We start from the raw sequence: 57,671 nt of genomic DNA on the forward strand, positions 1-57,671 counted from the left end.
ATTTCAACGTGCGCATTCTCGACGAGGCTATTACCGAAGCCGTGCGGCTTTCGCATCGCTACATCAGCGCGCGCCAATTGCCGGACAAAGCCATCAGCGTGCTCGACACCGCATGCGCGCGCGTCGCGCTCGCGCAAGGTTCGACGCCAGGCGCCATCGACGACACGAGAAAGCGGATCGAGCGCATCGAGGCCGAAATCGCGAGCCTGGAGCGCGAAACCGTGCATGGCGCCGTTCACGACGAACGCCTTGCGGTGCTGCGCGCGCAAGCCGAAGCCGCGCACGAGGAAGTCGCGGCGCACGAGGCGCGCTACGCGCTGGAGCGCGAACTCGTGGTGCGGATCGAGGCATTGCGCCGCGGGATCGACGCGGCGCGCGAAGATAGTACGTCGTCCGAACGAATTCGCGAGGCCGATGCCGCGCGCGCCGAATTGCCCGAACTGATCGCGCGCCTGCAAGCGTTGCAAGGCGATGCGCCGATGGTGCCGTTGCAGGTGGACGCGCACGGCGTGGCCGAAATCGTGGCGTCGTGGACGGGCATTCCGCTCGGACGCATGGTCAAGGACGAGATTCAGACCGTGCTGAACCTGAAGCCGCTGCTCGCGGAGCGCATCGTCGGGCAGGATCATGCGCTCGAAGCCATCGCGCAACGCGTGCGCACGGCGGGCGCGAATCTCGAAGACCCGAACAAGCCGCGCGGCGTGTTCATGTTCGTGGGGCCTTCGGGCGTGGGCAAGACCGAAACCGCGCTGGCTCTTGCCGACATTCTCTACGGCGGCGAACGCAAGCTCGTGACCATCAACATGAGCGAATATCAGGAAGCGCATAGCGTTTCGGGGCTCAAGGGCTCGCCGCCCGGTTATGTGGGTTATGGCGAGGGCGGCGTGCTCACCGAAGCCGTGCGCCGAAATCCGTATTCGGTCGTGCTGCTCGACGAAGTGGAGAAGGCGCATCCCGACGTGCTCGAAATGTTCTTCCAGGTGTTCGACAAGGGCACGATGGACGACGCCGAGGGGCGCGAAATCGACTTTCGCAACACGCTCATCATTCTCACTTCCAACGTGGGATCGGCGGCGATCATGCAGGCGTGCCTGAACCAGCCCGAGGAAGCCATGCCCGACGCGCACGCGCTCGGCGAATTGCTGCGGCCGCAGTTGTACAAGACGTTCAAGCCCGCGTTTCTCGGGCGCATGAAGGTCGTGCCGTATTACCCGATTTCCGACAACGTGCTCGCGGAGATCATCGAATTGAAGCTCGAACGCATTCGCCGCCGTATCGACGCGAATCATGGCGCGACGTTCGAGTGGGACGAGTCGCTCGTCGAGGCCGTGCTCGCGCGCTGCACGGAAGTGGATTCGGGCGCGCGCAATGTCGATCACATTCTGAACGGCACGCTGTTGCCCGAACTCGCGCAGCAAATGCTCGAACGCATCGCGGAGGGCACGCCCATCGCGCGCGTGAGCGTGCGCGTCGGCGAAAGCGACGAATTCGCCTACGCGGTCGAATGACGACTCACCGAAACGGATTGCACCGAAACGCCATGTCCACCGACTCCGAAGCGCTGCTGGCGCCCATCGACGAAACCTCGCCTTGCGGCGACGACCTGCTGTTTTCGCCGGAATTCGACGCGATCCAGCATGCCCGCCGTTTCGACGATCCCACGCTCGATCAGGGCGAGTGGATCACCGAAATCAAGGAAGCCGACTGGCCGTTCGTGGTCGAGCGCTGCATGGAATTGCTGCGCACGCGAACGAAGGATTTGCGCCTTGCCGTGTGGCTTACCGAGGCGCTGGCGATTCAGGAAGGCGTGCCGGGACTCACGCAGGGCTACGCGCTGTTGACGGGGCTGGTGGAACGTTACTGGGCGCGCGTGCATCCGCTGCCGGAAGGCGATGACGTCGAATACCGGCTTGGCAATGTGGCGTGGCTGGCGGGACGCTCGGCGGAATTGCTGCGCTCGGTGCCGCTCACGCAATCGGGCGCGGCGTATAGCGCGATCGACTGGGAAGTGGCGACGCATGTGGCGCAGGCCATCAAGCGCGATCCCGATCATGCCGACGACATCGCGCGCGGGAAGCCCTCGGTCGAACAGATCGACGCGTCCAGACGCGCGACGTCTCAAGCGTTCTACCGTTCGCTGCTGGCGCAGCTCAAGACCTTCGAGGCCGCGCTGGCCGCGCTCGACGCGTCGCTCGACAGTCATGCGGGCGAGCACGCGCCGAGCTTTCGGCAAACGCGCGACGCGTGCGAAAGCGTCTATCGGCTCGCGGAGCGTTTCGCGCGCGACGTGGGCGTGGACGTGAATGCGCAGCCCGCCGCCGCCATGCCGGAAAGCGCCGCCGCGAGCGTGTCGCGCGAACGCGCCGAGCCGAGCTTCAAGACGCCGCTGCCCGTGGAGGAAAGTATGAGCGACACGATCCGTATGCCGGTGCGCGCGCAAGCAGGCATTCAAACGCGCGCCGAAGCCGTGGCGCAACTGCGCGCCGTTGCCGCGTTCTTTCGCGACACCGAGCCGCACAGCCCCGCGGCCTATCTCGCGGATAAAGCTGCCGAATGGGCGCAAATGCCGCTGCATCAGTGGCTTTCGAATGTCGTGAAAGACGACGGCACGCTTGCGCATCTGCGGGAAATGCTGGGCGTGAAACCCGAGGAAGGACCTTGAGCGACGGGCGGGCGTGCAGGAATCGTTGGCGTGAAGGAACGAGGCAACTTCATCGGCGCACAGGCCGGACAGAACGGAGCGAATAGAGATGGCGGCAGCGGACTTGTTGGATCAATTGCGCGCGGGCGTGCTGCAAACGGGCCGTCTTCTCAAGATCGACACGCCGCTCGGCCGCAACACGCTGCTGGTGCAGCGCGTGGTGGGGCAAAGCCGGGTGGGGCGCGATTACGATTTTACCGCGGACGTGGCCTCGCTCAGCGAGTCGATCGAACTCAAGCAACTCATTGCGCAGCCCGTTACGTTGTGGCTGCAACAAGGCGATAAATCGTACCGGCCCGTGCATGGCTACGTTCACACGGCGCGACGGCTGGGCTCGGACGGCGGACTCACGAGCTATCAACTGGGCTTTGCGTGCTGGATGCACTTTCTGCGCTTTCGCAAGGACGCGCGCATCTGGCAGGACACGACGGTCGACGACATCGTCACGCAGGTGTTCAACGAGCATCCGCAGGCGAAGGGCGCGTTCCGCTTTGCACTCGACAAGCCGTTGGCGCCGCGTTCGTTCTGCGTGCAATACGAAAGCGACTGGAATTTCGTGCATCGGCTGATGGAAACCGAAGGCTGGTACGGCTTCTACGAGCAAGCCGACGACGGTCAGTCGCATACGCTCGTGATTACCGATAATCTGGACGCATTCAAGCCGCTCTCGCCGCAAACGGTGTCGTTCTATCGCGCGGGCACCAATAGCGAAACCGATGCGTTCGTGCAATGGTCGGGCACGCGCACGCTGCAAAGCTCCACGGTTTCCACGAGCACGTTCGACTACAAGGCGCCGCGCGCGAAAAAGACCACGGAAATTCCGGCCGTTCCCGAGCAAGGCAATTTGCCGGAGCAGGCCGAAGTGTACGAATACACCGGCGCTTATGCGTATAAGGAACAGGAGCGCGGCGACTCGCTTTCGAAAATCCGCATGGAGGAATTCGAATCGCGCGCGAAGCGTTATGTGGGCGTGGGCGCGGTTCGCAACGTGGATGCGGGCCGTTGGTTCGAACTCGCCGATCATCCGGAGCTGTCCTCGGAAAGCGAGCAGAACCGGCAATTCGCGGTGCTTTCGGCGCAATGGGTGATCGAAAATAATCTGCCCGTTTCGAATTCGAAAGTCACGTTTCCGCATAGCCTTCAGCAACGCGTGAGCGCGGTGCGCGCGGAATACGGCACGAGCGACCCGTATGGCGTCGTGGACGAAGGCGACGGCAGCACCGGTTTCTTTCTGACGACGATCGAAGCGCAGCGCCGCACGGTGCCGTTTCGCAGTCCGCTGGAACACGCGAAGCCCGTCATGCCGACGCAGACCGCCACCGTGGTCGGTCCGTCGGGCGAGGAAATCTACACCGACGAACTCAATCGCATCAAGGTGCATATGCACTGGGACCGCCTCAATCACGGCGACGAAAACGCCTCGTGCTGGGTGCGCGTTTCGTATCCGAACGCGGGCGACAACTGGGGCGGCGTGTTCGTGCCGCGCATCGGCCAGGAAGTGGTGATTACCTATGTGGACGGCGACCCGGACCGGCCGCTCGTGACCGGGCGCGTGTACAACGGCGCCGCGCAGCCGCAGTGGCATAGCAACGGTCAGCTTTCGGGCTACAAGTCGAAAGAGCACAAGGGCGGCGGCTTCAATCAACTCGTGTTCGACGACACCACGAGCCAGAATCGCGTGCATCTCTACAGCACGCAAACGGCCGCGCAACTCAATCTCGGCTATCTGGTGAGCCAGCAGGACAACACGCGCGGCGCGTTTCGCGGCTCGGGCTTCGAACTCGCGTCGGACGCCTATGGCGCGATCCGCACGCAAAAGGGCCTGTATATCAGCACTTTCGGGCGCGCGGGCGCGAGCGGCGATCAACTCGACGTGAAGGAAGCGTTCGGGCAGCTTCAGGCGGGGCAACAACTGCTGGGCGCGCTTTCCGATACCGGCGCGCAGCACGGCGCCGACGCCATGCAGGCCAACGACACGCTCAAGTCCTTCACCGCCGCGACGCAAGGCGCTCAAGACGGCGCATCGGGCGCATCGGGCGCATCGGGCGGCAGCGCATCGGGCGCGGGGACGGGCAACGCCAACGGTTTTAGCGACCCGGTGCTGCTGCTCGCTTCGCCCAAGGGCGTGGGCATCGCCACGCCCGCGAGCGTGCATGTTCACGCGGGCGAGAACGCCACGGTGTCGGCGGGCAAGGACGTCAACATCGGCGTGGGCAAGGGCTTCGTGCTCAATGCGGTCGAGCGCGTGAGCGTGCTTGCGCTCAAGCTCGGCATGAAGCTGATCGCCGCGCGCGGCAAGGTGCAGATTCAGGCGCAGCAGGACGGCGTGGATCTGCTTGCGTTAAAAGGCATTCAGGTGACTTCGACGACCGACTCGATTCAACTCACCGCGCAGAAAGATATTCTGCTGACCTCGGGCGGCGCCTATATCCGGCTCACGGGCGGCAATATCCAGATTCACGCGCCGGGCGCCGTGGATATCAAGGGCGCGCAGCACTCGTTCTCCGGGCCGACGCGTTACGACGGTCAGCCGCAGGCGCTGCCGCAAGGCATCGTCAACGATCAGCAGTTCGTGCTCAAGGACGAAAAGACCGGCAACGTCATGCCGCTCGCGCCGTATCGCATCGAAAACGCCAATGGCGACGTGCTCGCGCGCGGCATCACGGACGCGGAAGGAAAAACCGTGCGCGTGTTTACCGGCTCGAAAGCGCAGAGCCTCAACATGTTCCATGAAGACGACGGCGTGTAAGCCTCCGACGAACACCATACGCGCGAGCAGGGATCAGTCATGAACCAGCAAAAGCCCTCGGGGACGAGTCAATCCAATCCGCAGGAAGGCAGCACGGCCGACGCGAAAGGCACACAGGGGCCGCTGTATTTCTTTTATCCGGACACGGCGGAATTGTTCGTGTGTCCCGCCGATTCGGTGAGCGCCGTGGCGCAGGAAATCGCGCTCATGAGCAAGCTCGCGGAAAATCTCGTGGAAGCGCGCCAGCAACTCGGCGAGGCGCATGCGAATTATCTCGCGCAGCAGTCGAACACGGCATTGCGCCCGCAACTCGAAGCCACGCTGAAAACCGCCATCAAGAAAGAAGAAGCGGCCACGAAGGAAGTCCACGAAAAGCTGGAGGAAACGCCGGCCTTCAACAAGGACGGCGTGTGGGAATTGCTGCCGTTGCGCAAAACGAAATCGGGCAAGGATCAATACGCGGGTCAGCGTTTCACTTATGTGCGTTCGAGCAAGGTGGCGAATCATTTTCGCCGCTACAAGCTCGAATCCGATAAGCCGCAATTGAAGTCGTTTCTCAAGAAGAACGCGCAGACCGGCAAATACGAACTCGACCACGAGCAGATCGACGACAAGCTCAAAGAGGCCTTTCACAAGTACACGCTGCACGAATGGAAGACGCCTCCGTGGGGCAAGGAGTGGGCGCCCGAATTTGCCGAGGCATTCAACAAGCGCGCGAATTTCAAGTCGCCGGACAGCCCCGACGCCATGGCGCAATTCTCGGGCGGCGTGCAGATTCTGCGCTTTTTCGCGGGCGCGGGCGCGAGCGCGAAAGTGGAGAACTCGTTCAAGTCGTTCGACGACGTATTGAAACTGCGCGGTGAAATCGCGGCATCGGCCAAAGCGAAGGGCGAGATCGGCGGCGTGCTGGCAAACGGCAATATCAAGGCCGAATTCTTTTTGCCGTGGAATGCGGGGCTTGAATTGTGGATTCCCGCGCCCACCGCGCAGAAGAACGGCAGCGTCACGTACGGCTCCACGCCCGACACCACGCTCGGTTTCTTTCGCCTCGACATCACCTGCAAGGGCGAGGCGTCGTGCGGTGCGAGCCTGCTGGCGGAAGGCGGCGTGGAATTCAAGCTGGGCCGCGACGGCAAGACGCAAAAAGTGAAGGGCAGTCACGCCACGCACGATCCCACGCAAATGCAGCGGCCCAGGATGGACGTGACCAAAGTCGAAGTGAAAGCCGATGCGGGCGGCGACCTCAAGGCGTTCGCGGGCGTGGAAGCCGAAGGCTCGATCGAAGGCGCGTTCCAGTGGCGCCGGCCCGAGAAGAAGGACTGGACCGTGTTCGCGGCTGTGAAGCCGGGCGGGAGCGGCCAGGCCGGCATCGGCGCGCAGGCCGCCTTTCACGTGACCTACGACGGCAAGTTCCGCATCCTGATGCGCGCGGGCGTGTGCGTGGGCGTGGGACTCAAGGGCGAAGTGGAAGCCACGGTGGATGTCGTCAACATGGGCGAATTCGCCTGGTGGGCGAAAACCCAGGTGGCGTATGCGGGCGACAAGAACCTCAAGTATTTCGAGGAGTCCGCTTTCAAGACGTTTGCGACGATGTACACGCTGGCCGTGGCGAAAGGGCAGCAAATCGGTCACTATGTAGGCCAGCAACTCGAACAGATGAAAAACGAGCTGGACGATTTCATCCGGACTTCGCCGCAGCAATTCATCAATGCCGTGCGCAACGCGCACGACTCGCTGCTCAACGGTCTTGCCGAAGTGAAAGGCTATTTGATCAATGCGCTCCAGGAGATCGGCAACACGTTCGACGAATGGCGCGAGGACGCGGCCGACGCCATCAGCCGCATTCTCGCCTCGGCGCAGATCGACAACGAATTGCAGAACATTTACCAGTTCACTTCGCCCGAGATCGGCGTGAAAACCGACCCGCAAATGGCGCGCGCCAGCATTGCCAGCTTCGTGGGTTCGCAGCAGGTGGCAATGATCGAAAGCCGCATGCGCAGCGATCCCGCGCCCGGTTACGCATTCGCCTTCAACGATTCGCCCGTGTACGGCATGCAAAGCGGAACGAATGTGGCGTGGCTCGATCCTAAAATGACCACGACCGACGGCAGCGGCGATACGATGTTGGCGTGATCCCGGTTCGCGGACAAAAAATGACAGTGGAGTTATGCTGGATGAAACCTTCGTTTTCTCGCTCGCGCATGACGCGAATCCACGGCAAGCGGCTCAAGGGCGCGCTCGCGTGCGCTTCGATGGTGGCGGCGGGCCTGGCTCACGCAGCAGGAACTTCCGATTTGAATGCGCCGCCCGACAAGGACCGTTTGATTCAGGCCATCACCACGCCTTCGCCGCCGAAAAGCGTGTGGGAGCACATGGAACTCGTGCTGCGCTTCGGGCGCGGTTCCGTGTTCGACGACACCGTGAAGATTCTCCAGGATCATTTCCGTTCGCTGCCGCCGCCCGACGAAAAAGAACTGGCCGACTTTCGCGAGAAAATGCGCAGTCAGATGGTGTTCGTGAAAGGCGGTTCTTATTTGATGGGCGATTTCGGCCCCGCCCATTCGCGCGAAAAGCTGCCTTATTCGGCCAATGCCGGCGCGGCGCCCGCGCACGAGGTCACGCTCGACGGTTATTCGATCATGAAGCATCGCGTGACTTATGCCGATTACGACCTCTATACGCGCGCGAATCGTTTGCCGCCAATTTCCATCGGGAATAATCACGAGCTCGAATTCCGCTTTCCCGACTATCCGGCGGGACACATTACGTGGCAGCAGTCGCACGACTTCTGCACGTGGCTCGGCAAAATCATGGACGCGCCGGCAGGCTTGCCGACCGAGGCGCAATGGGAATATGCGGCGCGTTCGCGCGGCGAATTGTGGGTGATTCCGAGCCGCGCGGTGAGCGTGACGGACGGCAAGTACGATCTTCAGCAACTCGACGACACGCTCGTCAAGATGGAAACGGGCACGAGTCCCGAACCGCTCATCAGCCGCCCCGTGGGCACGTACGGCGACAACGCGCTCGGCGTCTCCGACGTATTCGGTCGCGGGCGCGAATGGACCGGCGACTGGTTCGACGAAAATTATTACGCGCATAGCCCCAAGGCCGATCCGCAAGGGCCGGCCACGGGCACCTTGCGCAGCGTGCGTTTCGCGACCGACAGCCGCGTGCGTCTCGTGATCGACCGCAAGGGCGTCGCGCCCGACGACAACAGTTCCGCCGATCTCGGCTTTCGTTGCGTCATCAACCAGAACGCCGCACTCGCGAAGTAATGGCGCGCTGTTGGCCCACGCAACGCCGCTAATGCACTAACGCCACACAAGGGAAAGCATGCGCGAAGGCTCGCTCGCCACTCAACACGCCGTGAATGCGCAATCGCGCGCGTCGATCCGAAACGCGGCGCTTGCGCTGCTCGCCGTCGGCGTGGTGCTGCTGGCGATTGCTGCCGTGTGGGCTTCGGTTTCGCTTTCGTCCACGCGCGCGATGAGCGAAACGCAAGGCACGGTAGTGCGCTTTCTCAACGACAGCGGCGACTTGCGCAGCTTTCGCCCGGTGTTTTCGTTCACGGCGGAAAACGGCGAACGCGTGGAAGTCGCGGGCCGCACGGCTTCGATGCCGCCCGCCTATGCAATCGGCGAAAAGGTCGCGCTTTATTACCGGCCCGCGAATCCTGCGCGCGGTGTGGTGATCGACACCTTTAGCGAGCGCTGGTTTCCCGTCACGATTCTCGGCGTGCTGGGCGCGGCCTTCGCGGGCGCGGGCGCGATTGCGCGCGCATTCACGCGGGACAAGCGCGGCGATCACGCGAGCGCCTTGAATGCGCCTCGCGGCGTGGCGAACAAGCGCGGCGCGCTGCATCGGCGCGATCTGTTGATTTGCGCGATACCCATTGCGATGGGCGCGATCGCGCTCGCCATTGCCGCCGCCTTGTTCTTGCACGAGCGGCAGGTCAGGAGCGCGTTCGCACATGCGCAAGGGCAGGTGCTTGGCTCACAGGAGCGCTCGCGCATGTTTTCGAGCACGCATCTTTATTCAGCCGTGATTCGCTTTACGGCGGCGAACGGCCGGACCGTGACCTTCGTACAGGGCTCCTCGTCGTCGGGCAATACGCTCGATTCGGGCGATACGGTCGACGTGATCTACGATCCCGCCAATCCGCAGCGCGCGCAACTCGACAGCTTCTGGGAGAGTTGGGGCGCGGCCGTCATTCTTCTGGCGATTGGCGCGCCGCTGTTCGCGCTGGGCGTGTGGTTCCTCTCGGGCGTGCTGGGTTTGGGCACGCCGAAGAAAAAGCGCTGAGCGGGAAGGCGCGCCACGCGCGAAACACGCACAGGGCCGCAACGCACAGGGCCGCGCGCGTCACGCGGCCCGTTCGGTCACGTCAAAGCCCCGCCCGAAACTCGATGCGCCGGTTACGCGCGCGCCCGTCGCTCGTATCGTTCGAGGCAACCGGCTGGTCGGGGCCGACGCCCGTGGTCGTCATCTGTTGCGGCGAAATGCCTTTGGTCACGAGATAACCCTTCACCGCGTCGGCGCGCGCCTGGCTTAAGGCGATGTTCGAGGCGCGATTGCCCGAGTTGTCCGTGTGCCCGATGATGTCCACGGTGCGCGTGTTCATTTTCGCCAGCACCGCCGCCATTTGATCGAGAATCGCGCGGCCTTGCGGCGTGAGCGTCGCGCTGCCGGTTTCGAATTCGATGGTGCGATTCGCGAGCGTCTGATCGAGCAGACCTTGTTCGGAGGCGCTCACGCGCAAGCCGTTGCGGATCGTATAAGTGGGATTGAGCGCATTGGCCATGTCGCTGGCGATCTGCTGGCGCGTGGCTTCGTTGCCCACTTCGCCGCGCACGTCGATCTGCGTGCCGTCGATCTTCAGTTGTCCTTTGTGAATCTGCTTGAGTTCGCCGTTGAGCAGTTTCTGCACGTTGTCGGACCAGTTCGCGGGCGTGGAGACTTCGCCCACTTCGATCTGATCGACCACGTTCGCCGCGCCGTAGGTGTCGCGCAGGCGCGCGAGCACGGCCGCGTGCGTGGCTTCGTCGGGCACCTTGCCGCCCGCCACCACCTGGCCCGGCGCGGCGTCGGCGGGCGCGGGCGTGGAGGCCGCCGGCGCGGCGGCGACGCGCGAGGCGGCGGCCGAGGCCGTGGAGGCTGTCGAGGCCGCGCCGGGCAGCACCGTGGTGCGAATCTGGCTGCTGCTGTTGCCGAGGGGCGTGACGCGCGCGGGACTCGCGTCGTCGGCGTGCGAGGCGGCGCTGGCGAACGCGAGCACGGCCGCCGCCACGACTGACGCAACGGCGGACGCACCTGCCGACGCGCTCGCCGACGCAATCGCCGACGCAATCGCCGTCGCGCCAGGCGGCACCGTCGCCGGCGCAACCGCGCGCGGCATCCGCTTACGCTCGCCGCGCATGATTGCCCTCTCCGACGAACGCTTCGAGAAAGGTGTCGATGGCTTGCCGCAGCGACAGTTGCGGCTGGTCGAGGTAGCTGACGAGTTTGCTGATGCCATGGTCGCTCTGTGCATGGTCGTCGACCCACTCGGGGTCGTCGATGTCGATGTTGTGGGCGGCGTAGGTTTGCGGATCGACCACGCTGTGCAGCGTTTTCGCCGAAGCGCCGTTGAACCCGACGACGAGCCGCTCGCGCTGCGCGATCGTGCCGATGAAGATGGCCAGTTCGAAATCGGCCTTCGAAACGAACGGCGCGATCAGTTCGAGCCAGAACGCGGCCACGAGGCTGCGATAGAACGGATCGGTCGGCAAGGGCAGCGTGAGGCCGCGTTCGAGATGCGAGGAACCGCTCGTCATCACCGGGCGCAGCAGCGAGCCGAGCGCGAGCATCGCGCCGCGCAGGCGCACGGGATGGCCGCTGCCCAGCAGCATCTGTTCGAGACCGGAAAGCGTCTGGTGCTCGATGAAGTCGTTGAAGGTGCCGTCGTGCGAATTGCCCGCGCCGCCCACGTCCACGCTCACGTGGGTTTCGCCGAGTGCATGAAGCGCGCCCGCGGGTTCGGCGGCGGCGAGCAGCGGCTGCATCTGCGCGGCCGCGCGCGACCAGAGCCGCGCGAACGCGAGCGGGCTGCGCGCGAGAAACGCGAGCGGCTGCTCGACTTCGAGCGCCGTGGCCGCGAGAAACGGAAAACGCCGCGAAGACTGGTCGTGGCTCGCCACCATGTGCCCCGCGATCGCGAGCTTGCTTTGCGAGCCGAGAAACGCGAAGTGCATCGGCTGCGCTTCCTCGTAGACGATCTTCCAGCGCGGGTCGTCGGCGAGCAGTTCCATCGCCTCGGCAATCCAGCGGTCGAGCGTGTGCAGCAGTTGCGGATGGTGCGCACTCTTGACGAAGTCGCCGCGCGACGGAATCTTGCCGAAATACGCGATCTGCGCCTGAACGGACTGCGTCATTGCGCGTCTCCTCCTTGTTGGGGCGTGGGCGCCGCGGCGAGAGCCGGTTGCGCGGCGGCCGGCGCGGTGCCGGCGGCGGCAGCGGCGCCCGCGGCGTTCGGCGAGCCGAGGCTCGCGATCGACGAGGGCAACTGCACGCCGCGCAAACCTTGCTGCTGCGGCGCGTCGCCGCTGGAAGCCGTCGGCTGCGAAGTGCTGACGATGCGCATGCTCACCGTCACCGTCACGTTGCCCTGCGTCCACGTGAGGTCGAAGGTGCCGTCGGGGTGGCGCGTGCGCTGCGCCGAATTGATGAGCTTTTCCAGACCGTAGCGGCCCGGCTCGTTGACGAGCTGGATCGTGCGGCCGTCGAACGTGGTGGCCGAGAGCGTCGCGCCCGGCGAGCCCGACGGATTCGGCCAGACGAAGTTGTTCCACTGCGGCGGCGTGTTGCGGTAGCGCATCTGCTGGCCGTCGATGGCGATGGTGTACTCGGTCGTGCCGCTCGCCGGCTGCGGCAGGATCTGGAACACGGTCTGCGGCTCGCTTGCGCCGCCCGCACCCGCGCCCGCCGCGCCGCCCGCGAGCGGCGCGACCCAGCGCGCGAAGCCGTTCGTGAAGTCCGGCGTGAGTGCGAGACCCATGTCGCCCCAGGTGCGGGCCGTGAGCGTGTCGCCGCGGCGCACCGCGAGCGGCCCGAGCGTGGCGCCGACGAACTTCGAGATCGCGCCGTCCGGACCGAACATCTGGCCGATTTCGCTCGCGCCCGCTTCGACCTTCGCGTTGCCCGAGAACGGGTACTTGTTCGCAAGCGACGCCTGGAACGGCTGATACACCTGCGCGTTCCACACCTTGTTGACTTCCACGCTGGCGGGCTGGATCACCACGGCATAGGCCTGCATGAGCGGGCGCACGAGCAGCGGGCGCAGCGCCTTTTTCTGCGCATCGGTGAGTCCCGTGAGCATCTGTTCGTCGACGAACTTGAGCGAATCGGCAAGCTCGGAGCCGTTGCCGTCGAGCGTCTGCTGCATGAGCTGGCGCGCGCCCGGTCCCGGATCGCCCTGGTTCCGGATCGTGTTCAGGCGCGTGCGCACCTTCGAGAGCGAGTCCATGTAGCCGGCGAGCAGCGAGCCGTTGTCGTGCGTCACGACCATGCGGCCGAGGCCCGCGAACGCCTGGCCGATCGGGCCGGTCGGCAGTTCGACCGGGTTGCCGTCGATGTCGACGTTGGCCGCGAGGTCGCCCGCGTTGCCGCGCGTGACGCTGTTCGACGCGCGCGAGAACCACTGCTTGAACCAGCCCGTCACGCCGCTTTCCGCGCGCTTGAGGCCCGCGTTCGCCAGCGAGGGGTTGTCCCACGAAGTTTGCTCGTAGGCGGTTTCGAGAATCTTGCGGAGCGGCGAATCCTGCGGGTCGCCAAGGCGGTTCATCGCATCGACGGCCTGCCCGAAGGTGCCGAAATCCTGCACGGCAATGCCTTGCATGAACTTCTGCCAGTTCTGCGCGTACTCGGTCTTGTACATCGCCACCAGCGCCTTCTGGATCTGCTCGGGGCTGCCTTCGAGCGTGAGATCGTCCTGCGCCGACGTGTTGAGCACCCAGTCCTTCGCCTGCAATTCCCGGGTCGCGGCGTCGCGGATCGCGGGCTGCACGTACTGGAACCACGCCTCGCGCGTGAAGGTGCCGGGAATCGCGTAGCTGCCCGCGACCAGCGCCGTGTTCGAATCGCCGACGATGCGCGCGACCGTCATGGGCGCGAAGCGCGTGGAGGCGCGCGCCTTGATCTCTTCGTACACGCGCTGGCGCGCCGGCATGCCGCGCACCACGTGCCGCAGGTTCTCGCGCGTCTGGTCGACGAGCGCGAGGTTCTCGTCGATCATCGGCCAGTCGTCGTCGTTCACGCGCGAGAGGTAGAACGTGATCATGCGTTCGGCGCTCTTGATCATCTCGCCGCGAGGCAGGTTGCCGCGATTCGTTTCGAGCCAGCCGCGCCAGAAGCGCGCGATCTGATCGGTCAGGTGCGCGGTTTCCACGTGGCGCTTGTCGGAGAGCATGAGGTAGGTCTTGAGCGCGTTGTAGGCGTCTTCCACGCTCGTGGGCGAGGCGTCGCTATAGAGGCCGCCCTGGCTCGCGTTCGACATGGCCGCGTGCGCCGAAACCGGCACCGCGCCCGACTCCGGCGCGTGCGAGAGCGGCGCGAGCTGGTCGGGATGCGCATCGACTTCCTTCAGGAACGACGCCAGGTTCTGCGAGACCGGCGTGAGCATGATTTGCCGCACGCCGCCGTAATACTCCTGAAGCAGATGCGCTTCGAGGCGATCGCCTTGATACAGGCCCAGCGAAACCGCGAGCGGGCGGCTGCGGCGGAACTGTTCGAGCTGCTCGATGCGGTCCTCCAGGATGTCCATCGCCTGGAGGCGCGATTGCAGGTCGTTGCGGTTCTGCTGGAGGCGCTGGATGTGGTCGAGATCGGCCTGCACGTTTGCCACGAGCTGCTGGTTGCCGATGGCGGACCACGCCCAGCCGCCCAGCGCGAGCGCGAGCACGGCGACGAAGCCGAAGAAGGTCGCGTAGCGCAGGCGTGTTTTGGCGGGGCTCGCGAACTGCCTGACCGTCTGGCGGTCGGCGAAAATCACCTTCGAAAAGAGATCGCGCAGGAAGAAGCCGTTCTTCGAGAACGCGCTGTGCGGCTTCGGCAAGTTCTCCGCCGCGAGCGCGAAGCGATTGGCGATGCGCTGCGCGGCGGCGCTGCTGGTTTCGCCTTCCTGCAACGCGCTCGTGAAATAGAAGCCGCGAAAGATCGGCTTGTACTGGAACGGATTGGTCTCGAACAGCGTGGCGAGAAACGCGCGCAGCGCGGGCTTGATCGTCGAGAATTCGAGCGGAAAGCTCAGTTGCCCCGGCGAAAGGCGATGGCCCCGGCTGATCGACATCTGCGCGATGCTGATCTCTTTCAGGCCCTCGTAAAGCTCCTCGAAGCGCTCGTCGAACAGCGCCACCACGTCGCGCTTTTCGTCGGGTTCGTAGGGCAGCGTCGCGCCCCACACGCGGTCGTATTCCTGGCGCTCGCTGCCGCTGAAAAATTCGGTGAAGCCGGTAATCAGGTCGGCCTTCGTGAACATCACGTAGACCGGCGCGAACACTTCCAGCTTCTCGGTGAGTTCCTGCACGCGCTGGCGCAGGTTCTTCGCGAGATTGATGGCGAATTCGGGGCGATTGCCGGTGAGTTCGGCAATGCTCGCCGTCACGATGATGCCGTTGATGGGCGCTTTCGGGCGAAAGCGCTTGAGCAGGCCGAGAAAGCCGAGCCATTCGCTGCGGTCTTCCTCGTGTACCGAATAGCGGCCCGCCGTGTCGAGCAAGATGCCTTCGGTCGTGAAGAACCAGTCGCAGTTGCGCGTGCCGCCGATGCCGTGCACGACGGCTTCGTGCTTTTCGGCGAACGGGAATTGCAGGCCCGAATTGAGCACGGCGCTGCTTTTGCCGGCCGCCGGATTGCCGATCACGATGTACCACGGCAGTTCGTACAGCGCGGAGCCGCCCGAAAGCTGGCCGATCTTCGACGTCTTGATGGTCTTGACCGCTTCGACGAGGCGCGTGCGCAGCACGTCGATCTCCGCCTGCTTCGCGGGCGCGGCCGTGGCGGTTTCGACTTGCGCCTGCTGTTCGAGCATCTCGCCGAGCTTGCGGTTCGCGCGGTGTACGCGCGCGCGGCGCACGAGCCACACGGCAAGCCAGAGCGCGAGCAGCGCGCCGAGCGCGGCAGCGGCCCAGACGAGCCCGATCTGCAAGGAGTCGGCGGCGATGAACAGCACGGCGGCGAGCGCGATCACGCCGATGGCGGAAAGCGTGCGCGTGTGGGTCAACACGTTGAGAAGGCGTCGCATATGCGGGTCAAGTCCTGATGCTGGGTGTGCTTGGCGTGGTGTCGGCGGATGCCGCGGCTTGCGCGCGTGCCGCATCGGGCGGCGCGACGACGAGCGCTGCGCGTTCGTGCGCGTGCGCGAGCGTGGCTACGAACACCGCGCGTTGGGTGTCTTTCACGCGCTGCGCGGCGAGCGCGACGGCGAGCAGCGTGCCGGCCGCGCCGTTCGCGCCGCAGGCCGCGTCGGGCGCGAACGTGTCGGCGAGCGGTTCGAGCGACGGGAAATGCGCGCCCGCGAAGCGCGCGAGTTCCACGGCGCGCGCGGACTGCGCGCCGCCGTCGGCGATCAACGTGCCCACGGCCGCGGCTTCGGTTTGCGCATTCGCGAGCGCGGGCCCGAGGCAGGCGTCGAGCGCGTGCTGCGCGTGCGAACCGGCGGTGGAGCAGGTGATCTGCGCGAGCGGCGCGGGAGAGGCGTCGGCTTCGCTCTTGTCGCTGTCGTCGCTTTCATCGCCGGCGGAATTCGTGAACGGGCCGATGCCGCGCAGCACGAGCGCGGCGGCGGCTTCGCCCGCGACGGCGCCCTGCTGGCGCGCGGAGGTGAAGAGGCGGCCTTCGGCATCGGCGCGTTCGACGGCGGCTTCGCTCAGCGCGCTGTGCGCGGCCGCAACCACGTGCCAGCGCGCGGCTTGGGCGTCGCGCTGCGCGTGGTCGAGCGCCGTGATCGCGAGATCGAGTTGCACGAACGCGGCGGCGGGCCGCGCGTCGCGCACGGTCGCGGCATGGAGCTGGATACGCGGATACAGCGCGGCGGCGCGATGTTGCAGATATTGCGCGAGCGACGCGTCGAGCGCGGCGTTCCAGTCGTGCGGCACGATGGCGTCGAGCCAAACGCTCGCGCGGCGATGCGCGGGCAGCGCGGCGGCGATGGGTTCGAGCGCGTCGATCACGGTGTCCTCGAGCAGGGCGATCGCGCGCTGCGCGTCGTCGTCGGGCGTGGCGGCGGCGCCGCTGGCCGGCCACGCGGCGCGCAATGCGTCGAGGCGCGCGTCGTCGACGCTCGCGACGCGCGCGGCGCACACGGGAAAGCCTGCGTTATCGACGAGATTCGCATCGAGCGGCGCGCGCGCGCCCGCGCTCAATGCGGCCAGCAGCGAGACGGCGTCGCTGGCGGGCGCCGCGCGCAGCGTGGCATGCATCACGCTCGCGCGTTGCAGGCGCGCGGGCGCGGTGGGGGCGGCGATGTCGGCGTTGGCGCTGGCGTTGGCGTGCGGCATCGTTGCTGGCGCGGCCTTTTGCGCCTGGCTTCGGGGCAGCGGCGCGGCGGCCGTGCGGATGCCGTCGATCGCGCGTTGCACGAGCGCGTACGCGACGATCAACCCGGCGGGCAGCGCGAACAGATCGCCTACGATGTCGCGCGGCGTGGGCAGCCGCCTTGTTTCGTGCCACCAGACGAACACCGCGACCCAGACGAGCACGAACACGGCGAAGCCGGGCAGGGTCCGTTTGAGGAGCGCGCGCGCCATGATTCAGCCGCCTTGCGCGCGCGGCGCGCGGCACGCGGGCGTGCGCACGGCGATGCGAACCCGGCCGGCGCGGCCGGGGCGGCGTGACAGGCGCATGACTAGCCGACGAGCGTGGCCGACTGCGAAGCGATCAGCGTCGCGCCGCACGAGGTCTTGTCGCCGTGACGGGCCACGGGCTTGCCGTCGATCAGCAGGGAGGCGTCGCCGGACACGATGGTTTCGTCGTCGTCGTGGCGCGGGCATTTCACCTTGTCGCCGACGCACGCAATATGGCGGCCGCCGGTTTGCATATTCCCCGAAGCGGTAATGACGGTGCCGCCATGATCGGTCTTGTCGCCAAGCAGAACAAATGAACGCCCCATATAACCCCCTTTATTTTCTGCCGCGCCTCATTTGACATTGGTTGGCGCGCGCCCGAGGACGAAACCGGGTTTGTGATATTCGACGTGACCCAGATCCATCAATTTCCATCTACCGCCCCATGTAAGCCCAACCTGCTCGGCCACTTGACCGTATAGCTGATAGCCGCGCATTGCCCAGGGATCTTTTTCTGAAATGACGAGCTTGCCGTCGCGCAAAAATGCGTTATCCGCGGCGAGTCCGTATTGGTGATAGCTTTGGAACGCCGCGGCATTGGTCACGCTGCCGCCCATTTGCGCAAGCCGATTTTGCCTTTCCGGGCTTCGATAACCTTCGAGTAAAGCCATTTCATAGCCATATTGCTCGCGCATGATTTTGTAGACGAGCAGCAAGCGCGTGCGGAAATCGGCATCGAGCAGATTCCAGTCGCGGCTCGCGTCCCGCAGCGCAGGCCGGATCTGCTCCACTTCCCTTGTGGCAAACACCTCCGGCGGCAATGGCGGCGGCGGAACGAGCTGCTCGCCGTTGAGCAATGCGGCGATTTTTTCGTCCGGCACGCGAGCCGTGTCATCGTATTGAAATAACTGATGCCCGCGCAGCGTAATGGCAATCAACGGAGGCGTCGCAAGAATACATGCGGTAATGAAAATCAGCAAGCGCCGCTTAATCAGTATATTTTTCATATCGGCAAATTTCGATTGAGAAATTTTTGCCGATTTAAAAAAATGACTGCGCGCATGCGTGGCGCTTGATGAAGCGCGGCGCATGACGCCGTTATGCCAATCGAATAGCGCGCTGAATACCGTCGCACGCACGGCGGGAAGCAGCAATAGCGCCGCTAGCGAGACGGCAATGGCGAACCAGGCGACGAGTGCAATGACAAACAAATGGAAACTCGCGACGTAGGTAATTGTTTTTTGTAATGCTTGATTTTAGAATCAGGCCTGCCTTAAGACGGACCGCTCCGTATTATTACGGTGAATTCAATGCGATTCAATGAGCACGAATCGAAATGAGACAATGAATGAGTGCGCCGGATACCCCGACTCCCAAATCCGCACCGAGCCTGCTAGGCGATGCGCCCGCTCCCGCGGCGGGCAAGGCAGCCGCTGCGCCCGCTAACGGTTCGCGCATCCTCGCGAACCTCGAAGGGCGCGTGGTGCCGCCCGCCGCGCCGCCGCGCGCGAAAGGGCGTTCGCACAAGGCGGCCGCGCTCGCCGCGCTCTGCCTGATCGCGGTGGGCGGTTTCGGCGCGTGGCACGGGTTTGGGCGCGGCGCGGGCGGCACGCAGTTGGCCGCCGGCGGCGCCACGGCCAGATCCGCTGCCGCGGCGTCCGCGAGCGTGCCCGCCGCTCCGGCCGCCGTTTCCGCGCCGCCGCAAACGGCGACGATCGTTGCTGGCGACGACGCGGACGACGCGGACGACGCGGACGACGCGCGGAAGCCCGGCGCGGCGGCTTTGGCCCCTGCGGACGACAGCCGCCTGTCGCGCGCGCTCGCCGACGGCGCGAAGGACGCGAACGCCTCGGCGGCGGAGTCCGCTGGCGTATCTCCGTCGGCATCGGCATCGGCCGGTCGCAACCATGCCGATGCGAAGGTCGAGCCGCGCCGGCAAACCAAAAGCGAAGCCAGGAACGACAAGGGCGAGGCGAAGAAAGCGCATCGCGCCTCGAACGCCACGGCCGTTGCGCAGGCGAAGCAACACGATACGCATCGCGCCGGAACGAAGGACGACCCGGACGCCGACCTGCTCGCCGTGCTCGTGGCGCGCACGAAGCCGTCCGAAGGCAAGCCCGGGCCGCGCCCCGTGAAAGCGGCGGCGGCGAGCGCCTCGCTGGCGCAGCAGGTCAAAGCGTGCGGCCAACGCGGCTTCTTCGAGGAACAGCTTTGCCGCTGGCGCGTTTGTGACGGACATTGGGGCACCGACGCCGCGTGTCCCGCCGCCGCGCGCGCGAGCACGGAACACTGAAGCCTGCAAGATGCGGCGAGGGCGGCGAGGGTGGCGCGCGTAATGCGTGCCGTTTTCCCGCCGATATTATTTCGCCATCCTTATTATTTGCGCGGCGCTTGCCCCGACGTTTCCGAACGCGCCGCTTCGCGATTCGAATTCCTTCGATAGAGCGCGCGGCGCGGCGTTTTTATCCTGAAACCCTCTCTCAAGTCGCAATGCAGGAGCAGGGTCATGGGTCCGCACATCGTGAAGGGAACGCCGCACGTCCGCAAGTCTGCCTACGCAACCGTGCCGCGCAATGCGGCCGCTTATCCCCGTCCTGCCCGCCGCACGCGCGTCTATGTCGTGCGCGCCGCGCCTCGCGACAGCGGCGCTTACGTGGCGCTCGGCGTGCTGATTATCGGCGCAATCTCTTTTCTCGGCGGACTGGAAGCACTGCGCTTCCTGCTTTAAACGCCCGGCTTCAATCCGCTCCGGCAGCGCGGACGCGGTTTCTATCGCGTCGCGAGCACGCGCTGCAACGCCTTTCCGCCGACGCCTCGCTCATCGGCTATGCGTGCTGAACGTGGCCCCGAATTTCACTAAGCCGAAGCCGAAGCCGCGAGCGCCGCGCGGCGTGCCGTTCCGGCGCGAGCCAGCGATCGACTCGCTGCCGGTATGCAGTCATGAGCCGGCCGCTCGAAAACGTGCCGCAATCGGGCGATGCCAGTATGATTCGCGTTTCTCCTGGCGCTTCACGATGGCCTTCGACTGGCTTACACCTTGAATGGACTTTCCTTCTCGCCACGCTTCGCGTCGACAAGCGCGGGGTCGGGCGTGCGATCGCGCGTTGCAGGCGCCATGCGCGACGCCCGGGCTTGCCGCACCGTTCGCCTGGTCGAGCTTTGCCGTTTTTTCGTCATTCCGATTAAAACAATCTTCGAGACACGCCATGCCCTTCGCACTCCGTCCCACGGACTCCCGCGCCGATTCGCCCACTGATTCGACGGCCGATTCGACGACCGATTCGCCGGCCGAATCCGCGGTTTATACAGGCGCCGAAAAAAGCCGCGCGCGCAAAGCCGCAATCGGCAGTTTCGTCGGCGCCGTGGTCGACTGGTACGACTTTCTGCTTTACGGCATTGTGGCGGCGCTAATTTTTAATACGGAGTTCTTTCCCAAGGTCAGCCCCGCCATGGGCACGCTGGCCGCATTCGCCACCTTCGGCGTGGGCTTTCTGTTTCGTCCGCTGGGCGGTTTTATCTTCGGCCATTACGGCGACCGGCTCGGGCGCAAACGCATGCTCGTGCTCACGGTCATGATGATGGGCCTTTCCACGGCGTTGATCGGCTTGTTGCCCACGTTTGCCGTCATTGGCTGGTGGGCGCCGGTACTGCTCGTGCTGCTGCGCGCCATTCAAGGTTTTGCCGTGGGCGGCGAGTGGGGCGGCGCGGCGCTCATGGCGGTGGAAAGCGCGCCCGAGAAAAAGAAGGCGTTTTACAGCAGCGGCGTGCAGGTGGGTTATGGCGTGGGCCTGATTCTCGCCACCGGACTGGTTTCGATTCTGACTTCGACGCTCGATAACGCGGCATTCAGGGCGTGGGGCTGGCGCGTGCCGTTCGTGTTCAGCGTCGTGCTGGTGGGCATCGGCCTTTGGGTGCGTTCGAGCATGGGCGAGTCGCAAGAGTTCGTCGAAAAGGTCGAGAAGTCGAAACACAAGGTACGTCTGCCGATTTTCGAAGCGCTGCGCCAGAATCCCAAGGCATTTCTGCTGATCATCGCGCTGCGTCTTGCCGAATTGTTCACGATGTATATCGTCACGGCTTTCGCGCTCAGTTATTCGACGACGAATCTCGGCATGTCGAGCCGCTTCTTTCTGAGCGTGGGCTTGCTGGTAGGCGCGGTGAGCATCGTGACGATCCCGCTTTTCGCGCTGGCCGCCGACCGCTTCGGCCGCCGCCGCGTGTACATGACCGGCGCGATCATCGGCATGTTGTCGGCGGTGCCGTTCTTTCTCGCGCTCGACGCGCGTTCGACGGTATGGATCGTGATATTTGCCGTGATGCTCGCCAACGTTGCGCACGACATGTGCGTGAGCGTGCAGCAGCCGATGTTCACGCAACTCTTCGGCACCGAGTACCGCTATAGCGGCGCGGGCGTCGGTTATCAGATCGCGAGCGTGGTGGGCGGCGGCTTCACGCCGTTTATCGCCGTGGGTCTCGTGAATCTGGCGGGCGGTTCGTGGTATCCGGTGGCGGGATATCTTGCGATCGGGTGCCTGATTTCCGTGCTCGTTGCGTGGAAGATGAAGACGCGCTAAGCGCGTTTAAGGCCGCGATTAAGGTCGCAGTAAAGCCGCGGTAAAAGCACGATAAAGCGGCGATAAGGCAGCAATAAGCGAGCGATAAGCAAGCGATAAGCAAGCGATAAGGGCGCATGAAACGGGCAATAAGCGGGCAATAAACTGGCAATAAGCGCGGCGCTTGCGGGCGCCGCTTGTGCATGGGTGGCCTCATGAAATTGCGCGCGGCTGGCTCTAGGGTTTCGCCGCGTTTCGCGCCAGAATAGCGGTTTCGCCCCTATCGTTCGTGGACCGTTCATGTACGTACCTGCCCATTTCGACGAACCGCGCAAAGAAGTCCTGCACGCGCAGATCGCGCAACACCCGTTCGGCACGCTCGTCACGCATGGCGAGAGCGGACTCGACGCCAATCATATTCCGTTCGAACTCGCGGCTGACGAAGGCGAGCACGGCGTGCTGCGCGCGCACGTGGCGCGCGCGAATCCGGTCTGGCAAGAAGTGGCGAACGGCGACGACGTGCTGGTGATTTTTCGCGCTGGCGACGCGTATATTTCGCCGAACTGGTACCCGAGCAAGCACGAGGCGCACAAGCAGGTGCCCACGTGGAATTACATCGTCGTGCATGCGCACGGGCGTATCGCCATACGCGACGACGAACGCTACGTGCGCGGCGTGGTGGGGCGTCTAACGCGCACGCACGAAGCCGCGCTGCCGCAGCCGTGGAAAATGGGCGACGCGCCACAGGAGTATCTCGACGCGATGCTCAAGGCGATCGTGGGCATCGAGATCGAGATCACGCGGCTGGTCGGCAAAAGCAAGCTCGGGCAGAACAAGGAGGCGCGCGACATTCGCGGCGCGGGCGAAGCGCTGGTGGCGCGCGGCGAGATGCCCATTGGCGACGCCATGCTGGCCCATTTGAAGAACAAGACGGAATAAAGCGCTTTAAAGCGGCACGGTAAGCCGCGCTTTAAAGCGTCTTATCGCGCGCTTCGCAAAACGTCTGGCGCGACGTGTTCGTGGCCTTGCTCGCCAGTGTCGGCAATCAGGCGCGAATGCAGTGCGCGAATGCGGCGGTCCACGAAATAGCCGCCGCCTTCCGTATAACGTAAATAAAGCCGATTGCACGCCGTGCATTGCCACACGTCGCAGCGGTTATACGGAAAGAAGCGCGGCGCCACGGGTGCCTCGGGCGACCAGTAAGTCGTGCCTTCTGGTAAATATTCGCTATAGGCGGGCTCGGGATCGTCGGCGTTCCTGAGCGTGCCCACGGTCACGAGCCGCGTTTCGTCGAGCGAAAGCGGTTGCGACTGCCAGCCTTCGAGCGACGCTTTCGTACACGCGCATTCGGGCACGATGTGTTCTTCGGCCGCGCGTGCGAGTTCGAGAAGAGACTGTGCGTCGAGCAGTGGGGTCATGGCGGCGGAATGCGTGAGTCGATTGTTTGCGTCGATTGCGTGCGTCGATTGCGTGAGCCGGATGACCAGAAAGTCTGGTCGATCATTTCCAGCGGCGCGATTGCTGCGCAGTGTACACGCAATCGGCAATTTCTTATCTTCACGATCTCGCGTTACGATGCCTCAATCTGCTTTTTCATTTAAAGGATTCGAGGAAATGAAATACGAGAGCGCCTTGCAAAAGGCGATCAAGGGCCGCCTCGAGCGCGCGATGGAGCTGGCCGAACTATTCGGTCTTTTCATCATCGGTATCGGCACCGTGGCCGCCATGGTGCATTTGATCTGGAGAATGGTGAATTCCGACGGCGTGTCGCTTACCGACTTGCTGCTGATGTTCCTCTATCTGGAAGTATTCGCGATGGTCGGCCAGTATTTGAAAGCCGGTCAGTTGCCGGTGCGCTTCCCGCTCTATATCGCCATGGTGTCGATTGCGCGCGATCTGATCCTGCGCGCCGGCATGAACAGCGAGTTGCATCTGCTCGCGTCCGCGGGTGCGATCGTGCTGATCGCGCTGGGTGTGCTGATGATTCGCTACGGTCAATACAAGTACCCGAGCGACACGGTGCAAGCCAAAATCGAGGAAACGAAATAGCGGTCTATTGCGTTTCGAGCGCGGCGAAAAGGGTTCCCGGCGAAAAGGTGCCCGGCGAACGCGCGCCCGCGAGCGCTCATGTCGCGGCGCGAAGGGTAGACGAGATACCGCTCGCGGTGAGCGTCGATCAAGCCGTCTGTAAAGCTGCATGTCTCGCGCGGGCGTGCGATGATTCCGGTTTCGCCGGTCCATCATGCCCGCGAGGCGAACGGAGAACGAGACATGAGCAAGACATTCAAGATCGCCGCCCTGGCCGGCGACGGCATTGGCCAGGAAGTGATGCCCGAAGGCGTGCGCGTGGTGGAAGCCGCCGCCGCGAAATTCGGGCTGAAGCTCGAAGTCACGCATTTCGACTGGGCAAGCTGCGACTACTATTTGCAGCACGGCAAGATGATGCCCGACGACTGGTTCGCCACGCTCAAAGGTTTCGACGCGATCTATTTCGGCGCCGTGGGCTGGCCGGAGAAAGTCCCCGACCATATTTCGCTGTGGGGATCGCTGCTCAAATTCCGGCGCGAATTCGATCAATACGTGAACCTGCGCCCCGTGCGTTTGCTGCCCGGCGTGCCGTGCCCGCTCGCCAACCGCAAGCCCGGCGACATCGACTTTCTCGTGGTGCGCGAGAATACCGAAGGCGAATATTCGTCGGTGGGCGGCAAGATGTTCGAAGGCACGGAGCGCGAATTCGTCTTGCAGGAGTCGGTTTTCACGCGCCAGGGCGTCGACCGTATTCTGCGTTATGCGTTCGATCTCGCGAATCAGCGCAAGCGTAAATCGCTCACGGCGGCCACCAAGTCGAACGGCATTTCGATCAGCATGCCGTATTGGGACGAGCGCGTGGCGGCCATGGCGAAGGCGTATCCCGAAGTGAAGTGGGACAAGCAGCATATCGACATTCTTTGCGCGCGCTTCGTGTTGCAGCCCGATCGTTTCGACGTGGTGGTGGCGTCCAATCTGTTCGGCGACATTCTTTCCGATCTCGGCCCGGCATGCACGGGCACGATCGGCCTGGCGGCGTCCGCGAACCTGAATCCCGAGCGCAAGTTTCCGTCGCTGTTCGAGCCGGTGCATGGTTCGGCGCCCGACATTTTCGGCAAGCAGATCGCGAATCCCATCGCCATGATCTGGTCGGGCGCGATGATGCTCGACTTCCTCGGCAACGGCGACGCGCAGTACAAGGCCGCGCACGACGCCATCATGCGGGCCGTCGAAAAGGTGCTCGTGGAAGGGCCGCGCACGCCCGACATGGGCGGCAGCGCGAACACGCAGGCGTTGGGCGAAGCCGTGGCGGCCGCGCTGTAACGGCGGCGGGGCGGCGCGAACGCGTTATGTGCCGCCTGCGTCGAGGTCCAGTTCCTTGCGCTCGCGGCGCTCCTCGTTGCCGCGCCGCGCGCGCATGCGCTGGCGCGAAAGCACGGTGATGATCTGGCCCGCGGTGGCGTCGGCGGGAATTTCGTTACGGATCACGTTGGGCACCATGGGCAGCCCCTTGCGCTGGCGGTTCAGCGCCTGCGCGATGGCGCGGCGGCATTCGTCGCCGTGGCAATCCCACTCGTCGCGCAGTTTTCCGCAGTAGCGGCAGGTATCCATCTGTTTAGTTTACCGAAATTTACCCGACCGTTCCGGGGCGCGATCATGGCGCGCGATATTGCCCCGATTTGCGTGAATTTGCGCAATGGGCATGGCGAGCGTCGGCGCGCGGCTTGGCCGACCGAAAGCGCGTTGCCCGAAAACGCGACGACCGAAAACGCGGCGACCGAAAACGCGGCGACCGAAAACGCGGCGACCGAAAGCGCGGCGACCGAAAGCGCGGCGACCGAAAATCGTCGGGATTCCGAACGAATTGTCGATGCCGCGCGTTTCGGCCAGCCGGCGCGTGAACTCAATCGCGCGCGGGAATGCTGAGTCCGCGTTCGACCGCGGGCCGCGCGACGAAGGCTTCGAGCGCGCGCGCGACGTGCCGGAAGTCCTTGAAGCTCACGAGGTCGCCGGCTTCGTAGAAGCCCACGAGATTGCGTACCCACGGGAACGTGGCGATATCCGCGATGGTGTAATCGTCGCCCATGATCCACTGGCGGCCGTCGAGGCGCTGGTCGAGCACGTTCAAAAGACGCTTTGCCTCGGTAACGTAACGGTCGCGCGGGCGCTTGTCTTCGTAGTCCTTGCCCGCGAATTTGTGGAAGAAGCCGAGCTGGCCGAACATCGGGCCGATGCCGCCCATCTGGAACATGACCCACTGCATGGTTTCGTAACGCGCCGCGCCTTCGCGTGCGAGTAGCTGGCCGCATTTATCGGCGAGATAGATCAGGATCGCGCCCGACTCGAACAGCGCGAGCGGTTGGCCGCCAGGGCCGTTCGGGTCGAGAATCGCCGGAATCTTGTTGTTGGGGTTGAGCGAGAGGAACTCGGGCGTCGTCTGGTCGTTCGTGTCGAAACGCACGAGATGCGGCTCGTAGGGGAGGCCGGTTTCCTCTAGCATGATCGACACCTTGACGCCGTTGGGCGTGGGCAGCGAATACAGTTGAATGCGCTCGGGATGCTGCGCGGGCCACTTGCCGGTGATGGGAAACGCGGAAAGGTCGTTCATGCGGAGTCCTCGGAATGATGAGCAAAACGGTGAGCCAAACAAGAGCCAAACGATGAGCGAAAGCGCGGCCGATGCCGTGCCTCGTCGAAGCGAAAAGCGGGGAAGTGCTCAGGCCGCCAGTGTAGTGGAATTGCCGAAGGGGCGCGTGAGGCGCAGGGGCATGTGTCTGTTTGTGCGTCTGGACGTGCGTCTGGCGATGCGCGTGGGTAATGAACGTAACCACGAACGTAACCACGAACGTAACGACGAACGGAAAAACTCGAACCGGCAAAACGTAGGCAAAACACGCGGGCAATCCGTGTGCGCCACGCGCGAGCCAACCCGCTGGCGTCGCGTCAAACGCTGCCTTCGCGCTCCACCACGAGAATGCGCGCCTCGCCGCGCGGATGGGCGACGTGCTCGCAGCCCACGCCCGCGAAAAATACGTCGCCGGCTTCGAGCACGGCCACCTGTTCCTCGCCCGCCTCGCGGTAGTGCATGTCCACGGTGCCGTCGAGCACCGCGAACACTTCCTCGCCGTCGTTGACGTGCCACTTGTACGGCTGGTCGGTCCAGTGCAGGCGCACGGTCGTGCCGTTCATGTTGGCGATGTCGAGCGCGCCCCAGGCGCGCGCGGCCGTGAACGCTTTCGAGCGTATGACTTTCATGGCGGAGGTCGATGAAATGCGCGGCGCCGCGTTCGATCGCGCGACCGGGTGCGGGCGCCGCGCGAGTGCCTTACTTCCAGAGCGTGCGCGCCCAGAACGTCAGCGAGCGGTCCCAGGCGAGTTGCGCCCACACCGGGTCGTATTGCGTGAGCGCGATGCGGCCCGGGCCCACGGCCGTTTCGTTCGCGAACGCATGGTGCGCGAGATAGCGATGAAATTCGACGTTCACATTGGCGTCGCGCAGTTTCTGTTCGAGCGTGGCGACGGTTTCGATGTTGAACGCGGCGTCTTGCGTGGCGAAGTGGCCGAGGATCGGCGCGGTGATCTTGCTCGCGTCGATATATTCGAGCGGCGGGAAGCCGTACCAGACCACGGCGGAATCGATGCCCGGCACCATGCTCGCGGCCAGCAGCGTGAGCGCGCCGCCCATGCAGTAGCCGGTCACGCCCACGCGGCTGGTGAGCGTCTTGAGGTACGTCACGGCGCCGTGAATGTCCTGCGAGGCGGCGTCGCCGAAATTGAGGCCGTCCATCAGGTGGTGCGCCTCTTCTTCCTCGACCGTGATCTTGCCGCGATAAAGGTCGGGCACGAGCGCGTAATAGCCGGCTTGCGCGAGGCGGTCGGCCACGCCGCGAATCTGGTCGTTCAAGCCCCACCATTCCTGGATCACGACGATGGCGGGCGCGCCTTCGGTGTTCGCGGGTTTGGCGAGATAGCCCTGGAGCGACTGGCCGTCTGGGCGGTTGAAGGAAATCATGGTTCCGGCGGACTGACTCATGGAAGTGATCCTCGATGGTTCGGGTGACAGGTTCGATCCGGCGCGCAGTCGAACAAAACCCGTAGCATAGCGCTTGCGCGTGCGATCTGCTGTACCGGCCGCGAGGATGCGCGCGCGGCGCGTTCGCCGCTTTCCATCGCACGCGCGCCGCTCATTCTCCAATCAGATGCAGCACCACCTCGCGCGTATGGGCCACGCGCCGATGCTCGAATAGATAAATGCCCTGCCAGGTGCCGAGCACGGGCTCGCCATGCTCGACGGGCACGCTTAGCTGCGTGTGCGTGAGGGCGGTGCGCAGATGCGCGGGCATGTCGTCGGGGCCTTCGATGCCGTGCTCGTAGCGCTGCGGATCTTCGGGTGCAATGGTTTCGAAATATCGCTCGAGGTCGCGGCGCACCGAAGGATCGGCGTTCTCCTGAATCAGCAGCGAAGCCGACGTATGGCGGCAAAAGAGCGTCAACAGGCCCATGCGGATGCGCTGTTCGCGCACGAAGTCGCGCACCTCGCGGCTGATGTCGGTGAGCCCGCGCGTGCGCGTTTTCACGTTCAGATGATGAATGGCCTGACGCATCTCGCTCTCCTTGCTGATCCGGCATTCAGCATAACGCAGGCGCGCTGCGCGCGCCGCCCGGCCTGCTGGTAGGATGGCGGGTTTGCCGCGAGGCGCACCCTGTCAAACCGGCTTTGGGCCGGCATTATCGAAGGAGAAGGTTCTTGAATCTCACCCATTTCGCGAAAGCGCGCCACGCCACCAAGGCATTCGATCCGAGCCGCAAGATTCCCGCCGCCGTCATCGCGGAACTCAAGGAGTTGCTGCGTTTGAGCCCGTCGTCGGTGAACTCGCAGCCGTGGCATTTCGTGATCGCGCACAGCGACGCCGCGCGCGCCCGCGTCGCCAAGGGCATGGAAGGCTACGCGTACAACGAGCCGAAAGTCACGCGCGCCTCGCACGTCGTGGTGCTGTGCGTGCGCACCGACATGGACGAGGCGCATCTCGCGCAACTGCTCGCCCAGGAGGAAGCCGATGGCCGCTTCGCGAACGCCGAGGCGAAGGCGGGCCAGGAAAAGACGCGCGCGTTCTATGTGAACCTCAATCGCGAGCGCGGGCTGCAAGCGTGGATGGAAAAGCAGGCGTATCTCGCGCTCGGCACGCTGCTGATCGGCGCATCGACGCTCGAAATCGACGCCTGCCCGATGGAAGGCTTCGACGCGAAGGTGCTCGACGCGGAACTGGGCTTGCGCGAGCAGGGCTTGACGGCGCTCGCCGTGGTCGGCCTCGGCTACCATGGCGCCGACGACTTCAACGCGAAGCTGCCGAAGTCGCGCCTGCCGGCCGCGACCGTGTTCACGGATCTCGGCTGATCCCGCCGCGGATTGCGCGCCACGGCGCAGCGCGGCGCGCGCAATCGGGCGGCGCTTCAAGCGGTACGCCTTTGTTCAAGGAGCGGCGGGACATGCAAGGCATCAAGCGGCGGATCGTCTACGTCACGTTGTTCGAGACGATCGCGATCCTCATCACGAGCACGAGCTTCGCTTCGCTTTCGGGCAGCGGCATGAACCGCGCGGGCGCGGCGGCCGTGTTCTCGTCGCTGATCGCGGTGGTCTGGAACGTCGTGTACAACGCGTTGTTCGAGCGCTGGGAAGCGCGCCAGACGAAGCGCGGGCGCGGCGTCGCGCGCCGCATCGCGCACGCGGCCGGTTTCGAAGGCGGCCTGATCGTCTTTCTCGTGCCGATGATCGCGCTGACGCTGCGCGTGCCGCTTTTCGAGGCGTTCATGATGGACATCGGCCTTTCGGTGTTCTTCCTCGTGTACGCCTACGTCTACAACCTGATCTTCGATATCGCGTTCGGTCTGCCGGCTTCGGCATTGCCCGTGGCCGACGCCGAGCCGCGCGCGTGAGCGCCGCCGCACCGCGCACGAAGCACCGCTAATTAAGCGCTAGCTAAGCGCGAACCGAGCGCGAACCGAGCGCGAACCGAGCGCTAACTAACCATTAACTACTGCACGGTGTAGCCGCGTCCCTGCATGCAGGCACTGTACGCTCGCCAGTAGGTGGTCATTGCCGCGCTTTGCGCCTGCTGCGAGGCTTGCGCCTGTGCCGCATGCTGGCGCCGCGCGCGCACGCCGCCCGCGAGCGCGCCGGCCGTGGCGCCCACCGCCGCGCCGTGGCCCGCGTCGTTGCCGCTCACGTCGCCGATGATCGCGCCGGCCGCCGCACCGCGCGCCGCACCGCCCACGCGTGCGCCGGTCGGGCCGCTTTGCGGCGGCGGCGCCTGCGAAACCGCAACCGGATCGACGCCCGTATTCTGTTTCGCCCACCCGTAACAGGCGGCGTCGTCCTGTTGCTGCTGCGGCGCGCTCTGGCCGTGCGCCGGATAAACGGCGGGCTTCTGGGCGAACGCGAGCGTACACGCGCCCAGCAACAGGCATGCGGATAAGCGCTTCATGAAGCACTCCTTGAGAGAACCTGCCGGCATGCCGGTGCGGCCGCCGCGGTGCGGCCGCCGCCGATGATTCAGCATAGTGCATTCATGCGCGCGCACGCGCGTGTTTGTACGCGCACGCGCGGCTTCGGTTCGCTATCGCCGATTGATTGAGAACGTTGCCGGAGCGCGGCGCGGTTGCGGCGTTTATTGCGAGGCCGCGTTGCTCGTTGCGTTGCTTGTCGCGTTGTTTGTCGCGCTGCTTGTTTCGCTACTCATCGTGCCGCTCGTCGCGCTACTCGTCGAATTGATCGCCGTGTTGCCTCGCGCGTCAGGCGCAGCGCCCGCTCCGCTCGCGGCCGGAGGGCCCGCCACAGCGCCCGAAGCGCCCGAATCCACGCGTTGCGGATGCAGGGCATCGTGCAGTTGTCCGTTCCAGCCGCCGCCGAGATCGCCGATCAGGGCCGCCGCGTCGAGCAGCCGCGTTTGCTGCACGTTGAGCGCGGTTTGCTGGCTCGTAAGCTGCGTGGCCTGCGCGGTCGCAACCGTCGTGAAATCGACCGTGCCCGCCTGGTATTCGTCCTGGGCGATGGCCGCGCCACGCGTGGCGTCGCGCACCACGGCGTCGAGCATGTCGGATTGCTGGGAAAGGATGCGCAGTCCCGCCAGATCGTTCTCCACGCTCTCGAACGCGCTCAGCACCGTGCCGCGATAGTTGGCCACGGCCGCGTCGTAGCTCGCGCGCGCCGCGGCCACTTCGCCGCTGCGCTCGCCGCCGTCGAAAATCGTTTCCGTCGCGCTCGCGCCGAGCGACCACACATAGTTGCCGATGCGCAGCAGGCCCGAAAGCGGCGACTGCGTGAAGCCGTCGAGCGCCGAAAGCGAAATGCTCGGGTAATACGCCGAAATCGCCACGCCGATCGACGCGTTGGCCGAAGCCATTTGCCGCTCGGCCGTGGCCACGTCGGGGCGGCGTTGCAGGATGGTGGAGGGCACGCCCGCGGGAATCACGGGCAGCGTGGGCAGCTTCGTGCTGTGCGGGATCGTCATGTCCTCGGGGTTGCGGCCCACGAGCACGGCAATCGCGTGTTCGTACTGCGCGCGCGAAACGCCCAGCGCGATGAGGTTGGCCTGGGCGCTTTCGAGCTGCGTGCGCGCCGAGATCACGTCGGAAGGCGCGACCGTGCCCGCGCTGTCCTGGTTGCTCACCACGCGCAGAAAATCTTGATACGCGGCGACGGTTTGCGTCAGGATGTCGATGTCGGCGTCGGTGACGCGCAAGTCGATCACCGCATTGGCCAGCGCGATTTGTTCGGACAACGTAGCATTCGCGAGCGTCGCTTCGCTCGCCTGCGCGGTGGCCGACTGCTCCTCGATCTGGCGGCGCACCTGGCCCCAGAAGTCGGGCGCCCAGCTCACGTTGGCCTCGAGCGAGCCGCTGTTGACGATGCGCGCGCCGCTCGACTGGCCGAGCGCCTGCAAGGTGCTGCTCGAAAGCGTGCTCGATGACGAACCGGAGCGCTCGCGCGTGGCCGAGCCGGTCACGCCCAGCGTGGGAAAGAGGCTCGCGCGCGCGACCCGCACTTCGGCAAGCGCTTCCTGATAGTTCGCGTAGCTTTGCCGCACCGACTGGTTGGAAACGGCCACGAGCGGTTCGAGTTCGTCGAGCAGCGGGTCCTGGAACGCGGTCCACCATTCGCCCTTCGGACCTTGCGCGGCATCCGGCTCGGCCTGGGTCCAGCCGGGCAGTTCCTTCCACTGCGCGGGCGTGTTCACGAGCGGCCGGTGATAGTCGGGGCCGACCATGCAGCCCGCGAGCAACGCGGCGGAAAGCGGCAGCAGGCGCGGCAGCAAGTGCGGCAACAAGCGTGCCGCGGCGTGAAGTGTCAGGCGGCGGGCATTGCGCGCGAGCGATCGGTCAAGTCGGGTGTTCTTCATGATGCGCTCTCGTTGGCGTCATTGGCGTCGTTTGCGTTGGCGTTGTCGCGGTTCCACGGCAGGCGCGCGGACCAGCGCGCGAGCCGCGCGCGCAGGCGGTCGAGGAACAGATAGATCACGGGCGTGGTGTAGAGCGTGAAAACCTGGCTGAAGATCAGCCCGCCCATCACCGTCACGCCCAGCGGCTGACGCAGCGACGCGCCCTGGCCGATGCCCACCGCGAGCGGCACCGCGGCCAGCACGGCGGCGAATGTCGTCATCATGATCGGGCGCAGCCGCACCACGGCCGCTTCGTGGATCGCGCGGCGCGCGTCCATGCCCTCGTGGCGCTGCAACTGAATCGCGACGTCCACCATCATGATGCCGTTCTTCTTCACGATGCCGATCAGCAGAATGATGCCGATCATCGCGATCACCGAAAACGGCGTGCCGAAGATCAGCATGGCGAGCGTCGCGCCGATGCCGGCCGAAGGCAGCGTCGAAAGAATCGTGAGCGGGTGGATCGTATTTTCGTAGAGCACGCCCAGCACGAGATAGACCACGGCGAGCGCCGCGAGAATGAGCAGCGGCACGGTGCCCATCGACTGCGCATACGCCTGCGCCGCGCCCGCGAACGCGCCGTGAATGGAGGCGGGCATGCCGATGTCGCGTTCCGCCTTCTCGATGATCGTGCCCGCCTCGGAAAGCGAGCCGCCCTCGGGCAGGTTGAACGAGATCGTGCCCGCCACTTCCGTGCCCTGGTGGTTGACCTGCGTGGCCGTGTGGCTCGTGGTCCAGGTCATGAGCGCGTTGAGCGGCACCATGGTTTCGGCGGCGGTGCTGTCCGCGCTGCCGCTCGAACTGCCGCCCTTGCTGTTGGCGATGGCGTTGGTTTGCTGGTTCGCCACCGCGTTCGCGTTGCGCGAGTTGGTGTTGCCGCTCGTGCCGGAGGTGGCGGTTTCGGCGGTGAAGGCGGTGACGCCCGAAACGGTGCCGCCCGACATCTGCGTTTGCGCCGAGCCGTTGGCATTGCCCGCCGCCGTGCTGAGCCAGATATGGTCGAACGATTGCGGATACTGCCAGTATTGCGGCGCGACTTCCATCACCACGAAATACTGGTTGATCGCGTTGTAGATGGTCGAAACGGTGCGCTGGCCGAAAGCGTCGTACAGCACGCTGTCCACCTGGTTCGGGTCGAAGCCGTAGCGCTTGGCCGTCGCGCGGTTCACCGTCATCAATGCTTGCAGGCCGTTTTGCTGAAGGTCCGAATTCACGTCGGTGAGCGTGCCGTGGTACTTGTTCAGCTCCGTCACGAGGCGCGGCACCCAGGTGAAGAGGGCGTCGGCGTCGTCGCTCGTGAGCGTGTACTGGTATTCGGCCGCCGCCTGTCTGCCGCCGATCTGCAAATCCTGTTGCGCTTGCAGGAAGAGGCGCGCGCCGGACACCGCGTTGAGCTTAGGCCGCAAGCGGTTCACCACCTGCGTGGCCGAAAGATGGCGCTGCGCGAGCGGCTTCAATTCGATAAAGACCGTGGCCGTGTTGAGCGCGCGCCCGCCCGTGAAGCCCGCGACCGACTCCACGGCCGGATCGTTCTTCACGATGGCTTGCAGTTGCGAGAGCTTTTTCTCCATCGCCGGAAACGACACGCTCTGGTCGGCGATGATCTGGCCGATCAGAATGCCCGTGTCCTGCTCGGGAAAGAACGTGCCCGAAAGCAGCTTCATGAGAAACACGTTCGCGACCAGCAGCGCGAACAGCGTGAAGATGATGAGCGCCGCGTGGTCGAGCACGCTGTCGAGCGTGCGCGAATAGAACTGCTTGAAGCGCTCGAACTGCGCGTCGATCCAGCGCGCGGCGCGCGACGGCTCGCGGTGCATCTGCTCGCGCTTGAGCACGTAGGCGCACATGGTGGGCGTGACCGTGAGCGAAATCACGAGCGAGATGAGGATCGCGATGGAAAGCGTCATCGCGAACTCGTGAAAGAGCAGCCCGACGATGCCGGGCATCAGCAGGATCGGCAGGAACACGGCGATCAGCGAAAGGCTCATGGAGATCACCGTGAAGCCCACTTCCTTCGCGCCCACGAGCGCGGCTTCCTTGGGATCGAGCCCGGCCTCCACGTGGCGCACGATGTTTTCGAGCACCACCACGGCGTCGTCCACCACGAAGCCGGTGCCGATGGTGAGCGCCATCAGCGAAAGACTGTCGATGCTGTAGCCGAGCAGCCACATGGGCCCGAACGTGCCGACGATGGACAGCGGCAGCGCCACGGCCGGAATGAGCGTGGCGCGCGGCGAGAGCAGGAACACGAACACCACGCCGATCACGAGCAGCACGGCGATGAAGAGCGTGCGTTCCGTGTCCGCGACCGAGGAGCGCACCGCCTCCGAGCGGTCCACGGCCACGTTCACCTTGATGGTGGCGGGCAACGCCGCTTCGATGTTGGGCAGCCGCGCCTGGATCTGCTGCACGGTCTTGACGACGTTGCTGCCCGGCATCGGATAAACGATCACGAGCACCGCCGACTTGCCGTTGTACAGGCCGGCGTTGCGGATGTTTTCGTTGGAGTCGCGCACCGTGCCCACGTCGCGCAGGAACACCGGCGCGCCGTCGCGGTAGGCGATCACCACGTCGCCGAACGGCTTCGCGTTGCTGATCTGGTCGTTCGAGATGACTTCGAAACGCTGGTCGCCCTGATCGATATGGCCTTTCGCGCTGTTCGCGTTGGCCGCGCCGATCGCGGCGCGCACGTCCTCCAGACCGATGCCGTAGCTGTTCAGCTTGCCCGGCTCCAGCTCCACGCGCACCGAAGGCAGCGCGCCGCCGCCCAGCGTGATCTGCCCCACGCCGTCCACCTGCGAAAGCTGCTGCATGATGACCGAATCGGCGGAATCGTAAAGCTGCGCTTTCGTGAGCGTGTCCGAGGTGAGCGCGAGCACCATGATCGGCGCGCTGGCGGGGTTGTATTGCCGATACGTGGGGTTGCTGCGCAGCGTGGTGGGCAGGTCGCCGCGCGCGGCCTGAATGGCCGCTTCCACGTCGCGCGCCGCGCCGTTGATGTCGCGGTTCAGGCCGAACACCACCACGATCAGCGAGGAGCCCACGTTGTTGATCGACGTAAGCTGGCTCACGTCGGCGATGGTGCCAAGGCGCCGTTCGAGCGGCTCGGCCACGGTGGAGGCCATGATGTCGGGGCTCGCGCCCGCCATTTGCGCCTGCACCACGATGACGGGATACGCAATGTTGGGCAGCGGCGCGACCGGCAAGCGGAAGAACGCCAGCACGCCCGCGAGCAGGATCGCGATCGCGAGCAGCGAGGTCGCGACCGGCCGGCGAATGAAGAGCGCCGAAATGTTCACGGCGTGCCCTCGGGCGCGGCGCCGCGTCCTTCGCCCGGTGTTTCGTCGTCCGAACGATCTTCGGGCTTGCGCTTGCGGCCGAAGCGCACGGCGAGGCGGTCGAAGAACAGATAGATCACGGGCGTGGTGAAAAGCGTGAGCATCTGCGAAAGCGTGAGGCCGCCGATGATCGCAAGCCCGAGCGGGCGGCGCAGTTCCGAGCCGGTGCCGCTGCCGAGCAGCATGGGCAGCGCGCCGAGCATGGCCGCGAGCGTGGTCATCAGGATCGGCCGGAAGCGCAGCAGCGACGCTTCGAAAATCGCCTCGCGCGGCGGCTTGCCTTGCACGCGTTCGGCTTCGAGCGCGAAGTCCACCATCATGATGGCGTTCTTCTTGACGATGCCGATCAGCAGCACGATGCCGATAATGCCGATCACGTCCAGGTCCTTGCCCGCGATCATCAGCGCGAGCAGCGCGCCGATGCCGGCCGAAGGCAGCGTCGAAAGAATCGTCACGGGGTGAACGTAGCTTTCGTACAGCACGCCCAGCACGATGTACACGGCCACGAGCGCCGCAATCAGCAGATACACTTCGCTCGAGAGCGAATCCTCGAACGCCTGCGCCGCGCCCTGGAACGACGAGGTGATCGAGGGCGGCAGCTTCACGGCGGCTTCGGCCTTGCGAATGTCGCGCACGGCGGCCGAGAGCGACGCGCCGTCGGCGAGATTGAACGAGATCGTCACCGCCGGGAATTGCGCGAGGTGGCTGATCATGAGCGGCGAACGCGTGATGTGGATTGTCGCGATGCCCTTGAGCGGCACCTGGCCCGAGGTGGCCGTCTGGCTCGGCAGATAGATGTCGCCGATGGATTCCACCGTGGGCAGCGACTCGGGCTTCGCCACGAGAATCACGCGGTACTGGTCCGACTGCTGGAAGATCGTGGAGACGATGCGCTGGCCGAGCGCGTCGTAAAGCGCGTTGTCGATGGTCGCGGCCGTGATGCCGTAGCGCGCCGCGAGCTGGCGGTTCACTTCGACGTCCACGGAAAGGCCGCTATTGTTCAGGTCGCTCGTGACGTCCGTGATCGACGGAATCTTCTGCATGCGCGCGACGAGATCGGGCACGTACTGCTGGAACGCGTCCTGGCTCGGGCCGCGCAGCACGAAGTTGTACTGGTTGCGCGAGACCGTGGTGTCGAGCGTCAAATCCTGCTCGGGCTGCAAATAGAGGCGAATGCCCGATACCTTGGCCACCGACTGCTGGATGCGCCGCGCGATTTCCGCCGCGCTTTCCGAGCGGTCGTCGTGCGGCTTCAGGTTGATGAGAAAGCGCCCGTTGTTGAGCGTGGTGTTGATGCCGTCGATACCCACGTACGACGTGAGCGAGTCCACGTCCGGGTCCTTGAGGATTTCCTCGGCGAGCGCGGACTGGCGGCGCACCATCGCCGCATAGGACACCGAATTGTCGGCCACGCTGATGCCCTGAATCACGCCCACGTCCTGCACCGGGAACAGGCCCTTGGGAATCACCACGTACAGGAGCGCGGTGATGACCACGGTGAGCACGGCCACGACGAGCGTGAGCGTTTGGTGGTCGAGCACCCAGCGCAGGCCGCGTTCGTAGGCATTGAGCGTCTTGTCGAACAGCCCCTCGCTGATGCGCTCGAAGCGGCTTGGCTTGCGCTCGGCCTGAGCGCGCAGAATGCGCGCGCACATCATCGGCACGACGGTGAGCGAGACCACGGCGGAGAGCACGATGGTCACCGCGAGCGTCACGGCGAATTCGCTGAAGAGGCGCCCGATCACGCCGCCCATGAACAGCAGCGGAATCAGCACGGCGATCAGCGAAATGGTGAGCGAGAGAATCGTGAAGCCGATCTGGCCCGCGCCTTTCAGCGCGGCCTGCAACGGCTTTTCGCCTTCTTCCAGATAGCGCACCACGTTCTCGATCATCACGATCGAATCGTCGACGACAAAACCCGTGGCGATGATGAGCGCCATCAGCGAAAGGTTGTCGATCGAATAACCGAGTTCGTACATGACGGCGAGCGTGCCGATCAGCGAAACCGGCACGGAAATGCTCGGGATGATGGTGGCGGGCACGTTGCGCAGGAACACGAAGATCACGGCCACGACCAGCGCCACGGCGAGCACGAGTTCGAACGCGGCGTCGTGTACGGACGCCTGGATCACGCCCACGCTGTTCGACACCACCGTGACCTGCATGCCCTTGGGCAGCGTGGATTCGAGCTGCGGCAACTGGCGCATGATCTGGTTGACCGTGGCGATCACGTTCGCGCCCGGCTGGCGCTGCACGTTCAGCACGATCGCGGGCGCCTTGTTGTACCAGGCGCCGCGCTCCACGTCCTGCGCCGCGGTGGACACGCGCGCCACGTCGCGCATGAACACGGGCGAGCCGTTCTGATACGCGATGACCGTATTCTCGTAATCGGTCGGGTCCGAAATCTGGTCGTTCGAATTGATCGTGTAGTCGAGTTCGGGGCCGTCGAAATTGCCCTTCGGCGCGCTCACGTTGACGTTGGCGAGCAGCGTGCGCAAGTCGTCGAGATTGAGGCCGTAGGCGGCGAGCTTTTGCGGATCGGCTTCCACGCGCACGGCGGGCACGTTGCCGCCCGCCGTGGTCACGAGGCCCACGCCCGGCACTTCGGAAATCTTGGTCGCGAGGCGGTTGTTGGCCGCGTCCTGCAACTGCGTGAGCGACATCGACTTCGAGGTGACCGCCAGCGTGAGGATGGGCTGGTCGGCGGGATTGACCTTGGCGTAAGTGGGCGGCGCGGGCAGGCCGGTCGGCAGGAAGCTGTTGGCCGCGTTGATGGCCTGCTGCACGTTCTGCTCGGCCACGTCCAGGTTCAGCGAGAGATCGAATTGCAGCGTGATGATCGACGCGCCTTCGGAGCTGTACGAGATCATCTGCTGCAAGCCCGGAATCTCGCCGAGCTGCACCTCGAGCGGCGCGGTGACGGTGGTGGCCATCACGTTCGGGCTCGCGCCGGGGTAGAAGGTCTGCACCTGGATGGTCGGGTAGTCGACCGCGGGCAGCGAGGAAACCGGCAGGAATTTCATCGCGACGAGGCCGACCAGCACCATCGCGATCATCAGCAGGGAAGTCGCGACCGGCCGCAGGATGAAGAGGCGCGAAATATTCATCGTCGCGTAGTGGGCTCTGTTGGCACTGTTGACCCGAAGCGGGCTGTCCCCAAAGGGCGCGGGTTATGAACGGCGATAGTTGCTGCGATGCCTACTGCGAAGCGGCGTTGGCGCTGCTCGCGCCCGCCGTGTCCGAGGCGGCGGGCGCGGGCGCGGCGGCGTCGCTGCCGGCGCTCGGCACGCTGGCCGCGCTGGCGGCCTGCGCGCCGCCGGCGTCGTTCGCCGCCGCCGGTTTTTGCGCCGAAGGCACGATCTTCGCGCCGTCGTTGAGGCGGTCGAGACCGTCCGTCACCACGCGCTGCCCGGCCTGCAAGCCCGAGGCGATCACGGTGTGCTGACCGTCGCCGGGGCCGAGCGTGACCTTGTGTACCGAAACCGTGTTGTTGGCGTTCACGAGATACACGTAGTTGCCGGGCGCGCCCGTCTGCACGGCGGGCGTGGGCACGAGCACGGCGTTCTGCAAGGTGTCCACGAGCAGCTTCACGTTGACGAACTCGTTGGGGAACAGCGCGCCGTCGTCGTTGGGCAGGCTTGCGCGCAGCGTGACGGTGCCGGTGGCCGTCGCCATCTGGTTGCTGATCGCGTAGAGCGTGCCGGTGCCGAGCTGGCGCGCGTTGTCGCTGCTGTACACGGTCACCGGCAGCTTCGCGCCGCTGTTGAAGCGCTGGAACACGTTGCCGAGCGCGTTTTGCGGCACCGCGAACTGCACGGTCGTGGGCTTGATCGTCGTGATGACGGCAATGCCCGTCGAGCTGGAAGGCGTCACGTAATTGCCCGGATCGACGAGACGCAAGCCCACGCGCCCGGAAACCGGCGCGGTGATGTGGCAATAGATGAGATCGAGTTCGTATTGCTTGATGTTGGCGATGTCGGCCTTCACCGCCGCTTCGTCCTGCGCGACGAGGAACTTCTGGTCGCTGTAGGTTTGCTCGGCGATCGACTTGCGCTCGTTCAACTGCGCGTAGCGCGCGAGGTCGGCGCGCGCCTGGGCGAGCGAAGCCTGGTCCTTCGCGAGTTGCGCCTGCGCCTGTTCCTTGCTGATCTCGTACTGGCGCGGGTCGATCTGCGCGAGGAACTGGCCTTTCACCACGTCCTGACCTTCGCGATAACCGACGGCGGTGAGATAGCCGCTCAACTGCGGCAGCACCGTGACGGTCGCGACCGGCGTGATGGTGCCGAGCGCGCTGAGCGTTTCCGGCATCGAGCCGAGCGTGGCCGGCGCGACGGTCACCGTCTGCGGCGCGGCGCCGCGCTGCGGCTTGCGGTTGCTGCGCACGTGCCAGACCACGACGGCAATCAGCACGATCACCACGACGGCGACGATGATCCAGCGCAGCCGGTGGCGCTTGCGCGGCTGCGGAGGCTGCGGCGGCACCGTGGGCGGCACCGTGGGCGGCACGGCGGGCGGCGGTGGCGGCTCGGGCCGTTGCGGCGCGGAGGAGGCGTGCGGAGCGTCGCTCATGCGGTCCTCCGGGCGGCAATGCGAGTGCGGGGCAGGAAGCGCTGCGCGCCGCTATCGGCAACGCCGGGCGCGCCGGCTTCGCATGAAGCCGGCCAGACGGTTTGCCGCGCCAGCGCGCGCGCCGGCGGGCGCGTTTCGAGATCCAGCCGGGGGTTATCGGATCGCTGCATACGCATTCTCAGGGTTGTTATGCCGTCATGCCCGCAGGCGTTTCAGGACGCAGCGCGGGCCAAGACTCGCAGTCTAACCAACTCAGGCGCCAATTTCGAAACGTCAGTTTTTTGAAAGGTTTTCAATCATTACAGGCGGCCGGTTTGGTGATGGATCGTTACCGGAAGAAAGGAGATGAAATCAGGGCGATGCCGTTCGTAAGCGTGTGCGCGGCCTCGCGGCGGCCCGGTGCGACATGGGCGCGCGCCGGCGCGAGCGGCGCGAATGCCGTACGCTGCAAGGGCGCGCGCACGAGCGAACCACGAGTGCGAACCACGATTGCAGATCGACGTGAATCAGCGTGAATCGACGCAAGACACGCTGAACGCACGCGGCGAAACATCGCGCACCCTCTTTTCGACCTGAAGGACAAGCCCATGAACGACGAAGCCCGCGCGTGGCAACGCGCCGTGATTGACGAACTGGGCGTGGCGCCCACGTTCGACGCCGCCGCCGAATGCGAGCGCCGCATCCGTTTTCTCGCCGATTACCTCGTTGCGCAGGACTTGCACACCTACGTGCTCGGCATCAGCGGCGGCGTGGATTCGTCGACGGCGGGGCGGCTCGCGCAACTGAGCGTCGAGCGCTTGCGCGCGCAGGGCCGCGAAGCGCATTTCGTCGCCGTTCGGCTGCCTTACGGCGAGCAGCGCGACGAAAGCGACGCGCAGCGCGCGCTCGCCTTCGTTCGCCCCGACGAAACGCTCACGGTCGACATCCGGGCCGCGTCCGACGCCATGCTGGCCGCGCTCAAGCAAGGCGGCGCGCAATTCGTCGACGACTTTCGCGAGGACTTCGTGCTCGGCAACATCAAGGCGCGCGAGCGCATGGTCGCGCAGTACGCGGTGGCGGGCGCGCGTCGCGGCATCGTGATCGGCACCGACCACGCGGCCGAATCGCTGATGGGCTTTTTCACCAAGTTCGGCGATGGCGGCGCCGACGTGCTGCCGCTCTCGGGCCTGACCAAGCGCCGCGTGCGCGCCCTCGCGCGCGAGCTGGGCGCGCAGGAGCCGCTCGTGATGAAGGTGCCGACCGCCGACCTCGAAACGCTCACGCCGCAAAAGCCCGACGAGGACAGCTACGGCATCGCCTACGAAGACATCGACGATTTCCTCGAAGGCCGCCCGGTTTCCGATCACGTCATGACGACGATCCAGCGGTTCCATCGCGCGACGGCGCACAAGCGCGCGTTGCCGGTGGCCGTGCCGTCCGCCTCGACTTGAGGCCGCGCGCGAGCGGGAATGCGCGATGCGCGCGTTGCCACATCGACACGATGGCCCCAAAGCGGGGCCGCCGGAGACAAGATGGACATCGCAGAAGACGCGGTCGCTTTCATGAAGTCGGTGGGCCTCACCCTCGCCACCGTCGAATCGTGTACGGGCGGCCTGATCGCGGCGAAGCTGGCCGCGGTGCCGGGCAGCGGCACGTGCCTCGACGTCGGCTTCGTCACGTATTCGCCTTCGGGCAAGGCCGGTTTTCTCGGCGTGCGCGAGCAAACCATCGAGACGTTCGGCCTCACGAGCGAGGAAGTGGCGCGCGAAATGGCCGAAGGCGCGCTCGACGTGCAGGGTTGCGCGGCGGACGTGGCCGTATCGAACACCGGCGTAGCCGACGGCGGCGGCGACGGCGGGCCGCCGCCGGGCACGCAATGCTTCGCGTGGTCGTGGCAGCTCAAGGAAGGCGAGCGCGTGACCTTCAGCGAAACGGCGCGCTTCGCAGGCTCGCGCAACGAAGTGCGCGAAGCGGCGGCCATGTACGCGCTGTCGCGCATCGAGCATTACTACAGGCTGCTGCCGCTCGACGACGTGGACGACGAGATCTAGCGGCTGGCGGGCGTGGCGCCGGCCGGCCGCCGCGCGAGCGATGACCGCCGCCGAATCCTTCGGACGCACGCTTTGAGCGAGGTCGGTGCGGTTTGCGCGAGGCTTCGTCAGGAAAGGGCGGGCAAAAAGGGCGGGCCGAAAGCGCGGGCCGAGAGGGCGGGCCGAAAGGGCAGGTGAAAAGCGCGGGCGCGCCGCTTGCGCGCGCAGCCAACCTGAACTAGTTTTCAGTGAAACGGGCGCTGCAACCTCGCGCGCCCTTCTCATGTGACGAAACAGCAAGGACATGCCAGGCCACGATTACCGCCCCGTGGATTACGACCGCCTTTATTACCGGCTCGATCTCGAACCGGGTGCGAACGAGGCGGACATCAAACATCGCTACCGCCATCTCGCGCAGATCCTGCATCCTGACAAATGGCGGCATCCCACCGCGGCTTCCGTGCGCTGGGCCGACGAGCAGTTCAAGCGCGTGAAGGAAGCGCGCGAATTGCTCGAAGCGTACTGGTCCGTCCACCACGGGCCGCCCGTGAGCCGCGCGGCGCTCAGCCTCGCGCAAGCCGAACAGTTGCGCGGGCAGATGCAGTCGCTGGAGACCCAGCGCGAACGCGTGCGCGGCGAACTCGACGCGTTGCGCGCGGAACGCATGCGCATGCTCGACGAGATCGCGCGCATGCGCATCGAGCGCGACGCGCTGCACGGCGAACTCGCCCAGCTGCGCGAAGAGGCGTTGCCGGAAAAGCCGCGGGAAACCGCGCCCAAACACACCCAGCGCGCCCAGCACACCCAGCGCGCGCCTTCGCACGGCCTGCGCGACTTCATGTTCTCCCGTTTCGACGATCCTTCGCGCGGCTGGCTGTTCACGCTTTCGGCGATCGTGGCGACGATGATCGTCGTGTTCGTGATCGCGCACGGCGTGGCGAGCGTGCTGTTCGCGCCCATCGCGCGCTTCGGGATCGGCCGCGCGCTTGCCAGCGGCTTTCAATGGCTGCTCGCCGTGTGCGGCGTCGTGCTCGCGTTGGGCTGGGGGTGGTCGCAGCGGACCTTTCATCGCGCGGCGCACGCGGGCGGCGAACACGGCGTGGCGTTGCCCGTCGACGAAACCATGCGCCGCATCGGGGCCGCGCTGCGCCACGAAAGCCACTACGGCGCGCAATGGCACGTGCAGTCGTACGAGGCCGCGCCCGGCGACGCGCAGTTCGCGATGCGAGCCGTGCTGCGCTTTTCCGCGCGCGCGGGGCGGGCCGCGCCGCGTCAGTCCGTGACGTTCGCGTGCCGCGCCTATGCGTCCGGGCCGGCCCAAACGGCGCTGGCTTACGAATTCGAGGTGTCGGCGCCTTCGTGGTGGCTCGTGAGCGCGGGGCGCGTGGTGAAGGATCTGCGGCGGCGAGTCGATGCGGATCTCGGCGCGCTGCGGTGAGCGCGCCGCCGTCCGCATGTCTGAATTTGGCCCCGCTTCCTTCCGATTTTCCTGGAAGTCGTCTGAAAATGCGCTGAAAGCCCCGCACCGTGGGGCTTTCGCGTATTTTCCCTGTCCCCAAAAGAAGCGCAAACGCATTACACTACGGCCCGGGAGGCCGTTTGCGCGCCGTGTCTGTGCGCCACGCCGCATTCGCGGCCGTGTTCCCCTGCTTTTCCGTTTGCATTTGCGTTTGCTTTCCCGTCCGTTTTTCCGTTCGTCCGTGCCGCCGCGCGCCGCGCCGGTCGCCGCCACCGGAGAGTCTCTAGCGTCATGAGCACCGCCATGCCCCGTTCCGGCCAAGCCGGCCTGCCGCGCCAGTTGCACGGCCGCCTTACTCTCGGCACGCGCATCGTGCTCAGCTTCGGTCTGCTGTTCGTGCTGATGCTGGCGATGGCCGCCGTCTCCCTGGACCGACTGCGCACCATCGACGCCCAGGCGCTGAGCCTCACGCACGACTCCGTGCCGGGCCTGTTCTACTCGACTTCCATGCGCGCCTCGGCCAATCAGACCTACAACCTGATGGAGCGCGCCGCCTTCGTCGAAACCGACCCGGGAAGCATTGCGCGCGATCTCGCCGGGCTGCCCGCGGCGGTCGCGGGTGTGGAGACGAACGCGAGCCACTACGAGCGCTCGCTGTTTCGCGCGCAGGACCGCGAGCAGTACCGGCGCTTTCGGGAAGCCTACGCGCGCTATCTGCCGATGGTGCAGGCGGTCGCGCAGCAGGTGCCCGCGTCGCGCGCGGCCGCGCAGGCGGCGTTTCTCAAGATCGGGCCGGTGTGGCAGGACGTGCTCGACAAGGCCAACGCGCTCGTCGACGAAAACCGCCAGCAGGCCATCGTTTCCGCGCAGGACATTCGCGACGCGGTGACGGGCACGGAGATCACGCTCGCCACGGCGCTTTCCGTCATGCTGCTGGCCGCGCTCGCGACCGGCTACCTGCTGTATCGCTCGGTCACGGTGCCGATGGCGCGACTCGTCGAGGTGCATGACGCCATGCGCACGGGCAAGCTCGGCTTGCGCCTGCAACTGAATCGCCGCGACGAATTCGGCGTGCTCGAGGACGGCTTCAACCGCATGAGCGACGAACTCGCGAGCCTTGTCGTGCAGGCGCAGAAGTCGTCGCTGCAAGTGACGACCTCCGTGGCCGAAGTGGCGGCCACGTCCAGGGAGCAGCAGGCCACGGCAAGCGAAACGGCGGCCACGACCACCGAGATCGGCGCGACCTCGCGCGAGATTTTCGCCACGGCGCGCGATCTCGTCGCGACCATGGGCGAAGTCGCGACCGTCGCGGAGCAGTCGGCGGCGCTCGCCACCACGAGCCAGAGCGGCCTCACGCACATGGAAAACACCATGCGCAGCGTGATGGAGGCGGCGGGCTCGGTGAACGCGAAGCTCGCGATCCTGAACGAGAAGGCCGTGAGCATCAACCAGATCGTGGCGACCATCACCAAGGTGGCCGACCAGACCAACCTGCTTTCCCTGAACGCGGCGATCGAAGCGGAAAAGGCCGGCGAATACGGGCGCGGCTTCTCGGTCGTGGCGACGGAAATCCGCCGTCTCGCGGACCAGACGGCGGTGGCGACCTACGACATCGAGCAGACCGTGAAGGAAATCCAGTCGGCCGTTTCGGCGGGCGTGATGGGCATGGACAAATTTGCCGAGGAAGTGCGGCGCGGCATGCACGACGTGCAGGCCGTGGGCACGCAGCTTTCGCAGATCATCGGCGCGGTGCAGACGCTCGCGCCGCGCTTCCAGATGGTCAACGACGGCATGCAGGCGCAGTCCAGCAGCGCGGAGCAGATCACGCAGGCTCTCACGCAGCTTTCCGAGGCCGCGCAGCAAACGGCCGAGTCGCTGCGGCAGTCGTCGCAGGCCATCGACAATCTCACGCTCGTCGCCAACGAACTGCGCACGGGCGTGTCGCGCTTCAAGGTCGAGGCGTGAGCGCGATGCACGGCCGCGCGCGCCGCGCAAGCCCTTAACGAAGACGGAGCGCCGATGCTGTTCCTCTTGTTCGAGCTGGACGGCGAGCGATACGCGCTCGATGCGCGCGACATCGCGCACGTGCTGCCGCTCGCGCCGGTGCGCCCGTTTCCCGGCACGCCCGCGTATATCGCGGGCGTGATCGACCACGAGGGCGCGCCGGTGCCCGTCGTCGATCTGCCGATGCTGGCGCTCGGGCGGCCCGCGCGCGCGTGGATGTCGACGCGGCTCGTGCTCGTCGATCTGCGCGATCGCGAAGAGGCGAGCGAGGCGAACGAGGCGAACGAAGCGGCGGATAAAGCGAACGAAGCGAACGAGGCGAACGAAGCGGCGGATAAAGCGAACGAAGCAGCGGATAAAGCGGACAAAGCGAACGAAGCGGATAAAGCGGATAAAGCGGACAAAGCGGACAAAGCAGCGGACAAAGCGGACCACGGCGGCGCTCGCCGTGAAGCGGCGCCGCCGCGTCGTCTCGCGCTGCTGCTCGAAGGCGCGACGCGCACGCAGTCCATCGCGGCCGCGCGTTTCGCCGAAGGCGGCATCGCCACGCCCGGCGCGCGCTGGCTCGGCCCCATCGCACGCGACGAATCCGGCTACGTGCAGTGGGTGAAGGTCGCGCATTTGCTCGACGCGCGCGTGCGCGCCTTGCTGTATCCCGATCCGCCCTCGTGGCGTGCCGCGGAGGCCACGCGATGATGCACGGCGCGCTGCCTGCCGTCCGGCGCTTTGCCGCCTGGCTGCTCGACGAAACCGGCATCGACGCCGAATCGCTCGGGCCGAATGCATTGTCGCGCGCGTTGGCGGCACGCGCGGCCGCGAGCGTCACCGACGCTGCTCAGTACACCGAAGCAAACCGCCACTGGACGGGTCTCGCGGCGCTGCCCGAGTGGGCGCGCGAGGCTTACTGGCGGCATCTCACGACCACGGCCGCCGAGCGCCAGGCGCTGATCGACGCGCTCGTCGTGCCGGAAACGTGGTTCTTTCGCGAGCGCGAGGCGTTTGCCGCGCTCGCGCGTCTGGGCGCGAAGCGGCGCGAGGCGCGGCCCGGCGAAGTGCTGCGCGTGCTGAGCGCGCCGTGCTCGACGGGCGAGGAGCCGTATTCGGCGGCGATGGCGCTGATCGACGCGGGCTTCGCGCAGCCGCAATTCGCCATCGACGCCATCGACATCAGCGCGCAGTCGATCGCGGCGGCCACGCGCGGCGTGTATGGCCGAAACGCGTTTCGCGGCGATGGCCTTGGTTTTCGCGAGCGCTACTTCGCGCCCACGCCCGCGGGTTGGCAGATCGCCGACGCCGTGCGGCGCACCGTGACGTTCGAGTGCGCGAACCTGTTCGACTGGCTCGCCGCGCATCCGGTGCGCTACGACTTCGTGTTTTGCCGCAACGTGCTGATCTATTTCGACCGCGCCGCGCAGGACCGCGCGATCGGCTTGCTGCGCGCGCGCATGGCCGAGGGCGGCATGATGTTCGTCGGCCCGGCGGAAACCGGCTTGATGATGCGGCACGAGATGACGTCTGCGTATATTCCGCTTGCGTTCGGTTTTGTCGAGCCAGGCGTCGCTTTCGGGGAGGGCGCCCGCGCGCGACGGGCGACGGGATCGGCGGGATCGGCGGGATCGGCGGGATCGGCGGGATCGGCGGGATCGGCGGGATCGGCGGGATCGGCGGGATCGGGATTTCGTTCGTCGTCCGAAGCAATGGCGGCTCATGCGTTGGGCGGCGCTTCGGCGGCGGAGGCGTCGGCCGTGCGCTTGGACTCGCCCTTTGCCGCCGCCGCGCGCCGAAGCGCGCCGCCGCCGCTTGCGCTGCGGCCGCTGCACGGCATGCCCGCGCCGCGCACCGCCACGGCCGTGCCGCTCGTGCCTGCGGAGTCTGGTGTGTCTGCGGTGTCGGTGATGCCCGCGCCGCCGTCCCAGCCGCCCGATGCCGTGCTCGCGAACGCGCGCCGTCTCGCCGACGCGGGCGCGCTCGACGAAGCGCAACGTCTTGCGCAGGAGGCCGCGACAACGCTCGCGCATAACGCGGACACCTGGTATCTGCTCGGTTTGATCGCCGACGCGCAAGGCCGCGCCGCGGAGGCGCACGCGCACTATCGCAAGGCCGTGTATCTCGAACCCGCGCATTACGAGGCGCTCACGCACCTGGCCGCGCTGCTCGAAATGCAGGGCGATGCCGATGGCGCGCGCCGCCTGATGCGCCGCGCCGAACGCGCCGCGCAAGGCGAAACCGGCAAGGCGGGCGGCGCATGACGGACCCCGACGCGATGACCGAAGCCCCCTCGCACCTGGCCTCGCACCTAACCCCGCACACCCCGGACGGCGCGGCGCCGCTCGACACCTGCTGGAACCGTATCGGCGTGCGCGGCGACCATTCGTGCCCGCGCCTCCAGCAGCATCTGCGCTGCCTGAACTGCCCGGTGTTCGAGCAGGCGGCGGCGCGCCTGCTCGATCGTCCCGCACCCGCGCCGGCCGTTTCCGCCGATACGCCGGCCGTTCCCGCCGCGCGTCCCGATTCGCCCGACAAGCCGCGCAGCAACCCGCACCGCGCGCGCGGCGAAGGCTCGCTCGTGTTTCGCGTCGGCGCGGAATGGCTCGCGCTGCCCGCCGCCGTGCTGCGTCAGGTGGGCGACGCGCGCAGCGTCCACACGCTGCCGCACCGGCGCAGCGCGGCCGTGCTCGGCATCGTCAACGTGCGCGGCGTGCTCACGCTCGCGGCTTCGCTGGCGGCGCTGCTGCACATCGAGCGGGGCGCGCACGAAGGCACGTCGCTCAAGGACCGGCCGCGTTTGCTCGTGACCGAATGGGCGGGCGCGACCACGGCGTTTCCCGTCGACGAAGTGGAAGGCGTGACCGCGTTCGCGGCCGAAGACCTGCTGCCCGCGCCCGCGACGCTCGCGCAGTCGGCGCACCGGCATGTGCGCGGCGTGGTGGCGTGGCGCGGCCGTTCGGTCGGCGTGCTCGACGCCGATGCGCTGTTCGATTCGCTCGCAAGGAGCCTGCGATGAGCGACGACGAACTGAGCCGCCGCTCGCTGCTCGATCTGTTCCGCGAGGAAGCGCAAACGCAGACGCGCACGCTTGCGGCGGGACTGCTCGCGCTCGAAGCCGCGCCCGAGGACGCCGCGACGCTAGAGGACTGCATGCGCGCGACGCATTCGCTCAAGGGCGCGGCGCGCATCGTCGGGTTGCCCGAGGCCGTGATCGTGGCGAGCGCGATGGAGGATTGCTTCGTGGCGGCGCAGCAGGGCGGGTTGCGCATCGACGCCGCGCGCATCGACGTCCTGCTCGCCGGCATCGACCTGCTCAACGCGGCCGGCGACGCCGACGCGCCGCCGCTCGCGCGCGAGGCGGCCGAGGCGTTCGGCGCGCGCCTGAGCGGCGCGGCGGGCGCTCACGCTTTTGCACCCGCGCCCGCGCCGCGGCCCGAAGCAATGGATGCGCTGGCGGCTTCGTTGCGTTTGCCGGCGTTGGAAGCGCAGCACGGGGCGAACCCCGAAGCGCCGCCGCCATCCGCCGAAGCCGCCGCGCAAACCGCCGCGCAAGCGAATGCGGACGTCAGCGCACCAGCGAACACAGCAGCGAGCGCACCCGCTAGCGCCCCAGCGGACGCAACCGCGAACGCAACCGCCGCCGCGGAACCCGCGCCGAAAATCCCCGCGCGCCGCGCGACCGATCCGGGCGCGGGCGGCGGCGCGCACGAACCCGAGCGCATGCTGCGCGTGCGCGCGCTCACGCTCGACCGCGTGCTCGGTCTCGCGGGCGAGTCGCTGGTGGAGTCGCGCCGCCTGCGGCCGTTCGCGGACAGCCTGCTGCGCGTGCGCCGCGCGCAAGGCGACGTGCTTGCCGCGCTCGGCCAGTTTCACGAACGTCACGCCGAAACGCTCGACACGGACGCGCGCGCCGCGCTCGACCATATCCGCGCCTCGCTCGCCTCGCTCGGCCGTCAGTTGTCCGAACGATTCGACGATCTGGACCGCATCGACCGGCGCGGCACGCAGCTCGCGCAGCGGCTCTACGACGAGGCGCTGCAATGCCGCATGCGTCCGTTCGGCGACACGGCGCATGCGTATCCGCGCATCGTGCGCGATCTCGCGCGCTCGCTCGGCAAGCGCGTGCGTTTCGAAGTCGTCGGCGAGAACACGCAGGTCGATCGCGACATCCTCGAAATGCTCGACGCGCCGCTCGGCCATTTGCTGCGCAACGCGCTCGATCACGGTATCGAGAACCTGCAAGCGCGGCGGCGCGCGGGCAAGCCGGAGGAAGCGCGCCTCACGCTCGAGGCGCGCCACAGCGCCGGCAAGTTGCTGATCGCCGTGGCCGACGACGGCGCGGGCGTCGACCTGAACCGGGTGCGCGAGCGCGTGATCGAGCGCGGTCTCGCGCAGCCCGAAGCCGTGGCCGCGATGTCCGACGCCGAGCTGTTCGACTTCCTGATGCTGCCGGGCTTCTCGCTGCGCGAGAAAGTCACCGACGTCTCCGGGCGCGGCGTGGGCCTCGACGCCGTGCTCAACTTCGCCAAGACCGTGCGCGGCACCGTGCGCATCGAAAGCGCGCCGGGCCAGGGCACGCGTTTCGTGCTGCAACTGCCGCTTACGCTTTCGGTGGTGCGCAGCCTGATCGTCGAAGTCGCGGGCGAGGCGTATGCGTTCCCGCTCGCGCACGTGCGCCGCGCGCTGAGCGTGCCGCGCAGCGCGATCGAAACGCTCGAAGGCCAGCAGCACATCGCCTACGACGGGCGGCCCGTGGGGCTCGTCGCCGCGCGTCAGCTGCTGGGCGCGCAGGCCGAGGCGCATGCGGGCGACAACGTGAACGTCGTGCTCGTGGGCGGCGAAAGCGGGCTTTACGGCGTGGCCATCGATCGCTTCGCGGGCGAGCGCATGCTGGCGGTGCAGCCGCTCGACGCGCGTCTCGGCAAGCTGCGCAACGTTTCGGCGGCGGCACTGCTCGACGACGGCGAGGTGGTGCTGATCGTCGACGTGGAGGACATCGTGGCTTCGGTCGGACGGCTCGTGCGCGACGGCCAGCTCGCGGGCGTGGCGCGCGGCGCGAACGGCGCGGCGCGCGAGCGCAAGCGCATTCTCGTCGTCGAGGATTCCTTGACCGTGCGCGAGCTGGAGCGCAAGCTGCTCGAAAAGCGCGGCTATGCGGTGACGGTGGCCGTGGACGGCATGGACGGCTGGAACACGCTGCGCCAGGCGCGCTTCGACCTCGTGATTACCGACGTCGACATGCCGCGCATGGACGGCATCGAACTCGTCACGATGATCAAGCACGACGCGCAGCACCGCAACGTGCCCGTGATGATCGTGTCGTACAAGGACCGCGAGGACGACCGGCGCCGCGGGCTGGATGCGGGCGCCGACTACTATCTGACCAAGGGCAGCTTTCACGACGAAGCGCTGCTCGACGCCGTGAACGACCTGATCGGAGAGGCGACGGGATGAAGATCGGTATCGCCAACGACATGCCGCTCGCCGTCGAAGCGCTGCGGCAGGCCATCGCTACCCGGCCCGGCCATCGCGTGCTGTGGGTCGCGGCCAACGGCGAGGAAGCCGTGCAGCAGTGCGCCGCGCAGGTGCCCGACGTGATCCTCATGGACCTCGTGATGCCGAAGATCGACGGCGTGGAGGCCACGCGCCGCATCATGGCCCGTTCGCCGTGCCCGATCCTGATCGTCACGAGCAGCGTGGGCGCGAACGCCTGGCGCGTGTACGAGGCGATGGGCGCGGGCGCGCTCGACGCGGTGGACACGCCGGTGCTCGCCGGTCCCGGCGCGCGCCGCACGATGGACCTGCTGCTCGCGAAGATCGAGCAGATCGGCAAGGTGAGCGGCGTGCCGGAGCGGCTCGCGCGCGCGAGCGCGGCCGGCACGGCGGGCCTGCACGAAGCGCCGCTCGTGGCGATCGGCGCTTCGGCGGGCGGCCCGAGCGCGCTGGCGGCGGTGCTGGGCGCGCTGCCCGAAAATTTCGGCGCGAGTATCGTGATCGTGCAGCACGTGGATCAGTCGTTCGCCGCGGGCATGGCCGCGTGGCTCGACTCGCAAACGCCGCTCGCGGTGCGCGTGGCGCTCGAAGGCGAGCCGCCCGCGCCCGGCACGGCGCTGCTCGCCGCGACCAACGATCACCTGTGCATGACGGCGTGCGGCAAGCTGGCTTACACTCGCGAGCCGGTGGAAACGCCGTATCGTCCGTCCGTCGACGCGTTTTTTCATAGCCTCGTCGAGCATTGGGCCGGCACGGCGGTGGGGGCGCTCCTCACGGGCATGGGCCGCGACGGCGCGATCGGCTTGAAGGCAATGCGCGCGAAAGGCTGGTTCACGATCGCCCAGGACGAAGCCACCAGCGCCGTCTACGGCATGCCGAAAGCGGCCGCGGCGGCCCAGGCCGCGCGTGCGATCTTGCCGCTCGACGCCATCGCGCCGGAATTATGTGCGCGCGCGAAACGTTCGCCGTTCTAGCTGTCCGCCCCTGTTCAACCTTGGCCCGCGAGAAGCCGCTTTCACCGAATCCGCGATTGAAGACGCGACCGATATCATGACCGAGAAGCCCCTTGTTGCTCCCGGCGCGGGCCTCGCGCCCGGCGCCGGCAATTCCGACGACGCTGCGCTCGACGCCGCGCTCGACGCCGTGCGCGCCGCGCTCGCGCAGCCGCTGCCCGCCGCCGACGTGCCGATGATGGTGCTGCTCGTCGACGACCAGGCGATCGTTGCCGAGGCGGTGCGCCGCGCGCTGGCGAACGAGCGCGAGATCGACTTTCACTACTGCGCGCACCCGGAGCAGGCCATCGATACGGCAGAGCAGGTGCGCCCGACCGTGATCCTGCAAGACCTCGTGATGCCGGGCACCGACGGCCTCACGCTCGTGCGCGCCTACCGAGCGAACGAAGCCACGCGCGACGTGCCCATCATCGTGCTCTCGACCAAGGAAGAACCCGCGATCAAAAGCGCGGCGTTCGCCGCCGGCGCGAACGATTACCTCGTGAAGCTGCCCGACAGCATCGAGCTGATCGCGCGCATCAAATACCATTCGCGCTCGTATGTCAGCATGCTTCAGCGCGACGAGGCGTATCGCGCGCTGCGCCGCTCGCAGCAGGAGCTGCTCAAGGCGAACCTCGAACTGCGCCGCCTCACGCATTCCGACGGCTTGACGGGACTGTCGAACCGCCGCTATCTCGACGAATTCCTCGGCGCCGAATGGAAGCGCGCGCTGCGCGAGCGTACCGAGATTTCGCTGCTGATGATCGACGTCGATTACTTCAAGCCCTATAACGACACCTACGGCCACGTGGCCGGCGACAACGTGCTGCGCTCCGTGGCCACGACGATTCGCCGCGAGATTCGCCAGCCGCGCGATCTGGTCGCGCGTTTCGGCGGCGAGGAATTCGCCGTGGTGCTGCCGGGTTCGGGCAGCGCGGGCGCGCGCCTGCTCGCCGAGAAAATGCGCCAGGACGTGGCGGCGCTGGCGCTGCCGCATATCGGCTCGGCGGTGAGCGAGCACCTCACGATCAGCATCGGCGTGGCGACGCTCACGCCCGCGCCCGGTCTTGCGGAAACGGCGCTGATCGAGGAGGCCGACGCGGCGCTCTATCGCGCGAAACGCGACGGGCGCAATCGCGTGGCTTTCACGACGCAGGTTTCGGGGCGCGATTGATATTCGGCGGTCCTGGCGGCGGCTGACGTGGCGAATCCGGCAGTGGGCGCGTCTTGCCGCCTCGGTTCGCGCCGGCTCCTTTCGTTTCGTTGATCTTGCCGATTCCGCCGCTTTCGCCGCTTCCGCCGCTTCCGCCGATCCGGCTGATCCGGCTGATCCGGCCGATTCCGCCGATCCCGCCGATCCCGCCGATTCCGCCGATTCCGCCGATTCCGCCGATTCCGCCGATTCCGCCGATCCCGCCGATCCCGCCGATCCCGCCGATCCCGCGCCGCGCAACGGCGCCCGAGCGCGTTTTTCACGTAAATTTCCATGTTGACGCGCGGCTTTCGCGAGCCGCGCGGCCTGCTTTTTCGTGGCACGCGGCGCGCGCGGGAATAAGCGGCGCGCCGGCGTGTTAGCCCGGTATCCCCCTCACAGCGTTGGCGAAAAATCATGAAGTTCCGCGGGCCGCTCGACGAGCCGCCAGTCTCCGAAACCGATATCCAGGCCTATAGCGACGGCACGCTCGCGGGCTCGCGCGCGGCGCAGGTGCGGCATTACCTGGCCAAACGCCCCGGCGAATGGCATCGCATCCTGTTTTATCGCCGTCTGAACGCGCAGATTCGCGACGCGTATCCCGAGCCGCGCGCCGCGCATGCGGACGAAGGTTCGCAAACGCCGTATCGCGCCGCCGCGCCGCGCCGCCGCGTCAGGCGCTACGCGGCCGCGCTGGTTGCGGCGGCGGTGCTGGCGGGCGCGGCGCTCGCGTGGATTTCGGTTTCCGAGCCCACGCAGCAGGTGCTCAACGACGCGGCCGTGATGGCGCTGATGGACGCCGAAAACCCCGGCAACGCCGACGCCGCCGAAAGTCAGACGAAAGCGCCGGCCTTGCCCGCGCCGTTCGATCTGGGCGCGGCGGGCCTGCGCTATCTCGGCAGCGGCGAGATGAAGCTCGGGCCGTTCGCGCGCGCGCAACGCTATCTCTACGAGAACGCCGAAGGCGAGCGCGTGGTGCTGCTTGGCGCGCGCGCGTGGCTCGACGGCGCGGCGCCGCAGTGGAGCGCGCATCGCGCCGGTCAGTTGCGCTTGCTGATGTGGCGCGACGACGGCATGCGCTGGGTGCTCGCGGGCCACGCCGCCACGCGCGGGCTCATGCGCGCCGCCGATCTCGCGACCATGCCGCCGCGCGAAGGCGCTGCGCCATGAGCGGGGTTTCGCATGCCGTTCGGGCAACACGCAACGAGAAGCAGGAAGCAACCAGGATGAATCATGGACATCCGTGACGAGCTGATAGATCATGTGCCGCGCCTGCGGCGCTACGCGCGCGCGCTCATCAACAACCGCGAGCTGGCCGACGACCTCGTGCAGGACACGCTGGAGCGCGCCATCGCCCGCACGGAGCTGTTTCGCTCGGGCACCGACCTGCGCGCGTGGCTGTTCACGATCATGCACAACATTTTCGTGAATCAGGTGCGCAAGTCGTCGTCGCGCGGCTCGCATGTTTCCGTCGACGACGAAAGCGTGCCCGAATCCGACTACGCCGTGCCCGCGACGCAAAGCAACGCGCTCGAAGTGCGCGATCTCGACTACGCGTTGCAGCGCTTGCCCATGGAGCAGCGCGAAGTGGTGCTGCTGGTCGGGCTCGAAGAGATGAGTTACGCCGACGTGGCGCTCGCGCTCGACATTCCCATCGGCACGGTGATGTCGCGTCTGTCGCGCGGCCGCGAACGGTTGCGCGCACTCATGGCGGGCGCGGTCCCGCGTGCGAATCTGAAGGTGGTGCGATGAGCGATCAACACAATCCCGTTACGCAAGACGAAATTCACGCCTACGTGGACGGCACGCTTTCGGAAGCGCGCCGCGCCGACGTCGAGCGCGAACTCGAACGCAATCCCGATCTCGCCACGCGCGCGAGCGACTTTTTCGCGCTCAACAATCTGCTGCACGAACGTTACGACCGCGTGCTCAACGAGCCGCTGCCGGCGCGCCTGCGCATGACGGCGGCGCCTGTCGAAACGAAGGTGCGCGGCGGCAAGGCGGCCGCGAACTGGCCGCGTTTCGCGGGCATGGCGGCGGCGCTCGTGCTGGGCGTGGGCATCGGCTGGGGCACGCATTACGGCATGAGCCTGCCGGGCGGCGAGAGCGCGGGCGGCGCGAGCGCGCTGCACACGGTGAGCGCGGACGGCAACATGCGTTTCGCCGAGCAGGCCGCCATCGCGCATGTCAACTACATGCCCACGGTGGCGCGTCCCGACACGATGGACGACACCCAGGAGCAGGACTTCGTCAAATGGCTCGCGAACCGGCTCGGCACCAACGTGCATGCGCCGATGCTCGCGAAAAGCGGCTTCGAGCTTTCGGGCGGACGCCTGCTGCAAAGCGACGACGGCGACGTGGCGCAATTCATGTATCACAACGCGAAGGGCGAACGCGTGACGCTGTGCATCTCGCATCGCAAGACGAGCGCGAATACCACGGCGTTCAGGCTCTATCAGGACGGCCCGGTGAACGTGTTCTACTGGGTCGACGGCGACTTCGGCTATGCGCTTTCGGGCGGTATCGACCGCAAGGCGCTGTTGCAGCTTTCGCACGACGTCTACGCGCAACTCACTTCGGGGCGAGCCGGGTAAGTTTTTTCACGCGCGGTTTGCGTCGCGCCGTAAAACAGAACGCCCCGCTCATTGCGAGCGGGGCGTTCTGTTTTTGCGGCCGTCCGCGATCAACTGCCCGAGTACAGGTTGCAGAAGCTTTCCGGCCCCACGCATTGCGCCACGCGCGGCGCGCCGGAATCGCTCGTGCCGTGCATGGCGGCGCCCATGGCGTCGGGTTGCGCGGCGGCTTTGGCGCGTGCGGCCTGCTGCGCGAAAACCGGGCTCACGTCGGGGTACGACGTGTCGGTCACGAATTGCGAGCCGTCGGCTTCGGCTTCGATCAATTGCTGGCGGACTTCGGCGCGCGTGAGTCCCTGGGCGGACGCGCCGGCGGCGGCGCCCAGACACGTGACGGCGGCCAACGATGCGATGACCATGCGGCGAAAATTCATTTCGAACTCCTGATTAAGTGCGCGGGAGGGGCGACCGTGGCATTGTGTTTGCCTGAGCGGTCGATTCGATCAAGACTGCAATGGGTATACCCGCGCGCCGCGCCGGCTATTCCCGCGTATTTGTAACGGCTTTCGAACGAGGGCTTTTTCGAACGAGCAGCGCGCGATGCCCGATATTGACCGCGCGCGCGTTCAGTCGAGCTGCACTTGCAGCCAGTGCGGCAGCGTCGCGCCGGCGAGGCTTGCGCCGAGCAGCAGGAGCGCGCCCGCGAGCAACAGCAGCAAGGGATTGATGCGCGTTTTCAGCAACACGCACAGCGAAGCGAGCGCGATGAATTTCGCGGGCATGCCGCCGTTGAGCGTCTTGAGCAGCACCCATCCCGCGGCCAGCATCATGCCCGCCGCGATGGGCCGCAAGCCGCGTTCGAGCGCGAGTTGCCAGGGCGCGCCCTGGTAGCGGCCCCAGACGTGCGTGACGCCGTAGATGAGCAACCCCGTGGGCAACAGCAGCGCGGCCGTGGCGACGAGGGCGCCCCAGAAACCCGCGACTTGCCAGCCGATCAGCGTCACGAGCAGCGAGCCGGGGCCGGGCGCCATGCGCGAGATCGCGAAGTCGGCGGCGAATTGTGCGTGCGTGAGCCACGCATGCACCTCGACGACCTGCCGCTGGATTTCGGCGACGATGGCCTGGCCGCCGCCGATGGTGACGAGCGAGAGCGGCGCGAAAATGGCCGCGATCTGCACGAGCGCGCGCACGTTCATCGCCGACCTCGCCGGATCGCCGCGTATTCGTAGCACACGCTGAAACCGCCGCCGATCAGCACGACCCACACGAGCGGCCAGCGCAGCAGGCCGATGGCGACGAACGTGGCCGCCATTAGCGCGAGCGGCACGAGTTGACGGCGCACGCGCCGCGCGGTGACCACGCCCATGGAAAGCGACAAGCCCGTGGCGGCGGCAGCGGCGCCCGCGAGCAGCACTTGCGTGAGCGGGTGCAGGATCAGCGCGCCCACCACCGCGCCGAGCACGATGATAAAGACCGCGGGCGGCACGACGATGCCCGCGACGGCCACGGCGGCGCCGCGCCAGCCGAGCAGCCGGTGGCCGATCCAGATCGCCATGTTCTTGACGTTGATGCCGGGCAGCGCCTGCGAGATCGCGAGACCGTTGAGAAAATCCTCTTCGCCGATCCAGTCGCGGTCCTGCACGAATTCGCGCAGCAGCCAGCCGCTCAGGCCGCCGCCGAAGCTCGTGAGGCCGATGCGGGCGAAGATCAGAAAAAGGCCCAGAAGAGTGGGATGCGGCGAGGCAGTGCGTGCGGGTGCGGTCACGGAAAAA

At 66.3% G+C, this 57,671-nt stretch carries 48 protein-coding genes (1 of these 48 cut by a window edge); 28 read left to right on the plus strand and 20 right to left on the minus strand.

Annotated features, from left to right (window positions below):
* The 6 genes from tssH to U5805_RS15945 form a co-directional block, all read left to right on the plus strand.
* Window positions 1–1,508, plus strand: the 3' portion of a protein-coding gene (gene tssH, locus U5805_RS15920; RefSeq protein WP_322104510.1) for a type VI secretion system ATPase TssH. Its footprint begins 1,171 nt before the window's first position; the window shows 1,508 of its 2,679 coding nt (coding positions 1,172–2,679); its start codon lies beyond the left edge, outside the window; it ends in the stop codon at window positions 1,506–1,508.
* A gap of 32 nt (window positions 1,509–1,540) precedes the next feature.
* Window positions 1,541–2,662, plus strand: a complete 1,122-nt coding sequence (gene tssA / locus U5805_RS15925; RefSeq protein ID WP_322104444.1) for a type VI secretion system protein TssA — start codon at window positions 1,541–1,543, stop codon at window positions 2,660–2,662.
* An 88-nt stretch (window positions 2,663–2,750) separates the two neighbouring features.
* Window positions 2,751–5,450, plus strand: coding sequence for a type VI secretion system Vgr family protein (locus U5805_RS15930; RefSeq protein WP_322104445.1), 2,700 nt, complete (start codon window positions 2,751–2,753; stop codon window positions 5,448–5,450).
* Window positions 5,451–5,489: 39 nt separating this feature from the next.
* Window positions 5,490–7,583, plus strand: coding sequence for a hypothetical protein (locus U5805_RS15935; RefSeq protein ID WP_322104446.1), 2,094 nt, complete (start codon window positions 5,490–5,492; stop codon window positions 7,581–7,583).
* A 68-nt stretch (window positions 7,584–7,651) separates the two neighbouring features.
* The gene (locus tag U5805_RS15940) at window positions 7,652–8,725 is read left to right on the plus strand and encodes a formylglycine-generating enzyme family protein (RefSeq protein WP_322104447.1); all 1,074 of its coding nucleotides are present in this window, start codon (window positions 7,652–7,654) and stop codon (window positions 8,723–8,725) included.
* 58 nt (window positions 8,726–8,783) lie between these two features.
* Window positions 8,784–9,752 (plus strand): DUF3592 domain-containing protein, encoded by a 969-nt coding sequence (locus tag U5805_RS15945; protein WP_322104448.1) that lies wholly within the window; start codon window positions 8,784–8,786, stop codon window positions 9,750–9,752.
* Window positions 9,753–9,834: 82 nt separating this feature from the next.
* Here U5805_RS15945 and U5805_RS15950 read toward each other — a convergent pair whose 3' ends face one another.
* The 6 genes from U5805_RS15950 to U5805_RS15975 form a co-directional block, all read right to left on the minus strand.
* Entirely contained in the window at window positions 9,835–10,866 is a 1,032-nt protein-coding gene (locus U5805_RS15950) for an OmpA family protein (protein ID WP_322104449.1), read from the minus strand.
* On the minus strand, window positions 10,850–11,860 hold the full coding sequence (gene tagF, locus U5805_RS15955) for a type VI secretion system-associated protein TagF (protein ID WP_322104450.1): 1,011 nt from the start codon (window positions 11,858–11,860) through the stop codon (window positions 10,850–10,852). Before tagF ends, U5805_RS15950 begins: the two co-directional genes overlap by 17 nt.
* Complete coding sequence (gene tssM / locus U5805_RS15960; RefSeq protein WP_322104451.1) at window positions 11,857–15,726, minus strand: type VI secretion system membrane subunit TssM; 3,870 nt, start codon at window positions 15,724–15,726, stop codon at window positions 11,857–11,859. Before tssM ends, tagF begins: the two co-directional genes overlap by 4 nt.
* A gap of 7 nt (window positions 15,727–15,733) precedes the next feature.
* Window positions 15,734–17,230, minus strand: coding sequence for a hypothetical protein (locus U5805_RS15965; RefSeq protein WP_322104452.1), 1,497 nt, complete (start codon window positions 17,228–17,230; stop codon window positions 15,734–15,736).
* A 98-nt stretch (window positions 17,231–17,328) separates the two neighbouring features.
* Window positions 17,329–17,592, minus strand: coding sequence for a PAAR domain-containing protein (locus U5805_RS15970; RefSeq protein ID WP_322104453.1), 264 nt, complete (start codon window positions 17,590–17,592; stop codon window positions 17,329–17,331).
* 27 nt (window positions 17,593–17,619) lie between these two features.
* Window positions 17,620–18,477 carry a M15 family metallopeptidase gene (locus U5805_RS15975; RefSeq protein WP_322104454.1) on the minus strand — a complete coding sequence of 286 codons (858 nt, stop codon included), beginning with the start codon at window positions 18,475–18,477 and terminating at the stop codon, window positions 17,620–17,622.
* A 137-nt stretch (window positions 18,478–18,614) separates the two neighbouring features.
* On the opposite strand from U5805_RS15975, the gene U5805_RS15980 reads away from it, so the two are divergent.
* The 4 genes from U5805_RS15980 (at window position 18,615) to U5805_RS15995 (ending at window position 22,758) form a co-directional block, all read left to right on the plus strand.
* Window positions 18,615–19,559 (plus strand): hypothetical protein, encoded by a 945-nt coding sequence (locus tag U5805_RS15980; protein WP_322104455.1) that lies wholly within the window; start codon window positions 18,615–18,617, stop codon window positions 19,557–19,559.
* A gap of 213 nt (window positions 19,560–19,772) precedes the next feature.
* A complete protein-coding gene (locus tag U5805_RS15985; protein ID WP_322104456.1) occupies window positions 19,773–19,994 on the plus strand; it encodes a hypothetical protein in 222 nt (73 codons plus the stop codon).
* Between the two features lie 478 nt (window positions 19,995–20,472).
* A complete protein-coding gene (shiA, locus tag U5805_RS15990; RefSeq protein ID WP_322104457.1) occupies window positions 20,473–21,840 on the plus strand; it encodes a shikimate transporter in 1,368 nt (455 codons plus the stop codon).
* A gap of 279 nt (window positions 21,841–22,119) precedes the next feature.
* Window positions 22,120–22,758: an FMN-binding negative transcriptional regulator gene (locus U5805_RS15995; RefSeq protein ID WP_322104458.1), complete on the plus strand. Its 639-nt coding sequence runs from the start codon at window positions 22,120–22,122 to the stop codon at window positions 22,756–22,758.
* 41 nt (window positions 22,759–22,799) lie between these two features.
* Here U5805_RS15995 and U5805_RS16000 read toward each other — a convergent pair whose 3' ends face one another.
* Window positions 22,800–23,237 carry a hypothetical protein gene (locus tag U5805_RS16000; RefSeq protein WP_322104459.1) on the minus strand — a complete coding sequence of 146 codons (438 nt, stop codon included), beginning with the start codon at window positions 23,235–23,237 and terminating at the stop codon, window positions 22,800–22,802.
* A gap of 196 nt (window positions 23,238–23,433) precedes the next feature.
* Between U5805_RS16000 and U5805_RS16005 the strand changes: the two genes are divergently transcribed.
* Both U5805_RS16005 and U5805_RS16010 read left to right on the plus strand, forming a co-directional pair.
* Entirely contained in the window at window positions 23,434–23,868 is a 435-nt protein-coding gene (locus U5805_RS16005) for a phosphate-starvation-inducible PsiE family protein (RefSeq protein ID WP_322104460.1), read from the plus strand.
* A 222-nt stretch (window positions 23,869–24,090) separates the two neighbouring features.
* Complete coding sequence (locus U5805_RS16010; protein WP_322104461.1) at window positions 24,091–25,170, plus strand: tartrate dehydrogenase; 1,080 nt, start codon at window positions 24,091–24,093, stop codon at window positions 25,168–25,170.
* 24 nt (window positions 25,171–25,194) lie between these two features.
* Here U5805_RS16010 and U5805_RS16015 read toward each other — a convergent pair whose 3' ends face one another.
* Window positions 25,195–25,458, minus strand: coding sequence for a hypothetical protein (locus U5805_RS16015; protein ID WP_322104462.1), 264 nt, complete (start codon window positions 25,456–25,458; stop codon window positions 25,195–25,197).
* On the opposite strand from U5805_RS16015, the gene U5805_RS16020 reads away from it, so the two are divergent.
* The gene (locus U5805_RS16020) at window positions 25,408–25,773 is read left to right on the plus strand and encodes a hypothetical protein (protein WP_322104463.1); all 366 of its coding nucleotides are present in this window, start codon (window positions 25,408–25,410) and stop codon (window positions 25,771–25,773) included. The two genes, U5805_RS16015 and U5805_RS16020, sit on opposite strands and share 51 nt — an antisense overlap.
* Here U5805_RS16020 and U5805_RS16025 read toward each other — a convergent pair.
* The 4 genes from U5805_RS16025 to U5805_RS16040 all read right to left on the minus strand — a co-directional run bounded on the left by U5805_RS16025 (window position 25,751) and on the right by U5805_RS16040 (window position 28,451).
* Window positions 25,751–26,455, minus strand: a complete 705-nt coding sequence (locus U5805_RS16025) for a glutathione S-transferase N-terminal domain-containing protein (RefSeq protein WP_322104464.1) — start codon at window positions 26,453–26,455, stop codon at window positions 25,751–25,753. The genes U5805_RS16020 and U5805_RS16025 overlap by 23 nt on opposite strands.
* 335 nt (window positions 26,456–26,790) lie before the next feature.
* Entirely contained in the window at window positions 26,791–27,102 is a 312-nt protein-coding gene (locus U5805_RS16030; RefSeq protein WP_322104465.1) for a cupin domain-containing protein, read from the minus strand.
* A 70-nt stretch (window positions 27,103–27,172) separates the two neighbouring features.
* Window positions 27,173–27,880, minus strand: coding sequence for a dienelactone hydrolase family protein (locus U5805_RS16035; protein ID WP_322104466.1), 708 nt, complete (start codon window positions 27,878–27,880; stop codon window positions 27,173–27,175).
* Between the two features lie 151 nt (window positions 27,881–28,031).
* On the minus strand, window positions 28,032–28,451 hold the full coding sequence (locus tag U5805_RS16040) for a secondary thiamine-phosphate synthase enzyme YjbQ (RefSeq protein WP_322104467.1): 420 nt from the start codon (window positions 28,449–28,451) through the stop codon (window positions 28,032–28,034).
* Window positions 28,452–28,594: 143 nt separating this feature from the next.
* Between U5805_RS16040 and nfsB the strand changes: the two genes are divergently transcribed.
* Together nfsB and U5805_RS16050 are read left to right on the plus strand one after the other, a co-directional pair.
* On the plus strand, window positions 28,595–29,242 hold the full coding sequence (nfsB, locus tag U5805_RS16045; RefSeq protein ID WP_322104468.1) for an oxygen-insensitive NAD(P)H nitroreductase: 648 nt from the start codon (window positions 28,595–28,597) through the stop codon (window positions 29,240–29,242).
* A gap of 92 nt (window positions 29,243–29,334) precedes the next feature.
* Complete coding sequence (locus U5805_RS16050; RefSeq protein WP_322104469.1) at window positions 29,335–29,781, plus strand: PACE efflux transporter; 447 nt, start codon at window positions 29,335–29,337, stop codon at window positions 29,779–29,781.
* A gap of 98 nt (window positions 29,782–29,879) precedes the next feature.
* Here U5805_RS16050 and U5805_RS16055 read toward each other — a convergent pair whose 3' ends face one another.
* The 5 genes from U5805_RS16055 to U5805_RS16075 all read right to left on the minus strand — a co-directional run bounded on the left by U5805_RS16055 (window position 29,880) and on the right by U5805_RS16075 (window position 40,189).
* On the minus strand, window positions 29,880–30,329 hold the full coding sequence (locus U5805_RS16055; RefSeq protein ID WP_322104470.1) for a YMGG-like glycine zipper-containing protein: 450 nt from the start codon (window positions 30,327–30,329) through the stop codon (window positions 29,880–29,882).
* A gap of 183 nt (window positions 30,330–30,512) precedes the next feature.
* Complete coding sequence (locus U5805_RS16060) at window positions 30,513–32,243, minus strand: efflux transporter outer membrane subunit (protein ID WP_322104471.1); 1,731 nt, start codon at window positions 32,241–32,243, stop codon at window positions 30,513–30,515.
* Window positions 32,240–35,581 (minus strand): efflux RND transporter permease subunit, encoded by a 3,342-nt coding sequence (locus U5805_RS16065; RefSeq protein ID WP_322104472.1) that lies wholly within the window; start codon window positions 35,579–35,581, stop codon window positions 32,240–32,242. The genes U5805_RS16060 and U5805_RS16065 overlap by 4 nt, the downstream gene beginning before the upstream one ends.
* The gene (locus U5805_RS16070; RefSeq protein WP_322104473.1) at window positions 35,578–38,727 is read right to left on the minus strand and encodes an efflux RND transporter permease subunit; all 3,150 of its coding nucleotides are present in this window, start codon (window positions 38,725–38,727) and stop codon (window positions 35,578–35,580) included. Before U5805_RS16070 ends, U5805_RS16065 begins: the two co-directional genes overlap by 4 nt.
* A gap of 91 nt (window positions 38,728–38,818) precedes the next feature.
* Window positions 38,819–40,189, minus strand: a complete 1,371-nt coding sequence (locus U5805_RS16075; RefSeq protein WP_322104474.1) for an efflux RND transporter periplasmic adaptor subunit — start codon at window positions 40,187–40,189, stop codon at window positions 38,819–38,821.
* Window positions 40,190–40,776: 587 nt separating this feature from the next.
* Between U5805_RS16075 and nadE the strand changes: the two genes are divergently transcribed.
* The 13 genes from nadE to U5805_RS16140 all read left to right on the plus strand — a co-directional run bounded on the left by nadE (window position 40,777) and on the right by U5805_RS16140 (window position 55,920).
* Window positions 40,777–41,619 (plus strand): ammonia-dependent NAD(+) synthetase, encoded by an 843-nt coding sequence (gene nadE / locus U5805_RS16080; RefSeq protein ID WP_322104475.1) that lies wholly within the window; start codon window positions 40,777–40,779, stop codon window positions 41,617–41,619.
* 81 nt (window positions 41,620–41,700) lie between these two features.
* Window positions 41,701–42,219, plus strand: a complete 519-nt coding sequence (locus U5805_RS16085; protein WP_322104476.1) for a nicotinamide-nucleotide amidohydrolase family protein — start codon at window positions 41,701–41,703, stop codon at window positions 42,217–42,219.
* A gap of 283 nt (window positions 42,220–42,502) precedes the next feature.
* Window positions 42,503–43,636, plus strand: coding sequence for a J domain-containing protein (locus U5805_RS16090; protein ID WP_322104477.1), 1,134 nt, complete (start codon window positions 42,503–42,505; stop codon window positions 43,634–43,636).
* A 312-nt stretch (window positions 43,637–43,948) separates the two neighbouring features.
* The gene (locus U5805_RS16095; protein WP_322104478.1) at window positions 43,949–45,622 is read left to right on the plus strand and encodes a methyl-accepting chemotaxis protein; all 1,674 of its coding nucleotides are present in this window, start codon (window positions 43,949–43,951) and stop codon (window positions 45,620–45,622) included.
* Between the two features lie 54 nt (window positions 45,623–45,676).
* The gene (locus U5805_RS31835) at window positions 45,677–46,357 is read left to right on the plus strand and encodes a chemotaxis protein CheW (RefSeq protein ID WP_415914610.1); all 681 of its coding nucleotides are present in this window, start codon (window positions 45,677–45,679) and stop codon (window positions 46,355–46,357) included.
* Window positions 46,354–47,910, plus strand: a complete 1,557-nt coding sequence (locus U5805_RS16105) for a CheR family methyltransferase (RefSeq protein ID WP_322104479.1) — start codon at window positions 46,354–46,356, stop codon at window positions 47,908–47,910. Before U5805_RS31835 ends, U5805_RS16105 begins: the two co-directional genes overlap by 4 nt.
* Before the next feature lie 14 nt (window positions 47,911–47,924).
* Window positions 47,925–48,665, plus strand: coding sequence for a chemotaxis protein CheW (locus U5805_RS16110; protein WP_415914614.1), 741 nt, complete (start codon window positions 47,925–47,927; stop codon window positions 48,663–48,665).
* Window positions 48,662–51,103: a hybrid sensor histidine kinase/response regulator gene (locus U5805_RS16115; RefSeq protein ID WP_322104481.1), complete on the plus strand. Its 2,442-nt coding sequence runs from the start codon at window positions 48,662–48,664 to the stop codon at window positions 51,101–51,103. The genes U5805_RS16110 and U5805_RS16115 overlap by 4 nt, the downstream gene beginning before the upstream one ends.
* Window positions 51,100–52,116, plus strand: coding sequence for a chemotaxis response regulator protein-glutamate methylesterase (locus tag U5805_RS16120; protein ID WP_322104482.1), 1,017 nt, complete (start codon window positions 51,100–51,102; stop codon window positions 52,114–52,116). Before U5805_RS16115 ends, U5805_RS16120 begins: the two co-directional genes overlap by 4 nt.
* 76 nt (window positions 52,117–52,192) lie before the next feature.
* Complete coding sequence (locus U5805_RS16125) at window positions 52,193–53,308, plus strand: diguanylate cyclase (protein ID WP_415914611.1); 1,116 nt, start codon at window positions 52,193–52,195, stop codon at window positions 53,306–53,308.
* A gap of 435 nt (window positions 53,309–53,743) precedes the next feature.
* A complete protein-coding gene (locus U5805_RS16130) occupies window positions 53,744–54,496 on the plus strand; it encodes a transcriptional regulator (RefSeq protein WP_322104483.1) in 753 nt (250 codons plus the stop codon).
* Window positions 54,497–54,559: 63 nt separating this feature from the next.
* Window positions 54,560–55,078: a sigma-70 family RNA polymerase sigma factor gene (locus tag U5805_RS16135; RefSeq protein ID WP_322104484.1), complete on the plus strand. Its 519-nt coding sequence runs from the start codon at window positions 54,560–54,562 to the stop codon at window positions 55,076–55,078.
* Window positions 55,075–55,920: an anti-sigma factor gene (locus U5805_RS16140; protein WP_322104485.1), complete on the plus strand. Its 846-nt coding sequence runs from the start codon at window positions 55,075–55,077 to the stop codon at window positions 55,918–55,920. Before U5805_RS16135 ends, U5805_RS16140 begins: the two co-directional genes overlap by 4 nt.
* A gap of 89 nt (window positions 55,921–56,009) precedes the next feature.
* Here U5805_RS16140 and U5805_RS16145 read toward each other — a convergent pair whose 3' ends face one another.
* The 3 genes from U5805_RS16145 to U5805_RS16155 all read right to left on the minus strand — a co-directional run bounded on the left by U5805_RS16145 (window position 56,010) and on the right by U5805_RS16155 (window position 57,664).
* Window positions 56,010–56,333 (minus strand): DUF4148 domain-containing protein, encoded by a 324-nt coding sequence (locus tag U5805_RS16145; protein WP_322104486.1) that lies wholly within the window; start codon window positions 56,331–56,333, stop codon window positions 56,010–56,012.
* 192 nt (window positions 56,334–56,525) lie between these two features.
* Complete coding sequence (locus tag U5805_RS16150; protein ID WP_322104487.1) at window positions 56,526–57,095, minus strand: chromate transporter; 570 nt, start codon at window positions 57,093–57,095, stop codon at window positions 56,526–56,528.
* On the minus strand, window positions 57,092–57,664 hold the full coding sequence (locus tag U5805_RS16155) for a chromate transporter (RefSeq protein ID WP_322104488.1): 573 nt from the start codon (window positions 57,662–57,664) through the stop codon (window positions 57,092–57,094). The genes U5805_RS16150 and U5805_RS16155 overlap by 4 nt, the downstream gene beginning before the upstream one ends.
* Window positions 57,665–57,671 lie beyond the last annotated feature (7 nt).

The organism is Paraburkholderia sp. J41 (assembly GCF_905220235.1).
Lineage (GTDB): Bacteria > Pseudomonadota > Gammaproteobacteria > Burkholderiales > Burkholderiaceae > Paraburkholderia.

Bases quoted from the DNA above. Each gene is read 5' to 3' on its own strand.
- tssA (WP_322104444.1), top strand. From the start codon at position 1,541: ATGTCCACCGACTCCGAAGCGCTGCTGGCGCCCATCGACGAAACCTCG.
- U5805_RS15930 (WP_322104445.1), top strand. From the start codon at position 2,751: ATGGCGGCAGCGGACTTGTTGGATCAATTGCGCGCGGGCGTGCTGCAA.
- U5805_RS15935 (WP_322104446.1), top strand. From the start codon at position 5,490: ATGAACCAGCAAAAGCCCTCGGGGACGAGTCAATCCAATCCGCAGGAA.
- U5805_RS15940 (WP_322104447.1), top strand. From the start codon at position 7,652: ATGACGCGAATCCACGGCAAGCGGCTCAAGGGCGCGCTCGCGTGCGCT.
- U5805_RS15945 (WP_322104448.1), top strand. From the start codon at position 8,784: ATGCGCGAAGGCTCGCTCGCCACTCAACACGCCGTGAATGCGCAATCG.
- U5805_RS15950 (WP_322104449.1), bottom strand. From the start codon at position 10,866: ATGCGCGGCGAGCGTAAGCGGATGCCGCGCGCGGTTGCGCCGGCGACG.
- tagF (WP_322104450.1), bottom strand. From the start codon at position 11,860: ATGACGCAGTCCGTTCAGGCGCAGATCGCGTATTTCGGCAAGATTCCG.
- tssM (WP_322104451.1), bottom strand. From the start codon at position 15,726: ATGCGACGCCTTCTCAACGTGTTGACCCACACGCGCACGCTTTCCGCC.
- U5805_RS15965 (WP_322104452.1), bottom strand. From the start codon at position 17,230: ATGGCGCGCGCGCTCCTCAAACGGACCCTGCCCGGCTTCGCCGTGTTC.
- U5805_RS15970 (WP_322104453.1), bottom strand. From the start codon at position 17,592: ATGGGGCGTTCATTTGTTCTGCTTGGCGACAAGACCGATCATGGCGGC.
- U5805_RS15980 (WP_322104455.1), top strand. From the start codon at position 18,615: ATGAGTGCGCCGGATACCCCGACTCCCAAATCCGCACCGAGCCTGCTA.
- U5805_RS15985 (WP_322104456.1), top strand. From the start codon at position 19,773: ATGGGTCCGCACATCGTGAAGGGAACGCCGCACGTCCGCAAGTCTGCC.
- shiA (WP_322104457.1), top strand. From the start codon at position 20,473: ATGCCCTTCGCACTCCGTCCCACGGACTCCCGCGCCGATTCGCCCACT.
- U5805_RS15995 (WP_322104458.1), top strand. From the start codon at position 22,120: ATGTACGTACCTGCCCATTTCGACGAACCGCGCAAAGAAGTCCTGCAC.
- U5805_RS16000 (WP_322104459.1), bottom strand. From the start codon at position 23,237: ATGACCCCACTGCTCGACGCACAGTCTCTTCTCGAACTCGCACGCGCG.
- U5805_RS16005 (WP_322104460.1), top strand. From the start codon at position 23,434: ATGAAATACGAGAGCGCCTTGCAAAAGGCGATCAAGGGCCGCCTCGAG.
- U5805_RS16010 (WP_322104461.1), top strand. From the start codon at position 24,091: ATGAGCAAGACATTCAAGATCGCCGCCCTGGCCGGCGACGGCATTGGC.
- U5805_RS16015 (WP_322104462.1), bottom strand. From the start codon at position 25,458: ATGGATACCTGCCGCTACTGCGGAAAACTGCGCGACGAGTGGGATTGC.
- U5805_RS16025 (WP_322104464.1), bottom strand. From the start codon at position 26,455: ATGAACGACCTTTCCGCGTTTCCCATCACCGGCAAGTGGCCCGCGCAG.
- U5805_RS16030 (WP_322104465.1), bottom strand. From the start codon at position 27,102: ATGAAAGTCATACGCTCGAAAGCGTTCACGGCCGCGCGCGCCTGGGGC.
- U5805_RS16035 (WP_322104466.1), bottom strand. From the start codon at position 27,880: ATGAGTCAGTCCGCCGGAACCATGATTTCCTTCAACCGCCCAGACGGC.
- U5805_RS16040 (WP_322104467.1), bottom strand. From the start codon at position 28,451: ATGCGTCAGGCCATTCATCATCTGAACGTGAAAACGCGCACGCGCGGG.
- U5805_RS16050 (WP_322104469.1), top strand. From the start codon at position 29,335: ATGCAAGGCATCAAGCGGCGGATCGTCTACGTCACGTTGTTCGAGACG.
- U5805_RS16055 (WP_322104470.1), bottom strand. From the start codon at position 30,329: ATGAAGCGCTTATCCGCATGCCTGTTGCTGGGCGCGTGTACGCTCGCG.
- U5805_RS16060 (WP_322104471.1), bottom strand. From the start codon at position 32,243: ATGAAGAACACCCGACTTGACCGATCGCTCGCGCGCAATGCCCGCCGC.
- U5805_RS16070 (WP_322104473.1), bottom strand. From the start codon at position 38,727: ATGAATATTTCGCGCCTCTTCATCCTGCGGCCGGTCGCGACTTCCCTG.
- U5805_RS16075 (WP_322104474.1), bottom strand. From the start codon at position 40,189: ATGAGCGACGCTCCGCACGCCTCCTCCGCGCCGCAACGGCCCGAGCCG.
- nadE (WP_322104475.1), top strand. From the start codon at position 40,777: ATGAACGACGAAGCCCGCGCGTGGCAACGCGCCGTGATTGACGAACTG.
- U5805_RS16085 (WP_322104476.1), top strand. From the start codon at position 41,701: ATGGACATCGCAGAAGACGCGGTCGCTTTCATGAAGTCGGTGGGCCTC.
- U5805_RS16090 (WP_322104477.1), top strand. From the start codon at position 42,503: ATGCCAGGCCACGATTACCGCCCCGTGGATTACGACCGCCTTTATTAC.
- U5805_RS16095 (WP_322104478.1), top strand. From the start codon at position 43,949: ATGAGCACCGCCATGCCCCGTTCCGGCCAAGCCGGCCTGCCGCGCCAG.
- U5805_RS31835 (WP_415914610.1), top strand. From the start codon at position 45,677: ATGCTGTTCCTCTTGTTCGAGCTGGACGGCGAGCGATACGCGCTCGAT.
- U5805_RS16105 (WP_322104479.1), top strand. From the start codon at position 46,354: ATGATGCACGGCGCGCTGCCTGCCGTCCGGCGCTTTGCCGCCTGGCTG.
- U5805_RS16110 (WP_415914614.1), top strand. From the start codon at position 47,925: ATGACCGAAGCCCCCTCGCACCTGGCCTCGCACCTAACCCCGCACACC.
- U5805_RS16115 (WP_322104481.1), top strand. From the start codon at position 48,662: ATGAGCGACGACGAACTGAGCCGCCGCTCGCTGCTCGATCTGTTCCGC.
- U5805_RS16120 (WP_322104482.1), top strand. From the start codon at position 51,100: ATGAAGATCGGTATCGCCAACGACATGCCGCTCGCCGTCGAAGCGCTG.
- U5805_RS16125 (WP_415914611.1), top strand. From the start codon at position 52,193: ATGACCGAGAAGCCCCTTGTTGCTCCCGGCGCGGGCCTCGCGCCCGGC.
- U5805_RS16130 (WP_322104483.1), top strand. From the start codon at position 53,744: ATGAAGTTCCGCGGGCCGCTCGACGAGCCGCCAGTCTCCGAAACCGAT.
- U5805_RS16135 (WP_322104484.1), top strand. From the start codon at position 54,560: ATGGACATCCGTGACGAGCTGATAGATCATGTGCCGCGCCTGCGGCGC.
- U5805_RS16140 (WP_322104485.1), top strand. From the start codon at position 55,075: ATGAGCGATCAACACAATCCCGTTACGCAAGACGAAATTCACGCCTAC.
- U5805_RS16145 (WP_322104486.1), bottom strand. From the start codon at position 56,333: ATGAATTTTCGCCGCATGGTCATCGCATCGTTGGCCGCCGTCACGTGT.
- U5805_RS16150 (WP_322104487.1), bottom strand. From the start codon at position 57,095: ATGAACGTGCGCGCGCTCGTGCAGATCGCGGCCATTTTCGCGCCGCTC.